Genomic DNA, 57,671 nt, shown 5'->3' on the forward strand with positions numbered 1-57,671 from the left:
CGTCTGAAGAGTCCCATTAAATTATTTTATTTTTTGCAAAACAAAAATAAGGGATTCTCAGGCACTTTTAATTTCTGACTTTCGGATAGCAGTGAAATTAAATGAGTGAACCCACGTACAATCAAAAAAATTATTCTAATTACGGTATTTTTACAAGAGGATATGCATTTAATTGTGTGTCTGTAAAACTCAAACAAAAAATCAAACTACACACTATAAATTAAATATTGACAGCCAATTAATTATAGATAATATTGCTCTGTGTTTTTTGGAGCAGAAGGCTATTTTTGCAGAACAATACCGCTCCTGCTATTCACTCTATCTTTATGTCCTTAAAGAAAGGACATAAAGGATGCCGTTACTATCAGGTCTATCAATACCACCAAATTTTCATTAGAACAATTACCCATCCTCCGACCTAGAGCATTCACATTCAATAAGGAACAATTGCATCCGTATTTTAAAACCAAACCAGATTAACGCTCTGTTGCCCATTTCAATTACGCCTTACATTTAAGTGAGAACGCTACCTCCTAGCTAAATAGAATATTAAAAAAATAATAGATTTAAAACAACAAATTCAAACTACAAAGTATACCAAAACTCTTCATTAAATTAAAATTCATTTAATGATTTGTAAAGAATTATTTATATATTCGTTAAAGAATTTAGTCTGAAATTAAGCCGACTTTTACAAACATAATAAGGCAGATAAGTCTGATACTTTAGAGCTGTAAATAAGTTGTCTGTTATCTAAGAATAACAGACAACCGAAGGGAAAATAAATTAAAATGAGAAAGCTATTCGTCCTTTTTAATCTAATATTATTTGTAAACTTTAATGGAAATTGCCAAACTAAAAATTTAAAACCAAAAGAAATCGTAAAGTCCGAATTTGGAAATATTTTAGATAGTTTAAAAGTAAAAGGTTCCATTTTAATTTATGATGTAAAAAATAAAACGTATTATTCTAACGACTTTGAATGGTCAAAAACAGGAGTAATTCCAGCATCAACGTTCAAAATTCCAAATTCAATTATTGCTTTAGAATCTGGAATAATTAAAAACGATTCTACAATTTTTAAATGGAACGGAGATAAGCGTAGATTTAAAAAATGGGAAGAAGATTTGACTTTCAAAAAAGCATTTCAAGTTTCTTGCGTTCCTTGTTATCAAGAAATCGCAAGAAAGATAGGTGTAAAAAGAATGAAATCGTACTTGAAAAAATTAAGTTATGATGGAATGATTTTCGATACTTTAACAATTGATAATTTTTGGCTAGAAGGAAAATCGATATTTTCTCAGATGCAACAAATTGACTTTTTAGAAAGATTATATTTCTCACAATTACCGATTTCAAAAAGAACCGAAAATATAATGAGAGACATAATGCAGCTTGAGAAAACGGAAAATTATATTTTAAGCGGAAAAACCGGCTGGGGAATGAGAAATGGAATGAATAATGGCTGGTTAGTTGGGTATTTAGAAACGAATAATTCTGTTTATTTTTTCGCAACAAATGTGGAAAAGCAAGAAACAAACATGGAAGAATTTCCAATTATTCGCTTAAATTCGACCAAAGAAGCATTAAAAAAATTAAAACTAATTAAATAGCAAAGATGAATGGGCAACCGTCGTTTTGGTTTAAGTTGTGTCTCAAAAACATTACCTTTCCGAATCGTATTTTTCGTTTAACTTAATCTAGCGATTACCTAGAATAGACCATCTCAAAATGATCGAATTCCAGTACTAATTTATCCTAATTTTGTACCCATTACAATAGTTTGAAGCCAACATAAAATTATAAATTAATTTTGAAACCGAATTAAACAAGCTGTATATAAGTGAAGACCAGAACTCACTATAAAATAACGGGGCAACACCTGAAAAGCCAAAAGAGTAAGAAAATTTAAAAAAAACTAAAATGATAAATTTATCCGTGATTGCACAACTCATTGTCGCTATTTCTGTTATTATTGTATGGGTATTCCGCTTTGATAATATTGTAAAAGAATTTAAGCAATATGGGCTGAGTGATTTGACACGAACCCTTGTTGGAGCAACGAAAATAGCATTGGCAACTTTGCTTATTACAGGTATCTGGTATCCTTCGCTCGTGTTAATTCCAGCACTTTTAATGGCTTTCTTGATGTTGAGCGCGCAATATTTTCACTTTAAAGTAAATAATCCTTGGCAAAAGCGCATACCATCTTTGTTTCTGATGCTACTAAGTCTGTGTATTGCTGCCGTAACCCTTAATTTAATTGCCTAATGCGTTTACTAGTAGTTTTAATTCTTTTTTCGAGTCTCTCTTTCTTAGTCTATGGAATCGCTTATTTTACAAACCCAAAAATGAAAAGTGAATTTGTCCGCTTTGGATTGAGTAAATTTGGAACGCTTACTGCAGTTTTAGAGATTGTGGGAGCTTTAGGTTTACTAATTGGCTTACTATACGACTCTATTTTACTGCTCTCCGCCGGAGGTTTAGCTTTATTGATGTTTTTGGGAGTAATTGTAAGACTAAAAATTAAAGACGGTTTGTGGGCGTCATCTCCTGCTTTATTTTATTTTGGGCTAAACTTATATATCTTTATTGAAACACTAAAAATATTCTAGAATTAAGGTACGTAGTAGTTGGATAGGAACAACAATAATCAATAATACAAAAAAACCAGCCTGATATAGAATGGTTTTTTTGTACTTGCAAAAATTAATTACAAAAGTTCTTTTTTATAGTTCCGTAAAAATAGAGGCATCAAAATTTGATTTAACAATCACATTTTTTGGTCCTACATCTTCATTAGGTCTGTCAAAAGACAGTAAAATAGTACCCGTTTTTTGATAATTATTCCAAGGTTTTAAGAACTTTGGCTCCGTATCATTAAAGTTTTTATAGTAGGCCCATTGCGTAATTAAATGCTCTTTTTTATCTACATACAACCAGTATTTATTTTCAGGGGTTACACCAACTGCATTAAAGGTAAGTTGCAAAATATCTACCGTTTTACCATCTGGTAATTGATCAGTTTTTATATATTTTAGTTGTACTCCTGGATCTTGTAATTTCCAAGGCATCACCAACCAATACGAATCATTGATCCACCAGTTTTTAGCTTTTACTAGTAGCTCTTGGGTCTTGGCATCATCATTCACAAGTACTCCATTCTCATAGGCCTTGCCTTTTAAAGTGTTTATGTTTACTAAAACCACTTGCTTTGCTGCTGGGTTCTCAATGCGAACATCTCCAGTCCATTTGTCCCAAAATATTTTTCTGTTCACAAAATCCCATTGAATGAAATGGGTCGCATTGTAGTTTTTGATACCGCCCATGGCCGTAAGCATTTCTTGCACAATTAAATTTGCCTTTTCATCCTTTGTCTGAGCAAATACGGCAGTACTGCTAAAAAGGACTGTAATAATAAGTACAGCTGCTTTATAAATAGTTTTCATAATCCTGTATTTAAATGATTCTAAGAAACAAAAATAGTCACTTTCATTCCTCTTTTGAATTGAATTCCCATTATTTAAACTTATCACTTCATTATATGTAGTTATTGCTGCTGCTTTTTTTGAAATATTCCCTAACTATTATTCTTATCTTAGCATGCAAACAAGACACAAGAAATAAATATATAATGCAAACAATACTAGGAGCAAACGGGATAATAGGAGAAGGATTGGCCCGTGAGCTGCGGAAAAATTATACGCCTCACATTAAACTAGTGGGCCGCAATCCCCAAAAAGTAGATCCAAATGATGAACTTTTTAGAGCAGACCTAATGGATTCAGAAAGTGTTGTAAAAGCGCTAGAAAATACTGATATAGCTTACCTAACCGTGGGGTTGCCGTACGATTCCCAAATTTGGCTTCGAGATTGGGTTATTGTAATGCAAAATGTAATCAACGCCTGTAGAAAGAATCATTGCAAACTTGTCTATTTTGACAACACCTATGCCTATCCGCAAGACAGCAAAATCCAAACGGAAAATACTCCTTTAACCTCAAATGGAGAAAAAGGAAAGGGAAAGAAACTAGCAGCTGAACTGCTTTTAAAAGCTATTGCAAACAAGGAAATTGAAGCCGTAATTTGTAGAGCTCCGGAGTTTTATGGTCCCGGTATAACCAAAGGACTGACCAACAGTTTAATTTTCGAAAATCTAAAAAAAGGCAAAGAGCCCAAAGTATTCTTAAAAGATAATGTCTTACGTACTCTTATCTTTACTCCAGATGCCAGTAAAGCCATGGCCCTAATTGGTAATACGGCTGCTGCTTTTGGGGAAACCTGGCACTTGCCCTGCGACGACAATAGGTTAACCTACAAGCAATTTATCGCCGAAATAGAACATCAATTAGGACGACAAGTAAAATACAAAGTGTTGCCTTGGCTCGTCTTAAAAATTGGTTCATTTTTTGACAAAAACCTTAAAGAAACACAGGAATTACTTCCTCGTTATGCGATTGATAACATCTTTGAGTCTTCAAAATTTAAAACTACATTTCCCGATTTTAAAGTAACCACTTACGCGGAAGGAATTAAAATAATCATCTACGACTATAAGATAAAGTAGCGCTTTTTCTGATTTGATTCCTTAAATTTAGTCTCCTTCTCTTTTAAATAAATTTGTCATAACCATTTGATACACTACTTATTCTTGATTCAGCATTTCTCTAAATCCAAGACTTCTACTAAAAAAGAAGAAAAAGCTAGGAATAAAAAATAAGCTGACAAAGCAACTGTTATACACTAAATACTTATCCTAATTGAATGACCACTTATAACTATAAAGGTATAAGTATTTAATCAAGACTCGATAATCTAACTCACTTTCTCAAGTGCTTTGCCTATCAAAGTTTCTCCTTTAATAATTTCAAAAGTAGCCTTACTAGCTATGGTATCATCTAATGTTTGTACCAAAGTTTGCGCCACATCTTCCCGACTAATTTCGCTATGTTTATTTAACTTTCCTTCCAGCTCAATGGTAGTTAAAGCAGCTTCATTAGTTAGAGAACCAGGTCTGACAATACTAAAATCTAAACCACTTGTTTTTAAATATTCATCGGCGTTGTGCTTTGCTTTTAAATATTCTTGCAATTGAGTCGCTTCCTCCGGTTTGTCAGCTCCCATCGAACTCAACATTACAAACTTCTTAATGTTTGCTTTTTTGGAGGCATCAATTAGTTTTTTTGCTCCTTCTTGATCTACTCCAAGAACATTTTTCCCGGCAGAGCCAGCAGCGAAAACTACTTTATCAATCGGTCGATTAAAAACAGAAGAAAGATCACCTTCTAAGTCACCCAAAACAGTTTCAATGTTTTGAGCTTTAAAATAAGCTTGTTGCTCTTCTTTTCTAACCATGGCTATGGGGTGAAAATTGTTGGATTCATTTAAAATAGCCACTATTTTTTTTCCTGTGGTGCCATTTGCACCTGCTACTAATATATTTTCCATACCTAAAAGTAAGCAAACCATGCAGTTTACCCAAACCTAATTTACTGTTTAACTTTAGATTAGTACTTATTAACATTCTTTTTAGAAAGGTAAAACTTGAAATTAGCATCGTAAAATAACAACTACCTATTTTTCAATTCATTTTCAATTTTACCATTTTCTACTCTTTATAAAATTCACTATTTTTGCAGTCTAAAAATTAAAGTATGCCAAACAAAAAATATAAGATTGCAGTTATTCAATTGAACCTTAACGATGTTGCCGAAAACAACTTAAAAAAGTGTATTAGTTGGGTTCGTGATGCTGCGAGTCAAGGTGCTGAAGTAATCTCTTTACCGGAATTGTACAGCAGTCATTATTTTTGTCAAAGTGAAGATGTAGATAATTTTGCTTTGGCAGAACCACTTTATAGTACTTCTTTTATTGCTTTTAGCGCTTTGGCAAAAGAATTAGGAGTTGTAATCATTGTTCCTTTCTTTGAAAAAAGAATGGCCGGAATCTACCATAACAGTGCTTACATCATCGATACAGACGGTTCAGAAGCAGGTTTGTATCGCAAAATGCACATTCCAGATGACCCTCACTTTTATGAAAAATTCTATTTCACGCCGGGTGATTTAGGGTTCAAAACAATTCCAACTAAAAAAGGAAAAGTAGGAACTTTAATTTGTTGGGATCAATGGTATCCGGAAGCCGCTCGTTTGACGGCTTTGCAAGGGGCTGAAGTGTTGTTTTACCCAACAGCAATTGGATGGCATCCACAAGAAAAAGAGCAATATGGTGAAAACCAACATGGCGCTTGGATGAGTGTTATGAAAGGTCACGCCGTTGCAAATGGTGTTTATGTTGCTGCAGCAAACAGAATTGGTTTAGAGCAATACTTGCCTGATACGGCGGGAATTCAGTTTTGGGGATCTTCGTTTATTGCGGGACCACAAGGCGAAATTTTGGCACAAGCCTCACACGATAAAGAAGAAATCCTAATTGCCGAAGTTGATTTAGACTTACAAGAAAATGTGCGTCAAAACTGGCCTTTCTTTAGAGATAGAAGAATAGACGCTTTTGGCGATATTACTAAAAGAGCGATTGACTGACGTACCTTTCGACAATAAAAAAATCCCTGCTTAGAAAAAATTCTTAGCAGGGATTTTTATTTAAAGTAAACTTCTAAATCTAATTCAAATCCGGTTGAAATATTTTAACGACACCATCGCCTTCACTACTTACCACCACTAAACTTCTTTTGGTTGGACTTTTTGAGGCTGGAATAAAAAGCAATCCTTCTGGAGCATCACCAGTTTTGAAAATTTGCAAAAATTTTGGAGCAGCGGGATTAGATACATCATACACTACAACAGCATCTACTCGTTCCAAACCTACAAAAAGAATGGTTTTATCACCCATTTTAGTCACCACAACGGATTCTGGCTCTACTGATTTATCATCACTTCGATTGTCATCATAAATACCTAATTCCTGTGCTTTTTTGTCTAATTCATTTTTACTATCGAATACTAATTCTCCGGTATTTCCATTCCAAATCGAGAAAGAACGGGCTCCAAAAGAAACTAATTCGTCAAAATCACCATCGCCGTCTGTATCACCCATTTTGGTATTGATATTCAACCTTCCCATACTTGCTTCCGCTTTTAAAGCCGCCGCATTAGGAAATGCAATTGGATCAAGAACAACTGACGAACTGCTGATTCTTTTTACATCTACAAAAGCTGAATATTCTCTGGCATCTCCTTCATTTGCAGTAACAAAATAAGGGGTTTTATTGACTTCAAAATTAGTTATAGCATCTGGTTGAAACATTCCTTTTGCTTTCCAATTATTAGCAAAAACGCCACCATCTTTATCGCTGATATCGATAGCATTCTCAGCAAGATTATAGTCTTTATAACCTAATGGAAAAATATTCGTGATCGTTTTGGTTGTCAAATCAATTTTAGCCACGCCGTTATTTTCCTGTAAAGTTACCCAAGCCGTTTTAGAATCAGCAGAAATCGTGATGTGTTCCGGTTCAATATCAGACGCAAAATTATTCGTTGGACTTGCAATTCTGAATCCTTTTGTTTTCAATGTACTCAATTGACTGCTTAAACTTGCGAAATTTAAAGTCGTCACCGCATAATTACTGTTCACTGCAATAATAGAAACAGAACCGTCCGGATCTATCGAATAGGTATCATTTGGTTCTCCTTCATTAGCAGTCATGATATAATTTCCGTCAGGAGAGAAAGTAATCATATCCGGTAAAGCACCAACCGTAATTTCTTTAATGACACTGTAATTAGCCGTATCAAAAACGACTACTTTTCCAGCATCTTGCTTATTTGGTTTTGCCTCTAAAGCTACTGCTAACTTTCCATTATACGTTGCCACGCTATTTGAAGCTCCATTAAATGGGGTTAAATCGATACTTGTTAGAAAAACCGGACTGGATGGATTCGATAAATCGATAACATCAATCCTATTTGTATTGCTATTGTTTACCGTAAATAATTTTTTAGAAACCTCGTCGTATGCGCTAATTTCAGCAGCTCCAGCGCCACCAATCGTTATGGAACCAATTTCTTTAAAAGTGGCAGCATTTTCATTAACAACCAACTCAGGAGATTCCTCTTTACTAGAGTCATTTTCGCAACTTGACAATACCAAAATTGCCGCTAATAGTGTAATACCGTATTTTTTCATAAGTATATTTTTAAATTTATTCAAAAATAACTAGCTGAAGCCCGACAAGAATTAACTAAATATTATATAATCATTACCAAAACTATTCTTATAAATTTATCAAATGTCTGAAATGAATGGTTGCGAACTATTTTAAAATCCTATTGAATGTTTATATTTGCAGTCTTTAAAATTAGATACGCTGTATGACGACAAATAACAGAAGATTCCCTGCAGAATGGGAAAAGCAACAAGGAATTTTACTTTGTTTCCCTCATAACGGAAAAGACTGGCCCGGAAAATACGAAGCTGTGCAGTGGGCTTTTGTGGAATTTATCAAAAAAGTGGCTACTTATGAAACCGTTTTCTTAGTAGTTGCCGATGAAATTCAAAAAGAAAAAGTCAATATCATGCTGGAAACGGCTCATGTTACGCTTCCAAATATTTCCTACATCATTCATAAAACCAATAGAAGTTGGATGCGTGATTCGGGTCCGATAATCGTTAAAAACGGAACCGAAAGAGAGGCACTAAACTTTAATTTTAATGGTTGGGCGAAATATAAAAACATTCAATTAGACAAATTCGTTCCTGCAAAAGTGGGCAAATTCTTGAATATTCCTGTGACTCAAGTCATGTACAAAGGAAAACCGGTAATTGTAGAAGGTGGTGCAATTGATACTAACGGAAGAGGTACTTTATTGACTTCAGAAGAATGTTTGATGCATCCTGATATTCAGGTTCGGAATCCAAATTTTAACAAGGCAGACTACGAAGCGGTTTTCAAGAAATACCTTGGAATTACCAATGTGATTTGGTTAGGCGACGGTATTGAAGGGGATGATACGCACGGTCACATTGATGATTTATGCCGCTTTGTAAATGACGATACAATTGTAACGATTGTCGAAATGGATCCAACGGATAGTAACTACAAACCGTTGCAAGACAATTTAAAACGCTTACAAAACGCCAAACTGGAAAATGGCAAATCGCCTATAATTGTAGCTTTACCAATGCCAAAACGTTTGGAATTTGATGGCTTACGATTGCCCGCTAGTTATGCTAATTTCTTAATTTTAAATCACTGTGTTTTGATTCCTACTTTTAACGACCGTAATGACAGAGTCGCTTTAAACATCCTTTCAGAATGTTTTCCGGATAGAGAAGTCATCGGCATTAGTGCTACGGATTTTATTTGGGGATTTGGAACATTACATTGTTTGAGTCAACAAATTCCAGCGTAATTTTAGACTACCAAATAGAATAAAAAAAAGACTTGAAGAACAATTACTTCAAGTCTTTTTTATTTCTATTAAATAAAAACACTATTTATCTTTAGTAAATGGTATTTTTTGTCCATCAGGGGTCAACATTTCAAATCCATTTAAGCTATCATTAAATTCAAATTTAAGTCCTGCCAATTTAGATTCAAAAGTATTTTTCCCAATGGGTTCGACTGAAAAGCTTGGATAATTAGTTATCAAAACATTTAGCACGCCATTTTTCTCTGAAAAAGTAATTTTCAAAGGAGCCATTTTAGTGGAGTAAACCCCTAAATAACCATCCAAAATTATGTCTTTTTCAATCAAACCTTTAACTGAAGTCCAAATGTTATTGGTTGTATTGCTGTCTGGTAAAACATGATCTGGATCTAGCGTAATACTTTCTATTTCTTCGGTCGAATTATGTTTAAAAGACCATGCCTTGTTTTTTTGCCAAACTTCAACTGGTAATGTAACACGAGTTAGTTTTCCGCTTTTTGTTTTTACGTCTAAACTTACTGGCATTGCCATTTTTTCGAAGTTTTCAATTGATATAACAACGCCTAATTTTGGATCATTTTTTACATATTTAATTGAATTTATTCCTTGATCTAATCGCCAGTTGTATTGGAACCAACCTCTCCAAAACCAACTCAAATCTTCGCCAGCTACATTTTCAATTGTTCTAAAGAAATCATCTGGTTGTGGGTGTTTGTAAGCCCAACGCTCAATATACGTTTTCAAAGCCAAGTCAAACCGCTCTTTACCAAGAACTTGCTCTCGTAAAATAACTAATCCGGAGCTAGGTTTAGAATAGGCCAAAAGACCAATATTAGCTTCTTTCATATTATCTGGAGAACTCATTATGGTCTCAAGATTAGGACTAGTGTACATTTCTGCTCTTTGATGCAAATCTGCCTTCGCTTCTTTGTATTCACCATTGTTAAAATCAGCTGAACTTAATGAATTAATAAAAGTATTAAAACCTTCGTCCATCCACGCAAACAATCTTTCATTGGAACCCACAATCATAGGAAACCAAATGTGTCCAAACTCATGATCTGTAACACCCCATAAATCAGCACCTTTAGACTCCCAACTGCAAAAAACAATACCTGGATATTCCATTCCACCTTCATTACCCGCAACATTTGTAGCTGCTGGATAGGGATATTCAAACCATCTTTTAGAATAGTTTTCAATCGATGCTTTTGTATATTCTGTGGAACGTCCCCACGCGTCATTTCCAGCACTTTCAACTGGATAAACGGAAATAGCTACTGATTTTTTTCCACTTGGTAAATTGATTTTTGCAGCATCTAAAATAAACGAGGCAGACGAAGACCAAGAAAAATCACGTGAATTTTTAATTTTATAATTCCAAGTTTTAGTAGTTTTAGCAGCAGTTTTAGATAAACTTGCCACTTCTTCAGCGGTACGAATAAAAACTGTTTTGTCACTTTGTTTGGCTTGAGCTAATCTACTTTGTTCCACCGTTGAATAAACAGCAGTAGGATTTAGTAATTCTCCAGAAGCAACCACAATATGATTAGAAGGCGCAGTAATGCTCACATCAAAATCACCGTATTCCAGGTAAAATTCAGCAGCTCCTAGATACGGATTTGTATTCCAACCTCTTACATCATCATAGACACACATGCGAGGATACCATTGTGCTATAGTAAATATTTTGCCGTTTTTAGTTTCTAAAACTCCCATTCGGTCAGAACCTTCAAAGGGCGCTATAAATGAAAAGTCGATTTTAATTTTTACGGAACCGCCTTTTGCATTTAATCCTTGTGGAAGAAAAACCTGCATTCTGGTATCAGTGATTACGTACTTTGATTCTGTTTCGGTTGCTTTTCCTTTCAAGGTAGTAATTACTTTTACCGATTTTATTTTATGCCCACCTTCAAAAATTTGGCCTTGAGCCCCATTTCTACTTCCAGTCATAGGAACTATAGCACTTCCGCGGGAATCTGCTTTGAATAAATTTTGGTCTAAGTTCATCCAAACAAAAGCCATTTTATCCGGACTGTTGTTCGTATAGGTAATGATTCCCGTTCCAGTAATCTCGTTGTTTTTTTCATCCAACTTAGCCGTTAATTTATAATCCGCACTATTTTGCCAATATTCAGCGCCTGGCTGACCACTTGCAGAACGCGTAGTTGTTCCATTTTTGGAGTAAAAAAACGGGGCAAAAGCATCATGATAATCGTACTTAGAATTGGCAGTACCAGATGCATTTCCAGGAGTTTGTTGTGCCGATAAAGAGCTAACTCCCAATAAGAATAAAGTTAAGTGGAGTACGACTCCGACGCGGATATTTTTCATTTTCTTGTAATTTATATCACAAATTAATGAAAAAAAAGAGAATTTTAAACTATTAAACCAAATTCATTCTGCTTTGAGACGTAAAATCATGGATTAAGCCAACAAGAATTAAAAATTATAAAATACATTTACACCAGAAACTTATTTTTAAATTAAACTGGAACAAAATTTTGACAACGACAATCCAAAACGCGACTCTTTCTGCTGAAATTAAACACTTTGGTGCTGAATTAATTTCGCTCAAAACGAATCAGAATAAAGAATATATTTGGGAAGGAAACCCTAAATTTTGGGGTAAGCATGCACCTATTTTATTTCCAATTGTAGGGACGTTAAAAAACAATTCTTTTCAATACGAAGGAACTGATTATTCCTTATCCAGACACGGATTCGCAAGAGATATGGCATTCGAATTAATCCATTCGACCGAGAACAGTGCTACTTTCACTCTACAATCTTCTGCTGACACCTTAAAAGTCTATCCTTTTGAATTTGAATTGCAAATTAGTTACACTTTAGAAGAAAACAACTTAACTATTGCATACCATGTGCGTAACAAGGGAAAATCTAAAATGCCATTTGCTATTGGAGCGCATCCCGCTTTTGCCTTACCAAATGAATTTGAAAATTATGCGATTGCTTTCGAAAAAGAAGAAGATTTGGAGTATTATATTTTAGAAAATGACTTGGTTTCAAATAAAACAGAAAGACTAAAAGTTGATGATAAAAAAATTCCACTAACTTATGATTTATTTAAAAATGATGCTTTGATTTTCAAAACACTAAATTCCAAATCATTGACTATTTCAGAAAATGAAAATCCGGTATTGAAAGTACATTTTGAAGGTTTCCCGAGTTTAGGAATTTGGACAAAGATGAATGCACCTTTCATTTGTATCGAACCCTGGTTTGGCTATTCTGACACTACCGAAAGTACCGGCGATTTGTTCGAAAAAGAATGCATTCAAATTTTAGAATCAAACGGCGAATTCCAATCAAAGTATAGCATTGAATTACTTTAATTAAAAAAATTAATATGTTAACAATCTCTTTCACCCCATTTCCAAATTTAGAAACCGAACGTTTGCTTTTAAGAAGAGTCGTTCCTACCGATGTAAAGGAAATTTTCGCATTGCGATCTAATCCGGAAACGATGAAATACATTCCAAGACCTTTATTAAAAACCGATGAAGATACCTTAGAACATGTTGCCATGATTGACAGTAAAATAGACACTAATGAGGGAATCAATTGGGCGATTGCATTGAAAGACAATCCAAAACTAATTGGAATAATTGGTCACTATAGAATAAAACCGGAGCATTTTCGCGCCGAAATTGGTTACATGCTACTTCCTGAATATCATGGAAAAGGAATCATTTCTGAAGCGGTAAAAGAAGCGATACGTTATGGTTTTCAAGTGATGAAATTGCATTCCATCGAAGCTGTTATTGATCCTGAAAATCAAGCTTCAGCAAAGGTTTTAGAGAAAAATGGGTTTGTTAAAGAAGCTCATTTTAAAGAAAATGAATATTATGATGGCCGTTTTTGGGATAGTGTAGTTTATTCTCTGGTAGATACGTAGCATTCGAATTAGTGAGTACTGGAAAAGATACCTATTAAATTAATTTCAACAAAAAATAAACTATACAATTAATATTTATCTTTGCTTCGCTTAGTCCCCTACGCAATTAGTTCCAATAGATATAAAATTCTCTTCATGAAAAAATTATTCGTAGCCTCTTTTCTATTTTTCTCCGTATTATCACAAAGCCAAACTTACGTAAAAGTTAATGCTGTTTCAACTTTATTGACGGTTCCAAATGTTGGTATTGAAACTAGTATTGGAAAAAAATCGACTTTTCAATTTGACATTACAGCCTCTTTTTGGAAATCAATAAATGGCAAGCCAGCACAATTTTATATTTTTATACCTGAATACCGCTACCATTTCAGAGAAAAATATAATGGTTTTTATGTTGGAGCACATGTTGGAGGCACCTTGTACAATTTTCAAAAATGGAATTATCTTAATACAGACAACTATGAAAAAGGAGTTGGATACATGGTTGGTGCTACTGTAGGATATCAAAAAAAGATTAAAGAACGCTTTCTACTTGATTTTTTTATCGGCGGTGGTAACCATCAAGGATTTTATAAAGGATACCTTATTTCCACGAACGAGCGTGTGGATAGTGCCAAAAAATACAATAAAAGTGGTGAATGGTTGCCTTACCGCGGTGGCGTTATGATTTCATATCAATTAGACTAGGCTTTATTTTCAAATTTAGGCAAGGATTGAACGTATAAGTCTTCCACTTGTTTTCTAGCCCAATCCGTTTTTCGTAGAAAATTCAAACTAGATTTGACACTTGAATTATCCGTAAAACACTTTACTTTTATGAGCTCTCCCAGCGTATCAAATCCATAGTGATCTACTAATTGTTCTACTATTTTTTGAAGTGTAATTCCGTGAAGCGGATCTTTTGATTTTAATTTTTCCATTTTGCAAATATATAAAAACAGCAATTACTAATTTTTTAAATTCATTCTAATGAAAAAATTTCTCTTACTTTTTACATTTTTATTTTTAAATATCAGTTTTGGACAAAAAATAACAACAACCTACTACTTTATACGCCATGCTGAAAAAGTAGATAGTTCTAAAAATCCAGATTTATCACCAAAAGGTATGGAAAGAGCCGAACATTGGAACAAAATATTCGCAGAAGTAGATTTTGATTTAGTATATACTACTGATTTTAAAAGAACGGTTCAAACGGCAAGTCCAACTGCTACAGCTAAAAAGAATACCGTCAAAATTTATGATCCTAAAAACATAGCAATTGAATCCTTCAAAAAGGAAACGTTAGGAAAAAAGGTTTTGATTGTTGGCCATAGTAATACCATACCAAATTTTGTAAATCAAATGATTAATCGAAAAACATACGAAGACATTGGCGATTCAACGTTTGGGAATCTTTATATTGTGACACTAATAGGAGATGATATAAGTCACCAATTATTGAAATTAGAATAAGCTGAGTCAAAGCATAAAATAAAACTATAAAAAAGTCACTATCAAATAATAGTGACTTTTTTTGCTTTAATAAAATTAGAAATAAAATCTTAGAACTTCATTCCAATACCCATTCCCATGATTAGTGGATTAATTGTTACAGCAGCAGGCATCGCTAGTCCAGTTGCTAGATTAGAAGCATCCACAGTAACATCTGTTTTTAAAAATAATTTTTTAACATCAGCATTAATAAAAAAGGTTTCATTTAGCATCAAATCAAAACCTACTTGGAAAGCATAGCCGAAATTATTTTCATAGCTTACTTTTTTAACTGTATTTCCATCTTCTACATTATAGAAAATAGTGTAATTGACCCCAGCTCCCACATAAGGTTTAAATACCTTTTCAGCCAAGGGATAAAAGTGATACTGCGCCGTTAAAGTTGGCGGCAATAACCAAACACTTCCTAAATCTATATTGGCATTATTGGGTCCACCAATGGCTGAAATATCAGAACCAACGGTATGAACCTCATGCTTAGTCGTTGCTAAAATTAACTCCGTTGCAAAATGTTTAGTAAAAAAATAAGTAAAGTCTAATTCTGGAACAAATGTATTTGAAATTGCAACATCACCTCCTATAACACCAATTTTGGCACTCTCGTAAGGGATCACAGCAATTCCTCTGATGCGAGCCTGCCACTTTTTGAAATCAGGAGTTTTGTTTTCTTCTTTTGTTTGTGCATTTAATGTCAAAAAGGACACTGCCATAAAGGCTAAGATAATTTTTTTCATTTTAACTTTGGTTTAAATTGTTGAACAAATGTATGCTGTAGAATTTCGTTTTTTACTGATATAAATCATAGTTTGAAGAATATTTATACTTATTTTACCAAGTAATACTGTATAAATTTTCAATTTTATTATACCTTTGTCTCCTATGCTAAAAACAATAAATATATTCAATAAAAGAGCGAAATTCGACTATGAAATAATCGAAACGTTTACTGCAGGAATCGTTTTGGCTGGCACCGAAATCAAATCCATTCGATTAGGTAAAGCGAACATCACCGAAAGTTTTTGCGAATTTAGCAATAACGAACTTTTTGCAATCAATACGTATATTGAAGAATATACCTTTGGGAATCAATTCAACCATAAAGCTAGAAGCGAGCGTAAATTACTTTTGAATAAGAAAGAATTAAAAGGTTTATTAAAGAGCGTGCAAGCCAAAGGATTAACAATAGTCCCTTTGAAATTGTTCACCAATGAAAAAGGAATGGCTAAACTACAAATTGGCCTATGCAAAGGAAAGAAAACCTATGACAAACGGGAATCTCTTAAAGAACAAGACACCAAACGCGACCTTGACAGAATAAAAAAATCGTTTTAAACTAAAATAAAATTGAAAAGAATATTTTTTAACTTTAAAAAATGACTAAATTTGTCAAGACAATTTAAAACATTTTTAAAATGAAAACACTACTCAAAAATGCAAGAGAACAAAAGGGACTCAAAACTAGAGAAGTGGCACAACTTTTAGGAATTGATCAAGCCTTAGTGAGTAAATTTGAAGGTGGTACTCGCAAACCCACCAGAGAGCAAGTTATAAAATTAGCGTCTTTACTAGAAATAGATTTAGAAACCATCATGGTCGCCTGGCTTAAAGAAAAAATTCTTTATGAAATTGGGCAGGATGAGTTTGCTTTAAAAGCATTATTGGTTGCGGAGCAAGAAATTAGAAATCAAAGTAAATCTTCAAAGAAAAAAATATCTAGTACACTTCAAAAAATTTTAGATGAAATAGACATTCTCAAGATTAAACTGGATGGGTTTCGTCAGTTTGATAGTTACCGCATTGCACAAGCTTTGGAGCTAGAATATACTTTTGAAAGTAACCGTATCGAAGGAAATACCATGACGTTGCGTGAAACTGATTTGGTTATCAATGAAGGTCTAACTATTTCCGGGAAAAGTATGCGGGAACATCTTGAAGTAATAAATCATCAAGAAGCAATTGCCTACATTAAAGATTTAATGCAAAGAAACAGTTCCATAAATGAACGAGAAGTATTGTCTATTCATAATCTTATTTTAAGAGGAATTCAACCTGAAGATGCGGGTCGTTATAGAAAAGTTCAAGTAATGATTCAAGGAAGCAGCCACATGCCTCCACAACCTTTTTTAGTCGCTAAGGAAATGGAAGATTTTTTTATTTGGTACGAAACCAATAAATCAAGTCTTCATCCAATTGTTTTGGCTGCTGAAATGCACGAACGCTTGGTTACTATTCATCCATTTATTGATGGAAACGGTAGAACTTCGCGCTTAGTTATGAACTTAATTTTATTACAAAATGGCTACATTATCGCTAATATAAAAGGGGATTATGAAAGTAGAATGAAATATTATCAAACACTTGAAACAGCCCAAACTAAAAACAACAAAGAGGATTTTTTGCTGTTCATTGCACAGATAGAAAAAGAAAGCCTAGAACGGTATCTGCTTATAATTGGTCAATAAAAATTCATCTTCAGCTCCTTTTTCCATGGAAAGGGTTGGGGATGATATTTTAGTTTTTATCTTCTAATAATGGGACAAATCGAAACTCCCCAAATTCATGTTTCTCAAATTGAGTTTCGTTTTTCCTGATTAACAAAGTCATAATTTGTACCTCTTCGCCTAGCGGAATAACAAGCCTACCTCCTATTTTTAATTGTGACATCAAGGGTTGAGGAATAAACGGAGCACCCGCTGTGACAATTATACTGTCAAAGGGCGCGTAGCTTGGTAATCCCTTGTAACCATCTCCAAAAGAGAGGTATTTGGGTCGGATGTTCAGTTTTGGAAATAATAAAGAGGTGGATTTAAACAATTCATTTTGTCGTTCTACACTAAATACTTTTGCTCCCATCATACAAAGTACCGCCGTTTGATAACCTGAACCCGTTCCTATTTCTAATATTTTATGTTCTTTTTTTACTTCTAATAATTGAGATTGAAAGGCAACAGTGTAAGGTTGCGAAATTGTTTGCCCAGCTCCAATAGGAAATGCTGTATCTTGATAGGCATAAGCGCCAAAACTAGAATCCAAAAATAAGTGCCTAGGCACTTTTTTTATCGCATCCAAAACACTTTTATCAGTAATTCCTTTTTGTTCTAAAACGCTTACTAATTGATTTCGAAGTCCTTGATGTTTGGCTGTATCTTTCAAAATTTGATATTTAATTTTGACAAAAATAGAGGGAAAAATGCCAAAAACCAAATCCCACATTTTAAATCGATTTATTATTTTTCTGACTGGAATTTGGGATTTTAAAAATTGAATTTTAACCATTTTATTGCTATTTTTGTATAAATTAAATCATTATGCTGAAAATTGGAGTATTAGGTGCTGGTCATCTAGGAAAAATACATTTGCGTTTATTACAACAATCTGAAAAGTATGAATTAGTTGGTTTTTACGATCCAAACCAAGAAAATGCTGAGAAGGTTTCTAAAGAATTTGGTTACAAACATTTTAGTACAATCGCTACGCTTATTCATGCTGTCGATGTAATTGATATCGTTACGCCTACCCTTTCCCATTATAAATGTGCCAAAGTTGCTATCAAATCTGGCAAACATGTTTTCATAGAAAAACCAATTTCAAATACCGTTGAAGAAGCCGAAGAAATTATAGCTCTGGCAAATGAATATAAGGTCAAAGGTCAGGTTGGTCATGTAGAACGTTTTAATCCTGCATTCATCGCGACCAAAAACATGATTGAAAACCCTATGTTTATAGAAGCCCATCGTCTTGCTGAATTCAATCCTCGTGGAACTGATGTTCCCGTAGTTTTGGATTTGATGATTCATGATATTGATGCAATTCTAAGTGTGGTCCAATCAAAAGTTAAAAATATTAGTGCAAGCGGTGTTTCTGTCATCAGTGACACTCCTGATATTGCTAATGCAAGAATAGAATTCGAAAATGGTTGTGTTGCTAATTTAACGGCAAGCCGAATTTCGATGAAAAACATGCGTAAATCTCGTTTTTTCCAAAAAGACGCGTATATCTCTGTTGATTTCTTAGAAAAGAAATGTGAAGTGGTCAAAATGAAAGATGCTCCGGAAGTTCCTGGTGATTTTGATATGATTTTACAAAACGCGGAAGGCGTAAAAAAACAAATCTATTTCTCCAATCCAGATGTAGAACAAAATAATGCGATTCTGGATGAACTGGAATCATTTGCGGATGCTATAAATACTAATTCAACTCCTACTGTGACATTAGAACAAGCTACTGAAGCGCTTCGTGTTGCTTATCACATTATTGATTGTTTTAAAAAGTAATTAATGGAAAACAAATTAGAAATTAAATATAGAAATCAAAAACAATCATTTGAGATTTTAGACGAAGAAATTAGAGTAGATTTAAATACTGCAAAACATAAATTAAAATACAATATTCCATTAGAAGATATAAAAAGCACTTATTTTACTTCAAAAACAAAACAAAACGGTTTTACTTTAATTGCTTATTTTTCAATAATTTTAAATTTTGTTTTTGCGATTTACATATCGTCTGAATTTTTAAAACTTACTCAAAATATACTTCTAAGTATTTTTTTTTCAACTTCATTTGCTGTTGTACTTGTATTAAAAACATTATTTGAAGATTACAATGAAAAGCATATTGATTCATCAAAACTTTTTTATTTTATTTACACTAAAAAAAATGCCTCACAAGTTGATGCTTTCATCGAATTAGTTTACCAAAAACAAATCAAATTTTTCAGAAAAAAATATTTTTTGATTGATCCTGTTCTACCTTATAATGTTCAATATGAGAGATATATTTGGCTTTACAGTAATAAATATATCAATGAAAATGAATACGAAGTAATAAAAGAAGATTTAGATAAATACTTCAATTTTAATCCAATACTATAATTATGAAAACAATAGCCGTAATCGGAGCAGGAACAATGGGTAATGGAATCGCCCATACATTTGCACAAGGTGGTTTCACCGTAAAATTAATCGATGTTTCAGAGAAATCTTTGGATAAAGGAATGGCAACTATCGCCGCTAATTTAGACCGAATGATTGCAAAAGGCAGCATCACCCAAGAAGACAAAGCTAAAACGATTACTAATATTATAACCTACACGGATATCAAAGATGGAGTTGTAGGTGTTGATTTAGTGATAGAAGCAGCTACTGAAAATGTGGACCTAAAACTAAATATTTTCAAGCAATTGAACGAAGCTTGTTCTCATAATACGATTTTAGCGACCAATACTTCTTCGATTTCAATTACGCAAATTGGAGCCGTTGTTTCGCATCCGGAACGCGTGATTGGTATGCATTTTATGAATCCGGTGCCTATTATGAAATTGGTGGAAATCATTCGTGGTTATAATACTTCTGACGAAGTGACGAAAATCATCATGGAACTTTCCGAGAAATTGGGAAAAACTCCTGTTGAAGTAAACGATTATCCTGGTTTTGTTGCCAATAGAATTTTGATGCCAATGATCAACGAAGCTATCGAAACTTTATACAACAAAGTGGCCGGCGTTTATGAAATTGATACGGTTATGAAACTTGGAATGGGACACCCAATGGGGCCTTTGCAATTGGCTGATTTTATTGGTCTAGATGTTTGTTTAGCCATTTTAAATGTAATGTACGACGGTTTCAAAAATCCAAAATATGCACCTTGTCCATTACTTGTAAATATGGTTCGAGCCGGAAAAATGGGTGTGAAATCTGGTGAAGGTTTCTACGATTATTCTGAAAGCAAAAAAGCAGAGAAAATTTCTAAACAATTTATATAAAAGTCACAGTTTTCGCTCGCAGTTTTCAGGTTTACGATCAGCTGAAAACTGCGACTGTGACTAAAAACTAAATCAGATGGCCAAAATAGTTCCTTTCAAAGCAGTTCGTCCCACTCGTGATAAAGTTTGCCTTGTTACCTGTCGCTCTTACGAAGAATATGTAAATGCTGAATTAGCGGCGCAATTGGACTTCAATCCATTGTCTTTTTTACATATTCTGAAACCCGCTTATACGAATCAGGAAACCGTTTCTTTTGAAAAACGATACCGTCAAGTTCATCAAAAATATGAGGATTTCAAAAATGAAATTATTTTAGTAAAAGACAAAAAGCCAGCTATATACATTCATAAAATTGTAACCAAGACGCAATCTTTTACCGGAATTATCGTTGGTACGAGTGTAGCTGACTACTGCAATAATATCATTAAAAAACATGAAGATATTATTGCATTTAGGGTCCGATTACTCAAAGATTACATGAAATATTCTGAGTTTAATACGGAACCGGTTTTGATGACTTATCCCGATAATAAAACCATAGAAAACTGGATATTTAACTGTATCCAAAAGTTAGCCGATTTTGAATTTTCGACTACAAAAAAAGAGATTCACTACCTGTGGAAAATTGAAGATGCCTTGGAAATAAATTGGCTTCAGAATATTTTCGAAAAAACGCAAAGCCTTTACATCGCTGACGGTCATCATCGAACTGAAGCGCTTAAATTATTATCCGAAGAAAATGATAATCCACAAAATACGGCTAAAAATCATATCCTTAGTTATTTAATTTCTGAAAACAACATTAAAATATACGAATTCAATCGTTTGGTAAAGGATTTGAACGGATTCACTAAAGAAGCCTTTTTACAAGAACTGCAAAAGGATTTTATTATAGAAAATAAATTCCAACAAGCATTTCAACCTTCCCGAAAACATGAATTCGGAATGTATTTAGACCATTCGTTTTATAGCTTAAATTTGCGAAATGAAAACGAAATTTTCAGCACTGCTTTGGATAGCTTAGACACACAAATTTTGTACAAAAAAGTGTTATTACCTATTTTAGCCATTGAAGATTTACGCAATGATGAACGAATAGAATACCTTTCAGGAAAACAATCCATACTAGAATTACAAAATAAAATTGATCAAGAGGAATTTGAAATTGGTTTTATTCTATTTCCATCAAATATTGAAGAAATAAAAGCGTTGGCTGACGCTGATCTCATCATGCCGCCTAAAAGTACGTATATTGAACCTAAATTCAGAAGCGGATTAGTTGTGTATGAACTTTAGGTCAAATTAAAAGTTTAAGAATCAAAAAAATTAAAAAATGTCAATAGCCCAAAATTTACTTTCTATACAATCCGCTTTACCAGCGCAAGTAACCTTAGTAGCCGTTTCTAAAACCAAACCCATTGCAGCTCTTATGGAAGCCTATGATGCAGGCCAACGTATTTTTGGAGAAAATAAAATTCAGGAAATGGCAGAAAAATGGGAAGCAATGCCCAAAGACATTCAATGGCACATGATTGGGCACGTACAAACCAATAAAGTCAAATTTATGGCGCCATTTGTGAGCTTGATTCATGGAGTAGATAGTTTAAAGTTAGTACAGGAAATCAATAAACAAGCCGTAAAAGCGAATAGAGTTATCGATTGCTTATTACAAATACACATTGCGGAAGAAGAAACTAAATTTGGTCTTGACGAGCAAGAACTTACTTCACTACTATCATCAAGTGCATTTCAAGAAATGAGGAACATACGTATTGTTGGTTTAATGGGAATGGCAACCTTTACTGACAATAAAGACCAAATAAAAAAAGAATTAACCCATTTGAAATCGATTTTTGATTCATTTGCAGCTCGCAATTCACAATTTACAATTCTTTCCATGGGAATGTCGGGAGATTACCAACTCGCAATCGAATGTGGAAGCACAATGGTTCGAATAGGAAGTAGTATCTTTGGAGAAAGAAATTGATTTTCAATTTTTGCTCAACGATTTTTGACCCGAGCGATAGCGAACTGGCGAAGCATTTCAGACACTTCATAATTTGTAAGATTAAACATTAAATAAAAAATTTGTACGCAATATTAGACATAGAAACTACCGGAGGACAATTCAATGAAGAAGGAATTACTGAAATCGCTATCTATAAATTTGATGGTCATGAGGTGGTCGATCAATTCATCAGTTTGGTAAATCCTGAAATCCCTATTCAACCGTTTGTTGTCAAACTTACTGGTATCAATAATGCCATGTTGCGCTCGGCTCCCAAGTTTTTTGAAGTCGCTAAACGCATTATCGAAATGACAGCTGATTGTGTTATCGTGGCTCATAATGCGTCCTTTGATTACAGAATCCTAAGAACTGAATTTCGCCGTTTAGGTTACGATTTTGAATCCCAAACACTTTGCACGGTCGAATTATCGAAAAAACTATTACCGGAGCAACCTTCCCACAGTCTAGGAAAACTTGTGCGTGCCCTTGGTATCCCAATGGCAGACCGTCACAGAGCCAGTGGTGATGCTTTAGCAACGGTTAAATTATTTAAAATTCTGCTAGAAAAAGATTTGGAAAAAGAAATCGTAAAAGATTTTATTAAACTGGAAATCCAAAAAGGTATTGCACCAAAATTATTAGATATTGTTTCTAAATTACCAGCTAAAACTGGAGTGTATTACATTCATAATGAAAAAGGAAATCTAATTTACATTGGCAAAAGCCGAAATATAAAAAAACGAATCAACCAGCATTTTACAGGAATAACTACTAAATGCAAAAAAATTCAAGCCGAAGTTTTCACCGTGACCTATGATGAAACTGGAAGTGAGCTTGTCGCTTTATTGAAAGAAAGCGAAGAAATAAAAATCAATAAACCCATATACAATAGAGCTCAACGAAAAAGTATTTTCCAGCTGGCTTTGTATGCTGAAAAAGATGAAAAAGGATACATCAACTTAAAACTACAAAAAGCTGACGGTCGTAAAAAAGAAATTACCTCTTTCACTTCCATTCAAGAAGGAAAAAATGCTTTGTTTAGAATCACCTCTCACTATAATTTATGCCAAAAATTAACAGGATTGTATAGCACTAAAACGAACTGTTTTCAATACAGCATAAAAGAATGTGACGGAGCATGCTTAGGCGCTATCTCTCCAAAAGAATACAATACAAGAGTTCAAGAATTTATCGAAAAAAATAGTTTCGAAAATCAAAATATGGTGTTGATTGATAAAGGAAGATCGATCAGCGAAAGATCAGCAGTATTGATAGAAAATGGCATATATAAAGGTTATGCTTTTTATGATTTGAACTACCAAATACACAATATTGAAATCTTGAGAAACATTATTATTCCAATGCAAAACAACCGTGATACCAAAAGCATTATTCAGGGGCATATTAGAAAAAATAAAACGTTAAAAACAATACGATTCTAAACGCATGTTAATCCCTATTTAAGTATGCAAAGAATAAAGTCAAAATTTGACACCTTCAGACAAAAAACAAATATTGTAATTTACGGGACAAATACTGCTTCAGGTCGTTTATTTGATCTGGTACTTTTAGGTGTGATACTAGTAAGTGTAGTAATTGTTATGCTCGAAACCGTAAAAGGTTTCGACACAAAATACCATCAAGAACTCCTTGTTTTAGAATGGATTATCACCATTTTCTTCACCCTGGAGTACCTTCTTCGCATTATTTCCATAAATAAACCGTTAAAATATATTTTTAGTTTTTATGGAGTTATTGATTTGATTGCAACTTTACCCATGTATTTATCGCTGTTTTTTGTAGGAACCAGTGTCTTAACTATATTTCGTGCTTTTAGACTTTTGCGGCTATTTAAGATCCTTAAACACCCTCAATTTTCTAGCCAATCCATTCATTTAAGGGAGGCTTTAAATGCTAGCAAAGGTAAAATTCTTATTTTCATCTACTTCATGCTAATTAGTAGCATCATAATAGGATCAATCATGTATGTAGTCGAAGGAAAAGAAGGTGGCTTCACTAGCATTCCTATCAGTATTTATTGGACTATAGTAACGCTAACAACGGTTGGCTATGGTGACATTTCACCCATTACACCGCTAGGACAAGCCATTGCCTCCCTAGTGATGATCATGGGATATGGCATAATCGCAGTTCCTACTGGCATCGTTTCTGCTGAATTTGCAAATACTAATCGTAAAAAAGCATTAGCCCAAAGGGTTAATCCCTGTTCAAGTTGTGGAACCGAAGGCCATGAATCTAATGCAAAATACTGTTTTCATTGTGGAACAGAACTATAATTTATTAATTTGAAGCCAATCCAACTGTACTCTGCAACTCCTCGTTATTCCAGTTGTTTTTCTATAGTTTAAAAGGAGCTTCTTCCAGTCGCTCTTTTACACCAAGAAAAACTAACTTCCATAACTGCGGGGTTTCCGTTTCCATCTGGGCTAAAAAAATATGAAATACCTAATCACCATTATTGGACCTACCGCTATAGGAAAAACCTCCTTAAGTATTGTATTGGCCAATTACTTCAAATGCGACATAATTTCCTGTGACAGCCGACAGTTTTTCAAGGAAATGACTATTGGAACTGCAGTTCCCAGCAAATTAGAATTGGCTGCAGCCAACCACCATTTTATCCAAAACAAATCTATTTTAGAAAATTATACCGTAGGAGATTTCGAGAAAGAAGCTATCATTAAACTAGATGAGCTTTTTTTAACTAACGATTACGCCATTTTAGTAGGTGGATCGGGGTTGTATGTTGACGCTATTCTAAAGGGTTTCGATGAATTTCCCGAAATTGATCCTGCGATTCGTTCAGATATAAATGCGAATTATGAAAAACTGGGAATCGGATATTTACAACAAAAACTCGAAGTTTTAGATCCTGATTATTATAAAATGCTATCCATCGAAAATCCACAAACCCTACAAAATCCGCAACGAATGATGCGTTTTGTAGAAGTTTGCATTGGTTCTGGAAAACCATATTCTTCTTTTTTAAACCAGAAAAAAAACAGTCGCAACTTCACTCCCATTTTAATAGGTTTGGAAGCCGATAGAAAAATCATTTATAACCGCATCAATCAACGTGTGGACATAATGATGAACGAAGGTCTTCTGGCTGAGGCCAAAGATTTGTTTGCTCACAAAGAGTTGAATGCATTGCAAACTGTGGGTTACAGAGAGTTATTCAGTTATTTTGATAGAGAAATTTCACTGGAATTTGCCATCGAAGAAATAAAGAAAAACACCAGACGCTTCTCCAAACGCCAACTCACTTGGTTTAAAAGAAATGAAATCACCAAATGGTTTGATTTTGAAACTCCCTATGAAAAAATAATTGAATACATAAATTCTAAGAAATAGTGCCCGTCAATTGCCGCACAAAATTCACATATAACAAGATTTAAATTAGCTATGTCTATATCTCCAAACTTTACCTCTGTTCTCAGCAAAGACTGGGAAATCAATTTTACGCAATGTGCTCCAAATGGCTTTTTAAAGTATACTGATTTATGCAATATTCTGCAACTAACCGCTGCAGCCCATTCTGAAGTTGGCGGAATAAGTTTTACGGACATGCAGGAGTTCGATCAAGCTTGGGTTTTAAGCAGGATGCGTGTTGAAATTTCTAAATTACCAAAATGGGGAGATACCGTTACGGTAAAAACATGGATTAATTCACTGGAAAACTCCCGTTCTGTACGGGCGTTAGAAATGCATGTTAACGGAGAAAAAATTGTAGGTTCTGAGACTTTTTGGGCTGTTTTCAATACTAAAAAGCGTCGTCCTGAAGGTTTAGCTTTACCGTTTAATCATTTTGAACTCTATCCTAATACCAAAGCTACAGTACATGGATTTTCAAAAATTAATTTGGATCATGACAAAGAAATAGTTTTTGAAAAAACAGTATTCTTATCCGATTTAGATATTGTAAATCATGTCAATAATGTCAAATATCTAGAGTGGTGCTTGGATTTAGCAAACGAAAACTTAATCCTTAACCAAAAAATTGAAAGTTTTGAGATGAATTTCTTAAAAGAATTATCTTTGAAGGATAAGGTTCAAATACACGAAACTAATTCCGAGAGTAAAACGGTGTTTAGCATTACCAAGGATGAAAAAACAAGTTTTGCTTTGCAACTGAATTGGAAATAACGCGTATTGAGTCTCATTTTTAGAAAAATTTTCCGATGTAAAACAAATACATCTATCATTCTAAACCCTAGCCCTGATAGCAATGAAAATCCTTTATTCTCGTTTCTTTAACGAGAATAAAGATTGTAATGGATAGCAGGAATTAGCTCCAAAAAAAAGGCTCCAATTTCTTGAAGCCTCTTTACTTTATTGTACTACTTTATTTTTGACAACTAATCTAAATCCTTCTCCGTGGATGTTTAAAATTTCAACATTTTCATCCAATTTCAGGTATTTTCTAAGTTTAGCGATGTACACATCCATACTTCTTGAAGTAAAATAGTTATCATCTCTCCAGATTTTTGTCAAGGCTAATTCTCTTGGCATTAAATCATTTTCATGAAGAATCAGCATTTTCAATAATTCATTCTCTTTTGGAGATAATTTTATTGGCTCTTCATTATTAAACGTTAGAAAACGAAGCTTAGAATTCAGATGAAATTTACCAATATTGAACTCAAACTGTATTTGTTCTGCTTTTGTATCCGAAGATTTTCTTTGTATTATCGCTTTGATTTTCATCAATAACACTTCAGAATCAAAAGGTTTATTCAAGTAATCATCAGCACCCGCTTTATATCCTTTGAGTACATCTTCTTTCATTGATTTGGCTGTCAAGAAAATAATAGGCACTTCGTTATTTTTTTCTCTGATTTCCTTAGCTAAAGTATAACCATCTTTATAAGGCATCATGACGTCTAGAATACATAAGTCGAAAGTATCTTTTTTGAATTTTTCAAATCCTTCCATTCCGTTCTTAGCTAGAGTTACGTCAAAATCATTTAACATTAAATAATCTTTTAAAACCGCTCCAAAATTAAGGTCATCTTCAACTAAAAGTATTTTTTTATTTACATTTTCCATATTCTAATTTATTAATGGTAATTTTATTATGAAGGTACTCCCTTTTCCCTTTTCACTTTCTACATAAACTTGACCGTTATGGTCGTCCACAATTCTCTTTACATACGCTAGACCTAATCCATGACCTTTTACGTTATGGATGTCACCTGTATGTTCTCTATAAAACTTCTCAAAAATTCTTTTTTGAGCAATTTTACTCATACCTAAACCTTTATCTTTTATTTTGATAATGATCATGTCCTTGATATTTTCTGTAAAAACCTCAATTTCTGGCACATTTGGAGAATATTTTATGGCGTTCTCTAAAATATTTACAATTACATTGGTAAAATGAACATCATTGATTAACACCGTAGTTCGTAGCGCATTAAAATGACTAACGATCGTCCCTTCCCTATCTTCTAATATTAAATTAACGTGTTCTATTGCGTCATTTATAATATCATGAATGTTATGTGATTCTTTGATAATATTTAATTCTTTCTTTTCTAATTTTGATATGCGCAATACATTTTCTACTTGCGCATGCATCCTTTTATTTTCGTCTTTTATCATTTGGAGGTACCGAAGAACCTTCTCTTTATCATCAATTATTTTTGGGTTCCTAATGGCATCCAACGCTAAATTAATTGTGGCAATTGGCGTTTTAAACTCATGCGTCATGTTATTGATAAAATCATTTTTAATTTCAGAGATCTGACGTTGGCGAATTAATTGATTCAAAGCGCTAGAGTATGCAATTAAAATAATAAGTGTAAAAATTATAGAAAGTACGGTAACACTAACCAATTCAGACAATAAAAATTTCTTTTTATGAGGAAAAGTAACCAGCAATTGGTATTTGCTATTGCCTTCGTTATCTGAAAATATAGGAATGGAATAGGTTGCCTCTTTATCGTATTTAAAATCAGTAGATTTTACTTTGGTAGCTAAATTATTGCTATATACACTAAATTCAAATTTAGTATTAACACCATATTCTTCTAATTCTTTTTTGATCAGTTTACTCAAGGTTTCTTTTGAAACTCTTTCCTGAATAGGCAATACCGCAGCAAAATCTTTATAATAAATCTCAAAAGAAGCATTGTCTAGAACATCTAAATTTCCTATTTTCTCAATTCTGATATCAGGTATTAAACTTTTGTTTACCGCTGATTTGTCAATAGAATTGTCGCTATAAACCTCTGTAACGCGTTTAGAACTAAAACTCTTAAACTTCTCGCTATCAAATTTTTTATCAAAGAACGTTGGTGATATGTTGTAATCTTCTGAAATTATACTATTGGAATATATAATTGTTTTATTTGTTCTTGGATTTTTTTGAACATAGTAAAACTCCAGTATATCGTCTTTCTTAGGCACTTTTCCAGTGCTGTCTTTATAATGATTTATTTTGTCATAAAAGTTATACGCTTCCTGTTTTTGAATTTTATCAGCCACATTACCAATAACTTGCTTAACATGGAATTTAAACTGCTCATCATTATTTTTAAAAGACGTATTGAACCAATACACCTGAACAAGAATAATCCCAATAAGGGATAAACTCATCAATAAAACAAGTAATCTAAAAAAAAGTTTGTTCATCGAAACAAATTTAGTATTTTAACAATATATTAAATAATAGATTAACCAAACATTAACACCTATGTATGTTTTTGTTTAATCTTTAAAATTTTAAGAATTTGATCCACTTCGCGTTTGGCGATTTCGATCGTACTATTTTCCACAACAAAATCACTTTTTGAAGTTCGTTTTTCATCTGTCCATTGCGCGCCCATTCTTTTTAAAATAGCTTCGCGAGTCGTTTTGTCTCGTTCCAGAACACGCTGAATCCTTGTTTCTACAGGAGCTGTGATGGTTATGATTAAATCGCAGTCTTTATAACTTCCACTTTCAAACAAGATGGCTGTTTCATAAATGATGTATGCAGCTGCTTTATTGTCCACTAGCCATTGTTTAAAATGTCTTTTCACTGCCGGATGAACAATCGCATTTAGTTGTGCTAATCTAGCAGGTTCATTAAACACAATTTTAGCCAGTTTTTCTCTATTTATATTGCCATTCTCAAAAACAATATCGCCAAATGTACTTTTAATAGCAACTACAATTTCTGATGATTGCATTAATTTTCTCGCCTCATCATCAGCAATATAGATTGGAATCCCGCACGAATGAAAATAATTAGCAATGGTCGTTTTTCCGCTTCCAATGCCACCCGTTAATCCAATAATTTTTGTCATATTATATTTTGAAAAATAATTCGGGAAAAGCTTCTTGGGGTTTTTGCTTTAAAATTATCACTTTAAAATAGGATTTTATAAAACCTAAACCATAACCATAAAATTGTTTCCAAACAGCTATTAAAGATAAATAACCAATTTTAATACTCTTATTCTGGTAAGAAGACACCAAAAACAGTACCAAAAAGTACACAAAATACAATTGAAGTAGAGAGTCAAAATTAAAAACTAACATCAATAAAAAGGAGATAAAAAATCCAATAATAAAAATGGAAGGAAAGAAAAAAGTCAATTTACTGTATTTTGGATACCAGCTATTTAAAATAGGTCTTGCTTTGCCAAATTTATTTACCTGAACGGAAAACTTATCCCAGTCTATTCTTCGTTTATGATAGACGTAAGCTTTTGGGAAAAGTTTAGTTTCAAATCCTAAATTCCACAAACGAATCGATAAATCCGGATCTTCACCAGGATGAATGTTTCCAAAACCTTTGGATGCTTCAAACCCTTTACGAGACAATCCCATATTAAAACTTCTAGGTTGAAACTTCCCTATTTTCTCCGAACCACCTCTTATCCCACCCGTTGTAAGAAAGGAAGTCATAGCAAAATTGATTGCTTTTTGTATGTCAGAGAAACTGTCTAAAGCTTGGTCTGGTCCACCAAAGCAATCTACATAGTCTTGCTTTAAAGCGGTGTCAACGACTGATAAATATTCTTTTGGAATAATACAATCCGAATCAAAAATGATAAAATAATCTCCTCTAGCCTTTTTCATACCGTAATTTCTAGAATCACCAGGACCAGAGTTGTCTTTATAATAATATGAAATATCAAGTCTATCACCATACTTTTGCGCCACTTCCTTACAAACTAAACTAGAACCATCTTCTACAAGTACAATTTCAAATATCTCTTTATAGGTGGAATGAGTTAAGCTTTCTAAGAGTTCGTCCACTTCATCTGGACGATTATAAACTGGAATTATTAAGGAAAATAGCATAAATTATAATGTCGTATTAGTATTGTATTTTGGAATTTGAAAATTTTAACAAATATAATCTTTCTCCATAAAAAAACCACCAACTTACAGTTGATGGTTTAAAAATAGTTTCTATTTTATTCCTCTATTTCCAGTTGTAGAGATGCTTCTAATTAAGCAATACTTTCGATATTTACTACTTCGTTTGTTTCCGCTTTATAATCTACACCTGCTACATCAAATCCAAATAAATTATAAAAATCTTTTCTGTATCCTTCTAAATCCCCTATTTCAGCTAAGTTTTCAGTTACGGCCTGAATCCACAATTTAGCTACTTTTTCCTGAACATCCGAACGCATTTCTAAGTCATCAATCCGAATTCTGCCGCTATCATCAACAGGAACTTCATTTCCTGTGTACAATCTCTCTTGATACAAACGTTGAATTTGTTCAATACATCCTTCATGAATTCCTTCTTCTTTCATTATTTTGTAAAGCAAGGAAATATACAATGGAATAACTGGAATTGCAGAACTAGCCTGCGTTACTAATGCTTTGTTAACAGATACATATGCTTTTCCATCTATACTAGCTAAACGATCAGTGATAGCAAAAGCCGTCGCTTCAAGATGGTCTTTAGCACGACCGATGGTCCCTTTTCTATAAACTGCTTCGGTCAATGAGGGACCAATATAAGAATACGCAACCGTTGTTGCTCCAGGAGCTAATAAATTTTCAGCTTTTAAAGCATCAATCCACATCGACCAATCCTCACCACCCATTACGGCAACTGTATTTTCAATATCGTCACCACTGCATGGTTCGATAGAAATCTCTGATACTTTTCCAGAGTGAAAATCAACGGTTTTATTTGTAAAGGTACTTCCTATAGGTTTCAAAACAGAACGGTGCAACACCCCTGTTGTAGGATGCATGCGAACTGGGGACGCTAAACTATAGATAATTAAATCTACCTGACCTAAATCCGCTTTAATAAGATCTATTGTTTCTTTTTTGATTTCATTAGAAAATGCATCTCCATTAATGCTTTTTGCATACAATCCAGCAGTATGTGCTTCGGTTTCGAAAGCGGCTGAATTATACCAACCAGGCGAAGCCGTTTTTCCTTCAGAAGGTGCTTTTTCAAAAAACACACCAATAGTTGCTGCGTCACATCCAAAAGCACTTGTAATTCTGGAAGCCAAACCAAAACCAGTAGAAGCACCAATCACTAAGACTTTTTTTGCTCCATTAACAGCTCCCTTAGATTTTATATATTCTATCTGATTTTTAACATTTTGTGCGCATCCTTCCGGGTGTGATGTCGTACAAATAAATCCTCTCATTCTTGGTTCAATAATCATAACTGTCTTTTATTTCCGTTTTATATTGTTCAGTTTGTTCCTCTTTTGATTTAAAAAACAAATTTCTTATTTAATAATTTTATTAATGTTTTCTCTTACCGTTACGATATCTATTTTTTTGTTTTTGCATTTTAGGTTTTCCGCTTGATAAATTGTTAAAAATTCATTGAAATCTTTACAATCTTTTAAAACATTAAACTCTTTTTTAACGACATCAAATACAATCCCCTTTAATCGATTCATGGAAGATCCTATTGCACCTCCAACAGCTCCACCGCTTCCATAAGCAAATCCCTTTGACCAGCTATTAGCAAGTTCCGCTTCTAAATAGAAAAACCTTCCCGCTTGCAACACTCTATGGTACGAGTTTGGGTTATTTCCTTCTTCATTTTTATCTCCTTTTACCGCATACTTACGGAAATTTTTTTGTTGTATGTAAAGATTTCCTTCTAGCGAAACAGCAAAAACTCCCGTCAGTTTCATTTGATCAGCTACCGTATAAAGAAACACATGATCTACAATAACGTCTTTAGGTATTACTTTTTTTTCAAATCCAACAATCGCTCTGCGTTCAACCGGATTACGTTTGGTCTTTTTTTTGTTTATAAAATCTTCTAAAGTAACATAAAATCCATCTGAATAATCACTAACAGCAAACATAGACGTATTGCTAGGGTCTAAACCTACAGCATTAGTTGTTGTCATAGTTTGCCCAAAAGAAGTATTAAAAAAAGAAATACAGATTACGCTAAATATTCCGATTGATTTATTCATAGTTCTATTTTACTTTATAATCACATTAGTAAATTAATTGAGTCCTTCTTTTTTTAGCGACAAATATAATTTAAAATATTAGTTCAACAAGGCTTTCGCGTGATTTAAGGCTGATTCAGAAACAATAGTTCCGGATAACATTTGCGCAATTTCCACCACTCTATCTTGGTCATTTAACAACTTTAGCTCCGATTGTGTATCGTCACCAACAGTCGATTTAAATACTTTAAAGTGTGCATTCCCTTTTGCGGCAATTTGAGGCAAATGCGTGATGGCAAAAACTTGCATCTTTTGACTCATCTCTTTCATAATTTCGCCCATTCTAATAGCAATTTCACCCGACACACCCGTGTCAATTTCATCAAAAATCAGTGTTGGTAGTTTTGAATATTGTGCCAAAATTGCTTTAACAGCCAACATAATTCTCGACATTTCACCGCCAGAAGCTACTTTTTTCAATAAACCAAAATCAGTTCCTTTGTTGGCCGAAAACAAAAACTGAAGGATATCTTTCCCATTTGGGAAATACGTTTCCACCGAATTAATTTCTATTTTGAAACGAACATTTGGCATTCCTAAAGTTTCTAAAATCACAATCAACTTTTGAGATAAAACCGGAATAGACTCTACTCTTTTATCATGAATGGCCGCAGACATCACATCTAAAGTTGCAGTCTTTTGCTCTATTGAATCCGTCAATACTGCAATTTCTTCTTCAATGTTCCCTAATTCTAAAACTAAATTTTCTAATTTACTTTGAATTTGCAATAGTTCTTCCACCGTACTAACCTGATGTTTCTTTTGCAAACTAAAAATAACTTGTAGCTTTTGACTAATTAAATCCAATTGCTCTGGATCATTTACCAATTTTTCTGAACTGCGACTAATCTCTTCTGAAATATCATCAAATTCTATCGTTACGCTTGCAATTCTGTCTAATAAAGATTGATAATCAGCTGAAAAAGGAGCAATTTTCTGTAAAGTCACTTTAATTTCTTTCAAATTATTCATCACACCTATTTGTTCGTCATTGGCAATAGCCAAAGCCTTATCAATAGATTCTTTTATAATTTCAACATTATTTAATTTCTCAAAATCAGCTTCTAGCGTTTCTTGTTCACCAGATTTTAGATGAGCTGCTACTAATTCATCTAACAAAAATGTATTGTATTCCTGCTCTTTTTTAGATTCAGTTTGTGTTTTTAACAGTGCGTTTAATTTAGATTTATCTGCTTTATAATTTTTTAAAAGTACTTGATATTCTAAAATAACTTCCTTAATACCAGCAATAGCGTCAATAATGTTAAACTGAACATTTTCTTCTGAAAGTTCTTGTGTTTGCTGTTGCGAATGAATATCTATCAAAAACAAACTCAATTCCTGAAGTTCCTGAAGATTCACAGGACTATCATTAATAAAAGCTCTAGATTTCCCTGATGGGAGAATCTCCCGTCTAATTATAGTTTCGTTTTCATAATCTAAATCATTAGCTTCAAAAAAAGGCAACAAATTATACTTTGAAATTTCAAAATGAGCTTCAATAATACACTTTTCTTCTTTATTTTTCAAGGAAGTTAAATCTGCTCTTTTTCCTAAAACAAGTCCTAAAGCACCTAAAATAATAGACTTACCAGCACCAGTTTCTCCAGTTATTGTTGAAAAACCCTTGGAAAAATCAATAGTCAATTTTTCTATTAAAGCATAGTTTTTTATCGAAAGTGACGTTATCATTTATATTTATTTTAGGAATGAGAGACTAGAATTAAACTAAAGAATGAAAAAAACTACTGTTTAATTGATATCCATTTACTCGAGTTCAAAGGGGAAATTTTATTAAGATTATCGACTAAGTCAGAAACAGTAATGCTTGGACCTCCTGAAAAAACAGAAACGATCTCATCTGATTTAGCATCAAAAAAGACACGCGTTAGAAAGGCGTTTGGTCTTGAAGCATTCAATTTTGATAAATTCATCACTGCTGCTTTAATTTTTTCTTTAGCAATCTTTACATCTTTAGTCATTAAATCTAAACCAGTGTGATAATCAAATAGCGTTTGTCTGATTTGTTTAAAAGTTGGTGATAGCATATCATTTATTAAAAAAAAACGCGTTTGGTTGCCATCCGCTTGACTCCAACCTTTTGAGCCTCCTTGTTGTGCCACATTTGAAATGTTTTGAGCAATTTCAAAATTAGGGTTACCAGATTCCAAAACAAAGGTATCTGCATCCATTGCTAAAATCATATAGCTGTAATAGGCAAGAACTGAAACTAAATTAGAATCAAATGTAGTTGGGCTAAATATAAGATTTTCAAACTCCGTGTACCTAAAATTAAAATCTTTATCATTATAATTGAATACTGGAGAAGAATAGGAGGAATTAAAAATAGGTCTTGATGACTGCACTTGAATGGTAGCTGTAAATTGATCCGAACTATTCGACGAAATCGTAAGGTACATCGAACAATTAATTTTTTCGTTCTGCTTCACCGCGACACCCGTCCAATCTGTTTTATTTACAAACTCAGTTATAGCAGTTTCTAAAGATTTAAAGACTTGTTGATTGGTCGCGCTCAATCTTTGTGAATCAACCGTAACGGTACAATTCAACTGTTGCGCTTGGGCAATTCCAAGAATAAAAAGCAGCAAAAAAGTAAATATTTTATTCATTTGTAGATTTCTATTTTAGGGATTTTGTCAAATTAACAACTTGTATTATGGTGTAATTTTGGCCTACTATTGTTGTATTCCAAAGTGCATTATTATTTTATTTAGGATATCCTCTGCTACTGCTTCTTTTGACTTTAATTCCATTGGTTCAATATGAAAAAATTTATCAATAAAAGTAACTTTATTGGTCGCCTTGCCGAAACCTGCACCTTCATCCTGAAGTGAATTCAAAACAATCAAATCTAAGTTTTTTTTCTGAATTTTTAACTTTGCATTTTCAATTTCATTTTCTGTTTCTAAAGCGAAACCAATCAAATATTGATTTTTCTTTAGCAAACCTAGTGAAGCTAATATATCTTTTGTTTTTTCGAGTTCGATTACAAAATTAGAAGCGGCTTTCTTAATTTTCTGTTGAGCAACATGCTTAGGCTTATAATCTGCCACTGCTGCTGCTGCCACAACTACATCTACATCTGGATAAAACTGATGACAAGCCAAATACATTTCTTCTGCACAAACAACTGGGATCACCTGTATGAATGGACTAGAAACAGTGCAATTTGTAGGTCCGGAGATTAAAATCACGGAAGCACCTAAATTTGCAGCACTACTTGCGATATCAAAACCCATTTTACCGGAAGAATGATTTCCTATAAAACGTACAGGATCTATTGCTTCGTAAGTTGGACCGGCAGTAATCAATATTTTTTTGCCCTTAAGTGGAAGTTTACTATTTAAATCATCTTTTATAAAAGCAACGATGTGTTCTGGTTCAGCCATTCTGCCTTCTCCAGATAACCCACTTGCCAATTCACCACTTTCGGCAGGAATTATTGTGTTTCCAAATTGTTTTAGAAAAGTAAAATTCGCTAAAGTAGAAGGATGTTTGTACATGTCTAAATCCATTGCAGGAGCAAAATATACAGGACATTTTGCTGATAAATACGCGGCAATCAAAAGATTATCACACGTTCCATTGGCCATTTTAGACACTGTATTAGCCGTCGCAGGAGCAATAATCATTAAATCAGCCCAAAGTGCCAATTCTACATGATTATTCCATTTTTCATTCTCATCATCTTGGTTGTAAAAACTAGAATATACAGGATTTTTAGATAACGTAGATAACGTCAGTGGAGTAATAAAATCCTTAGAAGCAGGTGTCATTATCACTTGGACATGTGCACCTGCTTTTATGAAAAGTCGTACTAAAGATGCTGTTTTATACGCTGCAATTCCACCAGAAATTCCTAGTAAAATTTTCTTCCCGTTTAAAACTGACATCGTACTATTATTTATTTGAATCTCTGTGGTAAATTTTACCATCTAACCATTCTTGAACTGCTAAAGCGTGTGGCTTTGGCAATTTTTCATAAAATTTTGAAACCTCGATTTGTTCTTTATTTTCAAAAACTTCTTCAAGACTATCATTATATGTCGCAAACTCTTCTAATTTCTCTGTCAACTCTTTTTTGATTTCAGAATTGATTTGGTTTGCTCTTTTAGCCATAATGGTTATTGCTTCATACACATTACCAGTAGGTTCTTCAATAACATTTTTGTTGTATGTTATTGTATTTACTGGAGCATTCGTCTTTTTTAAATCCATGACTTTATTTATTTAGTAAATTTTTGTAAATCTTTCTCTATTCGTGCTAACATTTCGGTAGCTACTTTTTTATACTTTGTTTCGGCGTTAAATTTCATCAAATTTAATTGGGCAGTTTTAGCCACAATTAAACGATCTTGCATTTTTGCAGGAACGCTATTAATAGCCAATTGATAAGCTGAATCAAACTTGTAATACAAAGCATCTTCTTTAAATGGTGTTCCAGGATAATCTGCAACAAAATTATCTAAAGCAACAATTGCCGATTTAAAATCTGAAATTGTATTGTATCCCTTCGCATTTTCATATACTTTTTTCTCGATTTTTTCACTCAGTACTTTTACAGCACTGTTAGCCTCTGCTGCATAGTCAGAGTTTGGATACGTATCAATAAAGGATTGCAATTTGTCTAATGCTTTGTTCGTATCTGTTTGATCTAAACTGAATACTGGAGACAACATGGAATAACTTTTGGCTCCCAAATATGCTGCTTCTTGCAATTTTTCACTTTTAGGATAACTTGAAACAAAACTTTCAAATTGATAGCCTGATAATGTATATTGTTTTGTTTTGTAGTAGGATTGTGAAAACATATAAAACAATTTTTCTGCTTGAGGTTTTCCTCTATAAGCAGGAGCAATTTGTTCAAAAACACGGATTGCTTTAGAGTATTTTCCAGCCTCATATAATTTAGTAGCCATATCAAATTTAACAGCAACATCTTCGGATTTTAATGCTTTTTGGTATTCGTTACAAGAACTAAATACAGCGACAAGAAGCAGTAGAGATAGTAGTTTTTTCATTTTTTTACTTTTTTTATGATTTCTTGGTTAAAACAGCCTACAAAATCATACCGAAGTTTCGGTGGCAAATTTAGTTATTAATTTAGCGACTTCAAAATATATTTTTTGTTTAAAATAAAACTCCTTTTTTAGGCTTGTTTGTTGATTTTTTTTACAAATTGATCAATTCTGCTGGCCAATTCATCATCTACTTTTACTAATGGCAAACGAACGGTGTTTTCTGATATTCCCTGTGATAGAAACACTTGCTTGATTCCAGCTGGATTTCCTTGCTCAAAAATCATATCAATACAATCCGATAATAGGTACTGACATTTAAAGGCTTCATCCACTTTTCTATTCAGACCTAAACGAATCATCTCAGAAAATTCCTTAGGAAAGCCTTGACCAATAACTGAAATCACGCCAGCTCCACCCGCCAAAACTATTGGTAAAGCAATCATATCATCACCTGAAATTACCAAAAAATCTTTTGGTTTGTCTTTTAAAAGTTGCATTGCTTGAACAAGATCACCTGCTGCTTCCTTTATAGCAACAACATTTTTGAATTCATTAGCCAAACGCACAACAGTTGAAGGCAACATATTACTCGCTGTCCTTCCTGGAACATTATATAAAATGATAGGAATTGGAGCCGCTTCCGCAACCGCTTTAAAATGTTGGTAAATCCCTTCCTGTGTCGGTTTATTATAGTATGGAGAAACAGAAAGTATCGCCGCAAACGCTGATAAATCTCTTGTTTTCAACTCTTCGACAACTTTCGCAGTATTGTTACCTCCTACTCCCAACACTAAAGGCAGCACTCCATTATTGGCTTCGATTACAGTTTGAATAACTATTTCTTTTTCCTCTGATGATAAAGTAGCATTTTCGGCTGTTGTTCCCAATACTACCAGATACTCAATTCCTCCGTCTATAGAAAAATTAACAATTCTTTTTAATGCTTCAGTATCAATTGAAAAATCTTGTTTAAATGGAGTTACAAGAGCAACACCTGTTCCTATTAATGATTGCATAACTTATATTATATTTTGTTTAATAATTTTAAATATTTAAATAATTCACTTACAAAAACAGTGTAAGCAGTTATTGTCGTTTTAATCATAAAATGATTTAATCTTTTATCTATTGACGAGAATCCCACTTTAAATTGGGCTTTTGAATGGTGCGTAATTTGCATTAAAATAGCGTTCTCTTTTTCATAATAACTAATTAAAAGATCAAACTTTTCAGCACAGAACGCAACAACATCGTCATTTGAAATTTGGCCGTTCCATTTAAGATCCCCAGCATCAAATGTAGTATAAAGGTTCTTTTGGTTATTGCTAAATTTATTGTAAAATGCCAACACTTTCAAATTATCCGCTGCTATTCCGTTAGCCGTTAAAGCTTCAATTAACAGATCCGTTTGTTCAAAATCAGTTGCATCAATCAATAAACCAACGCTTTGTATTGTACCAACAGCATTTATGTTTTTCAAATTTTTCAAGGTATTTTTAAGTGATTTTTTTACAAAAAAATCCTTTATATAATTTAAAAACATATTACTTTTACTTAGTTACAAAATTAATTAATTAAGTCGCATTTAAAATGGTAAATCTAAAAAAGTATAATGACGTTTCTAAACTTTTTGTTATATTCTTAACATTTTTTTTAGTTGTCTCTTGCAGCAAACAAAATTATTATGTTACTAAAATCGAAGGAAAACGAATTCCTATTACAGAAAAAGAAAACCAAGTTCCAGCAATTGAAAATTTCATAAGACCGTATCGGGAACACATCAACAAAGATTTAGATAGTGTATTAGCGTATTGTCCGGAAACATTGGATAAAAGCACGGGTAAATGGCAAACTACAATTGGTAATTTGATGGCTGATGTTACTTTAATGAGAGGCAACCTTGTATTTCAAGCTAGAGAAAAAAAGAATATTGATATTTGTTTACTCAACAGCGGTGGAATCCGTTCTATACTTCCAAAAGGAAATGTAACTGCCAGAACGGCTTTTGAAATCATGCCTTTTGAAAATAGTTTAGTTGTTATTGCATTAAAAGGTGAGCAAATTCTTGAAATGGTCGACTTTTTTATTGCTGAAAAGAAACCACATCCATTAGCTGGAGTAACATTTACAATTGATAAAAATAATGTTGCGAAAAATATTTTAGTTCAAGGGAAACCTGTTCAAAAAGAGACCATTTATTATGTAGGAACCAATGATTATTTATCTAATGGTGGAGATAATATGAATTTCTTCAAAAAAGGAGTTAATAAATTTGATTTAGAATACAAACTTCGAAATATCCTTATTGATTATTTTAAAGAAGTGGATACTATTCCTGTAATAAAGGATGTTAGAATTACGGTTGAATAAGTAATTCGAATTTAAAGAACAAATAGTTTTAGAAAACAGAAAGCCCTAGCCCCGATTAAAGCGGCATCCCACGCTTTTTTTTGCGTGGATATAGCGTAAAGCGGGAAATAGCTTCAAAAAAATATAAAATGAAAAGAAGAGAATTTATAGAGAAAACAGCTGCTAGTTCAGCTTTATTGAGTTTAGGTGTGTCTTTAAGCAGTTTTGAGACCTCAAAAACCAGACAATTGACAGTTTTACACACGAATGATGTTCACAGTTATATTGATCCATTTCCAGCAGATCATCCCAGAAATGCAAATATGGGTGGCGTGGCGCGAAGAGCTGCATTGATTGAAACAATACGAAAAGAAAATCCAAACGTTTTACTATTAGATGCAGGCGATATTTTCCAAGGAACGCCTTATTTTAATTATTACGGGGGAGAATTAGAGTTCAAATTGATGAGTATGATGCAGTATGATGCATCTACAATAGGAAATCACGATTTTGATAACGGTGTGGAAGGTTTGCACGCGCAAATGCCACACGCTAAATTTGAGTTCATTTCTGCCAATTACGATTTTAAAAACACCGTGATGGATGGTTTTGTAAAGCCGTATAAAATATTCAACAAAAACGGAATTAAAGTGGGAGTTTTTGGACTTGGAATTGAACTTGCGGGACTTGTGGACAAAGGAATGTATAAGGAAACAGTTTATAATGATCCTCTTGAAACGGCACAAGATATGGTTCGGATTTTAAAGAAAGAACAGCAATGCGATATTGTAATTTGTTTATCACATTTAGGATACAAATACAGAGACGAGCCTACTAAAATTTGTGATTTAAAATTAGCCGAACTAACTCAGGATATTGACTTAATTATTGGTGGTCACACTCATACTTTTCTAGATAAACCCACGGTAGTAAAAAACGTTGCAGGAAAAGACGTTTTAGTAAATCAGGTGGGTTGCTACGGCATTAATTTAGGAAGAATAGACTTTTATTTAGACAACAATAAAGCCAAAGCTTTTGAAGGAAAATCGATTATAGTTTAACTGTAATCGATTTTTTTATCGGTACGTTAAAAAAAAATAAGATACGTTACGCGGTACTTTCAAGTAAGTCGGCATTTAAACGTTCGGTATTAATCACAAATTTATAAAGAGCATAATAACTAGTAGCAAACAAAATCATTCCTAATGGTCTAAAATAAGTTGGAGGCAAATTAGATAAAAAACATTTTTCAATAAAAACAATAAAATAAAGTCCTGTCGATAAAAGTCCAAAAATAGACAACCAAGGCTTATTGTTATTTTCATTCATAAAATAATTAGACAAGATCACCCCTGCAAGAATTGATACTAAAATGTTTTGTACTACTAAAGGATAATAACTGATTTCCGGAATTTCATCTGAAATAGAGAGTAAATAAGAAAAAACAAAAATAAAAGGAATAACTGCAATCAATATGGGCACAAAATCCTTGATATTATTCAACTTTATGCTGTATAATATTAATAGTAATCTGTGAATAGCAATACCCGCTAATCCTAACATCAAAAAAACCAAGGATTCCGAAAGTATAAAAATGCTGGTAAGTAGCAAAAAAAACAATGTTGTAAAAAAAAGTAAACTTCTCTCTATGGAAGTGATCCAATAGAGATACATGATCAAAATTATAACAAAAGGTCTGAAAGCAAACAAGATTACTCTAAATGAAAATAACTCAGCACTAACCTCCAGGAAAACGAAAGAAAACAACAACAGGCTGATTCCGCTTTCCTTTAAAGAACCAAAATTACTAGTCTTTACCTGCATCTATGTTACTGATTAAGTTGATAAAATCATCTTCGGAAATTATTGAAATCTTAAGTTTATTCGCTTTATCTAATTTTGCAGGTCCCATATTATCCCCTGCGACAACGTAATCAGTTTTGGCAGAAATAGAACTCCCTACTTTTCCGCCATTATCTTCGATTGCTTTTTTCAAGTCATCTCTAGAGAATTTAGCAAAAACACCTGAAACTATAAATGTTTTACCAGCAAGTTTATTAGTTGCATTGAGATTAATTTTTTCGGTAATTTCAAACTGTATCCCGTACTCTTTTAATCTGTCAATTATAATTGTATTTTCCTGATTTTGAAAAAAATCAATAACACTTTGCGCAATTCGGTCTCCAATTTCATCTACTAAAACCAAATCTATTAAAGTTGCATTTCGTAATGCATCGATATTTTTATAATGCTTGGCTAATTTTTTAGCGACCGTTTCCCCCACAAAGCGGATTCCGAGTGCAAATAAAACACTTTCGAAAGGAATACTTTTAGAATTCGCAACCCCTTTTACCAAATTTTCAGCCGATTTTTGAGCCATCCTTTCCAAAGGAAGAATCTGTTCCACCGTTAATTCATACAAATCGGCATAATTATGAACCAATCCATTATTAAAAAGTAAGGTGACTGTTTCACCTCCCAAACCTTCAATATCCATTGCCTTCCTTGAAATATAATGCTGAATTCTACCGATAATCTGTGGTGGACATCCGTAAAAATTAGGGCAATAGTGGTTTGCTTCTCCTTCACCACGAACTAATTCTGTTTGACATTCTGGGCAATTTGTAATGTACTTTGTAGGCTCTGAATTTACGGGACGTTTACTCCAATCAACAGCAATGATTTTTGGAATAATCTCTCCGCCTTTTTCTACAAAAACAGTATCTCCAATACGAATATCAAGTTTCTCAATTTGATCCGCATTATGCAGCGATGCCCTTTTGACAATGGTTCCCGCTAATTGCACAGGCTCTAAATTAGCCACCGGCGTAATTGCTCCAGTTCGCCCCACTTGGTAGGAAATAGAATTTAATTTAGTTGCAACTTGTTCGGATTTGAATTTATAGGCGATTGCCCATCGAGGTGATTTTGCAGTAAACCCTAATTCATCCTGATAATGAAACGAATTTACTTTTACAACCACGCCATCCGTTTCATAAGGAAGGTTGTGTCTATGAATGTCCCAATAATCAATAAATTCAAAAACCTCTTCTAAACTGCGCGCTAATTTGGCTTCCTTAGGTGCTTTAAATCCCCAATTTCTGGCCGTTTCTAATCCTTCGAATTGAGACTGGAATGGAAGATTGTTTCCTATTAAAAAATACAGTAAACAATCTAGCGGACGCTTTGCTACTTCGGCACTATCCTGTAATTTCAAACTACCCGATGCAGTATTTCTAGGATTTGAATAGGGTAATTCTCCAATTTCTATTAAATCCTGATTCATTTTTTCGAAACCAGCAAAAGGTAAAATAATCTCACCACGCACATCAAACGTTACAGGGAAATTCCCTTTTAATTGTAATGGAATGGATTTTATCGTTTTAATATTGTTAGTCACATCGTCACCCTGAAAACCATCGCCACGAGTGACGGCACGTTTTAATTTTCCGTTTTTATACGTAATGCTAATGGATGCCCCATCATATTTTAACTCGCAAGTATACGCTAAGGGAACCTCGCCTAACACTTTTTGAACTCGTTTTTCCCACTCTTTCAATTCTTCTTTAGAATAGGAATTATCAAGAGAATACATTCGGTGTTGATGGGCTACGGTTTGGAAGTTTTTTGTAATGGTACCGCCTACTCGCTGGGTAGGAGAATTTTCATCAAAAAATTCCAGATGCTCATTTTCAAGCTTTTGAAGCTGTTTTAATTTCGAATCAAATTCGTAGTCGGAAATTATTGGCTTATCCAACACATAATAATTATAATTGTGCTGATCTAATTCGGCTCTCAAAGTTTGAATCGTATTTTGAATATCCATATAAAATAAAATTGGCTATTTTAGTTTTTGTAAAAGCGTACTAAAATAACCAAATTAAAAGAAAAAACAACAAAATTAAGACTCAATAATCGAATTAATTTGCTTGTATAAGAGACCATCGCTCAAAAAAGCACCTTGCTGTATTAGGGCAAAAATAGAAGCATTGCGGTCTTCTGTGAATTCTTTTTTACCAATTTTCATTTCTATAGTATCGGTAAACATATTATCACTAAGCCATTGCAAACCTTCTCGTGTCAAAAAATCAGTTTCTGGAACTACTGATTTTAAAACAATAGAATGAACATAGGTATCAAAGCACTGAAAAAGGAAAATATGATTTTTAGAAAAATGTTCTAAAAAAACTGCCTTTGTAAGAACCCCTTCCCAAACCAAATCAGAGAAAACATCTAATTCTTGTTCAGCAACTTCTGGTCTTTCTGCTTTAATTTTATCCCACTCTGCTTTGTCAATAGTTTGAGTTGCTAAAAAAGTACTGAATTCCTGGTTCAATTCCTCAAATTGTTCTTTTGTTAATCTCGAATATTTCATTTATACTGAATTTATTTAAGCACCTTTTCTAAAAAAGGCACCTAACAGGTTATAATTTAGAGTAGCGAATCTGAAACGAGTTCAGATTAAACAAAAAAAATCCCGACTTCCATCGGGATTTAAATATATAAATTTAAAAAATTTATGCTTTTTCAGCAACAATTTCATAATCCAATTCAACGATAACATCTCTGTGTAAACGAACACTAGCAGTATACTTACCAGTACGTTTAACAATTCCGCTTGTGATGAATTTTCTTTCGATTTGTTGACCACCTTTAGCTAAAGATTCAGCGATATCAATATTCGTGATTGAACCGAATAATTTTTCACCACCTGCTTTTGCAAAGATTTTAATTTCAATAGCTTTCAAAGCTTCTGCTAATGCTTTAGCATCTGCTACTACTTTAGCTTCTTTATGCGCTCTTTGTTTTAGGTTTTCAGCTAGTACTTTCTTTGCAGAAGAAGTAGCTAAGTGCGCTTGACCTGTTGGGATCAAAAAGTTACGACCAAAACCGTTTTTTACGGTAACGATATCGTCTTTAAATCCTAAATTTTGAACGTCTTGTCTTAAAATAAGTTCCATGTTGTTGTCCTTTGTTATAGAAGTTAGGTTTCTTGTTTCAGAAAACCAACAACTGAGTTAAATTATTATTTTAGTAAATCCGCTACATAAGGCATTAAAGCTAAGTGACGTGCTCTTTTCACAGCAACTGACACTTTTCTTTGGTACTTTAACGAAGTTCCTGTTAAACGACGAGGAAGAATTTTCCCTTGTTCGTTTACGAATTTTAATAAGAAATCAGCATCTTTATAATCAATATATTTGATACCTGATTTTTTGAAACGACAATACTTTTTTTGTTTGTTTGTTTCTATATTCAAAGGCGTTAGATATCTGATATCTCCGTCTTTTTTTCCTGAAGCCGATTGTTGTAGTGTAGCCATGATTACGCTTTTGTTGCTTTTAATTTAGTTCTTCTTCTTTCAGCCCAAGAAATAGCGTGTTTGTCAAGACTTACAGTCAAGAAACGCATTACTCTTTCGTCACGTCTAAATTCAGTCTCAAAGGCAATAAGAACTTCTCCAGCTACTTTGAATTCGAATAAATGGTAAAAACCAGATTTTTTGTTTTGAATTTCGTAAGCCATTTTTTTAAGGCCCCAGTCTTCTTTCGACACCATTTCTGCTCCTCTACTAGTAAGAAAATCTTCAAATTTGCTTACTGTTTCCTTTACCTGAACTTCAGATAAAACGGGATTTAAAATGAAAACAGTTTCATAATGATTCATAAATATATATTTATTTGTTATTTTGGGTGCAAAAGTAAGCAATAATTCTTAGCAAACAAGTGTTATTCCGTTTTATTCGACGTATGACAAAAAAAAACCGTTCAATTATTTTTTTTTAATAAAAAAGTAGTATGTTTACGTAGCCAAATCTTTAAATACATTATTATGAAACTAAACTGTGTCGTGGTGGATGATAGCTCTATCCAGAGAATGATTATCGCTAAATTAGTTAATAATCATCAAAATTTACACCTAATAGGCGATTTTTCTAATGCAATCGAAGCAAAAAGTTGCATGTCCATTCACAACGTGGACCTTATTTTCCTTGATATCGAGATGCCAGTAATTAGTGGTTTTGATTTTCTTGATGGCTTAAAAATTAAACCCCAAATTATTTTCATCACTTCCAAGGCTGAATATGCCATGAAAGCTTTTGATTACGATGCAACGGATTATCTTCAAAAACCAATCGCAATTGATCGATTTAATGCTTCGGTAAAAAGAGCTATTGATTTCCATTTACTAAAAAAAGACAATAAAGAAGAAGAAGGCGAGCATATTTTCATTAAAAGCAATTTAAAAAAACTCAAAATTTTCACTTCGAAAATAAAATGGATTGAAGCATTTGGCGATTATGTAAGAGTGGTTACTGAGGAAGATAGTAACTTAGTACTTTCTACAATGAAATCTTTTGAGAATGATTTATCTAAAGAAAAATTTGTCAGAGTACACAAATCGTATATCATCAACATTGATAAAGTGGAAAGATTCAATAGCAAATATGCTGAAATTGGAATGACAAAAATTCCGTTGAGCCGTCACAAAAAAGAAGATTTAGTGCGAGCACTTTCCTTCTCTTAAGCTCTTACATTAATAAAAATCTACATTTAACGAAACTTTTACAGCTCTAAACTGAGCAACAGCTTCAAAACTATTCAGCATTTTCTGGATGGTTTTTTTTGTGTTTCCAATAGACACATTTTGCGGTATTTTTATTATTATTGTACGAATGTACTCATTTCTAATTCTACTGATAGCGGGTTCTTCAGGACCTAAAACCGGCATACTCAGGTTTTGACTCATCACTTGGTACAACCACATCGATCCTTCTTTTAATTTATCAAAATCACGCTGCTTCAGAGTAAGTTTTATAATTCTGAAGTAAGGAGGGTATTTGTAAATTTGTCGGTCATACAATTGTTCATAATACATTCCAAGGTAATTAGTAGTCGTAACTTGTTGTATCGTATTGTGATTGGGATTATAAGTTTGTATAATAACTTTTCCTTGCTTTTCAGCACGTCCAGCCCTTCCTGCAACCTGAGTCATCATTTGAAAACTTCGTTCGAAAGCCCTAAAATCAGGATGATATAACATATTATCAGCATTCATAATCCCTACTAAACTTACATTATCAAAATCCAAGCCTTTGGCAAGCATTTGAGTCCCAACCAAAATATCCATTTCTCGGTTCTTAAAACCATCAATAATTTTTTCGAAACCAAATTTTCCTCGGGTTGTATCCTGATCCATTCGCCCTATTTTTGAATTTGGAAAAATAGATAATAATTCTTGTTCAATTTGTTCGGTTCCAAAACCTTTAGTGGTCAAATCAATGCTAGAGCAGGCATGACAATGTGTTGGTTTAGCCATACTGTAACCACAATAATGACATCGCAACTGATTTTTATGTTTGTGATAAGTCAGGCTCACATCACATTGCTGGCATTGAGGTACGTGACCACAAGTAATGCATTCTACTACGGGAGAATATCCTCGTCTGTTTTGAAATAAAATTACTTGCTCTCCCAGAGACAAAGCATTTGTTATTTCTGCAATTAAAACATCGCTGAAATGTCCTGTCATTTTTTTACGAAAGTATTTGTCTTTCAAATCAACCAATTCGATATTTGGCATCATTACGTTTCCGTATCGCTTTGAGATCTCGACTAAACCAAATTTTTCTGATTTAGCATTATAGTATGTCTCAATACTAGGTGTTGCAGACCCTAAGAGAACTTTGGCCTTATGGGAATGCGCTAAAACAATGGCTGCATCTCGCGCATGATAACGTGGAGCGGGATCAACTTGCTTAAACGTTTGTTCGTGTTCCTCGTCAACAATTATAAATCCTAAGTTGCCAAATGGTAAAAACAAAGCAGACCTCGCTCCTATTATCACTTGTGCTTTTTGGGAGTTTTGAAGCACTTGATTCCAAACTTCGATGCGCTCATTATTGTTGTATTTCGAATGAAAGACAGCCACTTGGTTGCCAAAATAAGTTCTTAACCGACCTACTAATTGTGTCGTCAAAGCGATTTCTGGAAGTAAATACAAAATTTGCTTCCCAGCTTCCAGATATTCTTCAATCAGTTTTATATAAATTTCTGTTTTTCCGCTGGAAGTAACTCCATGAAGCAAGCAAACCTCTTTTTGAATAAAACTAGCTTTAATTGCGACAAAAGCTTCGTGTTGATCTGCACTCAATTGTAATTCTTGTTCTTTTATTTTTCCGTTGAATATCACCCTGTCTTGCTGCAAAAAATAATCTTCTAAAATTTCTTTTTCGATTAAGGCTTTTACAATCGCCGACGAAGCATTAGCCTCTTCAACGAGTTTTTTTACAGTAATTGGTTTCTTTTCCATAGCGCTCAGCTGGAAATAGCGCATAACAATTTCTTTTTGTTTGTGGGCACTTTTTAAGATTTCCAATAATTCGCTTAAGCCTTGATTGCTCTCGTATTTAGGATGCAAGCGTACATAGCGCACTAACTTCGGTTTATAACTTTCCTGCATTTCCTCCTGAAGTACTAAGATATTTTTATCAATTAACTTTTGGATAACAGGAAAAATGTTTTTCTTGTTTAAGATTGCAATAATATCTTGAACTTTTAGAGAATTTTGTTGTTGTAAAGCCTCATAAACCAGAAACTCATCATCAGTAAGCAGTCTGGTATCCACAATCACATTTGTTTTTTGAGAAATCAGGGTTTCGCTTTCCAGCAAAAGTGCACTGGGCATGGCACCGCGATACACATCCCCGATAGCACACATGTAATAAGAGGCAATCCATTGCCAATGCGCAATTTGGATTTGGGTGACTCTTGGATTTTCATCCAGAATTTGATGAATTTCCTTGGCTTCATATAGAGCAGGTTTGTTTTGATGAATTTCAATAACTAAAGCCGTATAAATTTTACTTTTACCAAAAGCAACTGCTACTCTCATCCCTATTTGAATGTAATGAAACTCTGCCTCAGAAATACTGTAGGTAAATGTTTTAGCAAGGGAAAGTGGTAAAATTACTTCTACGAAATGCATGGATTTTTGGTTATCGGTTGTCGGTTATCGGTTATCTGTTATCGGTTGTCCGTTTTCCGTTATCGGTTGTCGGTTATCGGTTGTCGGTTATCGGTTATTGGTTGTCCGTTATCGGTTATCGGTTATTGGTTGTCTGTTATCGGTTATCCGTTATCCGTTATCGTTATCAAGTTTGAACAGCGGACAAAGAAATAAGGATTTTAAACAAAAAAATAAATTTACTTTACTTTGTTCCAAGTTTGTGTTCTTCCAAATAAAGCAACGCCAATGTACCCGCGTACTTTCAATTTGTCATTTCCGTCCAAAGCCAAAAAGCATTTGTATTGTTTCCCTGTAGTTGGATCAAGAATTTTGCCTGAATTGTATTCTTTACCATCTTTTTTGAGACCTTTAATAATAACAAGTCCCATCACTGGTTTATTTTTTTCTTCGCCTGAACATTCGGTACACACGCTTTTTTTCTTATCCACATCGATGATGTCAATTATTTTTCCGTAGATTTTTCCAGAACGCTCGTAGATTTCGACTATAGATTTAGCTTTACCCGTTTCGTCATCAATAGTTTTCCATTTTCCGAGGACGCTGTGACTTTGACCATAAAAAGCCATTGAAATAAATAAGGCAAGCATTGTAATAGTGTTTTTCATTTTATTATTTTTTAGCCCTGATAGCAGTGAAAATCCTTTTTTCTCGTTTCTTTAACGAGAAAAAAGATTGTAACGAATAGCAGGAAATAGCTCCTAAAAGTAAAACTATTTTGATTTAATTAATTATTCATTTTTTGCTTTTAACTTGTTTACTGAGGCATTCAGTTCAAAACCCAACAGTAATATCATGCAGTTGATCCAAATATAAAACATCAAGACCAATAATGTCCCTATTGAACCATATAATTCATTGTATTGTGAAAACTTTGTGACCCAAATCCCAAAAAAATACGAATCCAAAACAATCAAAATGGTTGTAAATACGGACCCTATGGAAATGAAAGCTCTATTTTTGTCGTGTTTGGTACCAAATTTAAAAAGTATAGAGGTTGTGATTAAAATCATCGCAATAACGAATGCATACCGCCCTAGAACGACCAGTTGAACTTGGTCACTAAATACTGTTTTTTGTATAATCACCTCAAAAACAACGATGATCGATACGGTTACGATTAGCAAAAGCGACAATAATAAGGACATGCCTAATGCTACTACATACTGGCGTATAAAACCCCTTTTGATTAGGACATGTCTAGAGGTTTCAAATCCCCCTAAGATTCCATTCAATCCATTGGCCATCAAAAATATGGACAATATAAATCCAGAAGACAATAAACCTGAATCACTATTATTAAGAATATCGGTAATGATTTTATAAATGGCATCATAAGTGTTAGGAGGCACTCCATCCTTGACAAACATCAAAAAATCTTCCTGAAAACCCACAATAGGTATAAACGGGATTAGATTTAAGATAAAAAGAGCAAAGGGAAACAACGCCATAAAGAAACTAAATGCAATGGCGCTCGCATGATAGGTCAAAGCGCTTTCTACGATTCCTAGACCATACAATTCCAACAAATCATATAGAGATAGCCCTTTTAGCCACGGAAGCTCTATCTTTTTTAAACCATAGACGAGATTCCGTACGACTGGGATTCTTTTCAGTTTTGCTTCAATTTCTTTACTCATATTGCTTTTAAGCTCAAATCCATGTTATAAACAGAATGTGTTAAGGCACCAGAGGAAATAAAATCTACTCCGCAATCCGCATAGCTGCGAATGGTATTTTCGTTGATATTTCCAGAAGATTCCGTTAAGCATTTTCCACCAATCAAAGTTACTGCTTTTTTAGTATCATCAAAATTGAAATTGTCTATCAAAATTCTGTAAATACCTTCGCTTTTCAAAATCTCATTGATTTCGTCTAAATTTCTGGCTTCAACAATGATTTTAAGATCCAGATTTTTTTCCTTGAGATAGGCTTTTGTTTTGGTTATGGCCAATGTTATTCCGCCAGCGAAATCATTGTGATTGTCCTTTAGCATTACCATATCATACAAGGCAAAACGGTGGTTTTCGCCTCCGCCAATTTTAACTGCCCATTTCTCGCAGGCTCGGAAACCTGGAGTAGTTTTACGAGTATCTAGAATTTTAGTTTTGGTTCCTTTCAATAAACGAACATATTCTTTAGTTTTAGTCGCAATAGCCGACATTCTTTGCATTGAATTCAAAACAACTCGTTCTGATTTTAGAATAGATTGTGAACTTCCTGAAACATGAAAAACGATATCGCCTTTTTGTACCGGAGTTCCGTCCTGAATAAAAGTTTCAATTTGCAAATTAGGATCAACAAATTCAAAAATCATTTTGGCGAAAGCTACGCCGGCAATAATACCGTCTTCCTTCACCAATAACTTTGCTTTTCCAGTTGCAGAAGCCGGAATACAAGCCAATGAACTGTAATCGCCAGGACCAACATCTTCTCGAATGGCGTTTTGTATGAGTATGTCTAACTCGTTTTTAAACTGTATGTCGCTAATCATTTTATAGGAAATTTATCGAATGCTAAAGTAAGATATATTTTGTGGATTTGAAAATTTGAAGGTCGCGTTCTTTGGAAAAAAGATAAAAATGAATGTACTTTATTTAGAGATAACTCCTCAATTAGCAGAAAATTAAATAAAATTACAGAGTTGAATCTTATAATAATCCTATTAAATAACTGACTACAATTGATGTATAAAATTCAACATTTAGAATCCTACTATTTTATGTAGTGCAATCCTATTTAAAATCTTATATTTGAATTTAGTAATTAAAAACACTGTGTATGAAATCTTTTTTAAGCTTACTTTTTGCAGCCTCTTTAGTTTTTACTTCTTGTAAAAAGGAGGCAGAAACCCAAAATACCACTCCAACAAACGTTGTTCCGTTTACGGAAGTTGGCAGACAAATGAAAACTGAAACTGCTACAGCAAGCCAACAACAAAATACAACTGCGCAACCAACAACCGCCGCCGCTGGTGCAAATCCGGCGCATGGTCAGCCAGGTCACCGCTGTGATATTGCAGTGGGAGCTCCATTAAATACTCCAGTTGCAACAGCAACACAAACAACACCGCAACAAACTGCAACCGCTCCTGCCCCAACAGTAACTACCACTGCAGTTCCAGTAGAAACAACTCCAACACCAGAAGGAATGAATCCGCCACACGGGCAAACCAACCATCGATGTGACATAGCTGTAGGCGCACCATTACCAAAATAAGACTGTAAAAATTTATTTTTAAACTAAGAAAAATGAATCGAAAACTAATTTTTGAATTTAATGCCGACAGTGATTTAAGTCATTGGAAAGTAGTCAATGATGCAGTGATGGGCGGAAAATCAAAAAGTCAATTCCACCTTAATACTGAAGGAAATGGCACATTTGAAGGTGCTGTTTCTTTAGAAAATAATGGGGGATTTTGTTCCGTTAAATATGTCTTTGAACCCATTACTTTAGAAAAAAGCACGTTCATTTCCATCCGTTTAAAAGGAGATGGCAAAAAATATCAATTTAGAGTAAAATCCAACACCAGTGATTCCCATTCTTATGTTTATCACTTTCAAACTAACACTGACTGGCAAACAATAGAAATTCCTATCATCGAATTGTATCCTGCTTTTAGAGGACAAAAATTAAATATCCCCAATTACAATGGTTCTAATTTAGAAGAAATAGCTTTCTTGATTGGGAATAAAAAAGAGGAACAATTTCAATTGGTTTTGGATCGAATTGAGGCCAAGTAGCTACTTTTTGACAGATTCAAACCATAATAATTGATACAAAAGTTTCAATTTCTCTATCTTTGCAGTCCCGAAACGTAATAAAAATGAACATCAAACTGATTGCTATTGGTAAAACCGATAATAAGGCACTACAAACTTTAATAGACGATTATACAAAGCGTTTGTCTTTTTATATCAAATTTGATTTGGATATTATCCCTGATATCAAGAACGTAAAAAACTTATCGGAAAGTCAACAAAAAGAGAAAGAAGGCGAATTGATTTTATCGAAAATTACGCCTACCGATCAATTGATTTTATTAGATGAAAACGGTAAAAATTTTTCCAGCGTAGGTTTTTCAGAGGAATTACAAAAGAAAATGAACTCCGGAATAAAAACTTTGGTATTTGTAATTGGCGGCCCTTATGGTTTTTCGGATACGGTTTATGCCAAAGCACAAGGCAAAATTTCACTATCGTTAATGACATTTTCGCATCAAATGGTCCGCTTATTTTTTATCGAACAAGTGTATCGTGGCTTCACGATTTTAAAAAACGAACCGTATCATCATCAATAAAGACTGTTCCATATTCAGTCGCAGTTTTCAGTTGATTTGATTAATGAACATATTCCTCCTTGCTTTTTAAATCTAAATTTAAGCTTTCTATAAAAATTTTATTTTGTAAATAACTTCCAAAACTAAGATCTTTATTAAAGCTCAAAGTAAAATTATTGGATTGTTCTTTTGATAAAATTTGGATCAATACTTCTTTGACTTTTTCTTTTTTAACAATTGTATTTTCAATTAAAATCTCATTATTCTTATTGAAAAATAGGATGGTTCCAGTAGGTTTCTCCATTTTGTAATACACATTTGTAAAAGGGATAAAAGCTAAATTTTTTCCAATCGTATCTGCGTAAGAATAATAATTTTCGGCCTTTTCATTCTTGTGTGCTTTTTCTTCACGCTTCTTTTGTTGCAACTTAATCACTTCCGGAATAACTAGTCGCAGTGGCAATCGTTTGTCAATATTTAAAATCCAATTAGTAGAAATAATGCTGTTTTTTCGGTTTACCTCTGCCATTGTATCTTTATCTTTTGTTCTGAAAAAAATATAAATAGGCGAATGATCTTGTACATCAGAGACAACCGTAACAGCTGATTTTGGCAACAAGATATCTTCTTTGTTTCCACAAGAAAAAAGTACAAAAAGAACAATTAGTGTAAAATATTTCATCTTTATAAATTAATTTTATTAAACAAGGTAACACATTCCATAGCTTCTTTGACATCATGCACCCGAAGAATTTTAGCCCCTTTGGTCAATGCCAAAGTATTTAAAATAGATGTTCCGTTTAAAGCCTTTTCTATTGTGGTGTCTAGTGTTTTATAGATCATCGATTTTCTGGAAACTCCAATAAGTACTGGTAATTCTAGCATTTTAAACAATTCCATTTTTTGAAAAACTTCAAAATTTTGGTCGGTCGTTTTAGCAAAGCCAAAGCCTGGATCTAAGATTAAGTCATTTATTCCAAAACGTCTCGCTTCTGCTACTCGTTCTGAAAAATAAAACAGCATTTCTTTAACAATATCATCGTAATTTGTAAGGCTTTGCATGGTTTGCGGATTGCCTCGCAGGTGCATCATAATATAAGGAACGTTGTATTTTCCTATTACTTCAAACATTTTATCATCTAGTTTTCCTGCAGAAATATCATTTATGATTGCGGCACCAATGTCAATAGTCGCTTTAGCAACTTCACTTCTAAAGGTATCAATGGACAGCAGTGTTTCTGGAAATTGTTTTAGAATTAAATCGACTACTGGAACAATTCTTGAAATTTCTTCTTTTTCAGACACAAATTCTGCATTGGGTTTACTTGAATAAGCACCAATATCTATAAAAGCAGCGCCATCAAGTAGCATTTTCTCGACTTGGGATAGGATTTCAGTTTCATTTTTATACTTTCCTCCATCAAAAAAGGAGTTTGGCGTCACATTCAAAATTCCCATTACTTTGGGCGTTGCTAAGTCAATGAGTATTCCTTTACAGTTAATGGTCATGCGTTTATGGTTTTAAAGACTTCAAAATTCTGCATTCAAAAAAAATATCTTATTTTTGAAAAAATTTGAATACAAATATACACCAATAATGAAGAATACTTCAAAGGAATATGACACCGTTATTGCAACATGTCGCGCGCTGTTTGTCAACAAAATGAAAGATTACGGCTGTGCTTGGCGCATTTTAAGATTGCCCTCGCTTACCGACCAAATCTACATTAAAGCCCAAAGAATTAGGAGCTTACAAGAAAACGAAGTTCGTAAAATTGAAGAAGATGAAACAGGCGAATTTATAGGAATCATCAATTATTCCATTATGGCGTTGATTCAACTGGAATTAGGCGTTGCTGACCAACCTGAATTAAGTGTTGGAAAGGCGACTGAATTATACGATTCCAAGGTAAAACTGACCAAAGATTTAATGGAAAATAAAAATCATGATTATGGCGAAGCTTGGCGCGAAATGCGTGTGAGCTCGCTAACCGATTTGATTTTACAAAAATTACTTCGCGTCAAACAAATTGAAGACAATAAAGGAAAAACTATAGTTTCTGAAGGAATCGATGCTAATTATCAGGATATGATTAATTATTCGGTTTTCGCGTTGATTTTAATGGGTTTTGGAAATAAATAATATAAGCAATCAAAAAAAAAATGAAAAATATAATTACTCAATTTTCTAGAATTTTCGTTGGAATACTGTTCATAATTTCGGGATTAATTAAATTAAATGACCCTATTGGTTTCTCCTATAAACTGGCAGAATATTTCAGTGAACCTGTTTTCAATATGCCTTTTTTCATACCGTTTGCATTAGCAATCGCGTTGTTTTTAGTAATTTTAGAAGTAGTTTTAGGAATTATGCTACTTATTGGATATAAAACTAAATTTACTGTTTGGAGTTTATTACTCTTAATCGTGATGTTCACTTTCCTAACTTTTTATTCTGCTTATTTTAATGTGGTGAAAGATTGTGGTTGTTTTGGCGATGCTTTGAAACTGACGCCTTGGCAATCCTTCACAAAGGATATTGTCCTGTTATTTTTTATCATTATATTGTATTTTAATAGAAAATTGATCCAGCCATTGTTTAACAATAACGTTCAAAATATTGTTATTTATGCCAGTATCGTTTTATCTTCCTTACTGGGAGTATTGGTTTTGAATCACCTACCACTAATCGATTTTAGACCTTTCAAAGTGGGAAATAATATCCAAAAAGGCATGCGTATTCCTGACGGTGCGGAAAAATCAGTGGTTGAAATGGTTTTTATTTACAAAGTGGGTGGTGTTGATAAAGAATTCACTGAAAAAGACTTAATGAATATTCCAGAAGGAGCCGTATTTGTAGACCGAAAAGACAAAGTTATTACGGAAGGTTATGTACCGCCTATTCATGATTTTACTATGGAAAAAGAGGGTTCAGACTATAAAGAAGAATTTTTAGAATCACCAAAAGTGATGCTAATTGTGGCCTACGATTTGGTACATGCTGATGAAGATGGCTTAGCCAAAATGGAAAAGCTACATATAGATGCTAAAGCAAAAGGATACCAAGTAATTGGGATGACCGCTTCCTCACCAGAAGAAATAGCGACAGCAAAAAAGCAATTCGGAATGACCTTTGATTTCTATTTCTGTGATGCGATCACCTTGAAAACCATTGAAAGAGCTAATCCTAGTATCGTCATTCTAGATAAAGGAACAATACTGCAAAAAGTGCATCACAATGATCTCGCAGATTTGAAATTTTAGACGAAATTTCAGTTAGTATTCAAGTAAGAGAAACTAAGAATACTTTTATGTTACTATTATTTTTTATAAAATTAGGATGGGAATTGCAAGCACTTTTTAGGAGTCTGGCAGGTTCCCATCCTTTTTATTTAGGACCTATTAGTGAACTGTAAGACAAGAAATAGTAGGATAAAAAGCATTATTTTTTAGTCTAAAAAACAAAAGGCAGGCTACTGATTTGAAATTTTTTATTTGTGCTAATTATTTATCAACTACAACGATGTCATTACGTATTATTAAAGTTCCACTTCCAAAAAAGAGCATTCTATGGGAATGGTTCAAATTGTTTTATTAACTTTGTTACAAAACAATTTCATAATGAAAAAAATAATACTACTACTAATTACATCTGTAACATTTTCGTGTTCTAAACCTCAAAAAACAGAATTCTCCAAAGCTGCTTTATCAGAAACCCTTTTAGCCACGGATGGAAGTCAAGTCGCTTTTAAAGATATCTTGGAAAAATACAAAGGAAAAACTGTAGTCATTGAAGTCTGGGCCTCTTGGTGCGGTGATTGCGTAAAAGCAATGCCAAAATTAAAAGAACTACAAGCTAAAAATCCTGATGTTTCGTACCTGTTTATTTCAATGGACAAAACCGCTGATAAATGGAAAATTGGA

The 57,671-nt window shown here is 33.5% G+C and carries 62 protein-coding genes (1 of these 62 running past the window's edge); 30 read left to right on the forward strand and 32 right to left on the reverse strand.

Annotated features, from left to right (window positions below; translation table 11 throughout):
* The first annotated feature begins 791 nt into the window (after positions 1-791).
* From blaOXA to IWX83_RS09035, 3 genes are all read left to right on the forward strand, one after another.
* Positions 792-1,613 carry a class D beta-lactamase gene (blaOXA, locus tag IWX83_RS09025; protein ID WP_196829155.1) on the forward strand — a complete coding sequence of 274 codons (822 nt, stop codon included), beginning with the start codon at positions 792-794 and terminating at the stop codon, positions 1,611-1,613.
* 310 nt (positions 1,614-1,923) lie between these two features.
* Positions 1,924-2,271 (forward strand): DoxX family protein, encoded by a 348-nt coding sequence (locus IWX83_RS09030; protein ID WP_196829157.1) that lies wholly within the window; start codon positions 1,924-1,926, stop codon positions 2,269-2,271.
* Entirely contained in the window at positions 2,271-2,615 is a 345-nt protein-coding gene (locus IWX83_RS09035; protein WP_073355382.1) for a DoxX family protein, read from the forward strand. The genes IWX83_RS09030 and IWX83_RS09035 overlap by 1 nt, the downstream gene beginning before the upstream one ends.
* 114 nt (positions 2,616-2,729) lie before the next feature.
* Here IWX83_RS09035 and IWX83_RS09040 read toward each other — a convergent pair whose 3' ends face one another.
* On the reverse strand, positions 2,730-3,449 hold the full coding sequence (locus IWX83_RS09040; protein WP_073355384.1) for a hypothetical protein: 720 nt from the start codon (positions 3,447-3,449) through the stop codon (positions 2,730-2,732).
* A gap of 185 nt (positions 3,450-3,634) precedes the next feature.
* Here IWX83_RS09040 and IWX83_RS09045 point away from each other — a divergent pair, with 185 nt between their 5' ends.
* On the forward strand, positions 3,635-4,567 hold the full coding sequence (locus IWX83_RS09045; RefSeq protein WP_196829159.1) for an NAD-dependent epimerase/dehydratase family protein: 933 nt from the start codon (positions 3,635-3,637) through the stop codon (positions 4,565-4,567).
* Positions 4,568-4,815: 248 nt separating this feature from the next.
* Here IWX83_RS09045 and IWX83_RS09050 read toward each other — a convergent pair whose 3' ends face one another.
* On the reverse strand, positions 4,816-5,448 hold the full coding sequence (locus tag IWX83_RS09050; RefSeq protein ID WP_196829161.1) for an SDR family oxidoreductase: 633 nt from the start codon (positions 5,446-5,448) through the stop codon (positions 4,816-4,818).
* A gap of 206 nt (positions 5,449-5,654) precedes the next feature.
* Here IWX83_RS09050 and IWX83_RS09055 point away from each other — a divergent pair, with 206 nt between their 5' ends.
* Positions 5,655-6,542 carry a carbon-nitrogen hydrolase gene (locus IWX83_RS09055; protein WP_073352980.1) on the forward strand — a complete coding sequence of 296 codons (888 nt, stop codon included), beginning with the start codon at positions 5,655-5,657 and terminating at the stop codon, positions 6,540-6,542.
* Between the two features lie 79 nt (positions 6,543-6,621).
* On the opposite strand, the gene IWX83_RS09060 is transcribed toward IWX83_RS09055, so the two are convergent.
* Entirely contained in the window at positions 6,622-8,148 is a 1,527-nt protein-coding gene (locus tag IWX83_RS09060) for a choice-of-anchor I family protein (RefSeq protein ID WP_196829163.1), read from the reverse strand.
* A gap of 185 nt (positions 8,149-8,333) precedes the next feature.
* On the opposite strand from IWX83_RS09060, the gene IWX83_RS09065 reads away from it, so the two are divergent.
* Positions 8,334-9,374, forward strand: a complete 1,041-nt coding sequence (locus tag IWX83_RS09065; protein ID WP_196829165.1) for an agmatine/peptidylarginine deiminase — start codon at positions 8,334-8,336, stop codon at positions 9,372-9,374.
* Between the two features lie 81 nt (positions 9,375-9,455).
* Here the strand turns inward: IWX83_RS09065 and IWX83_RS09070 are convergent, their stop codons facing one another.
* A complete protein-coding gene (locus IWX83_RS09070; RefSeq protein ID WP_196829167.1) occupies positions 9,456-11,726 on the reverse strand; it encodes a M1 family metallopeptidase in 2,271 nt (756 codons plus the stop codon).
* 170 nt (positions 11,727-11,896) lie between these two features.
* On the opposite strand from IWX83_RS09070, the gene IWX83_RS09075 reads away from it, so the two are divergent.
* From IWX83_RS09075 to IWX83_RS09085, 3 genes are all read left to right on the forward strand, one after another.
* Positions 11,897-12,748, forward strand: coding sequence for an aldose 1-epimerase family protein (locus IWX83_RS09075; RefSeq protein WP_196829169.1), 852 nt, complete (start codon positions 11,897-11,899; stop codon positions 12,746-12,748).
* A 14-nt stretch (positions 12,749-12,762) separates the two neighbouring features.
* Positions 12,763-13,311, forward strand: a complete 549-nt coding sequence (locus IWX83_RS09080) for a GNAT family N-acetyltransferase (RefSeq protein WP_196829171.1) — start codon at positions 12,763-12,765, stop codon at positions 13,309-13,311.
* Positions 13,312-13,446: 135 nt separating this feature from the next.
* Entirely contained in the window at positions 13,447-13,998 is a 552-nt protein-coding gene (locus IWX83_RS09085) for a DUF3575 domain-containing protein (RefSeq protein WP_196829173.1), read from the forward strand.
* Here the strand turns inward: IWX83_RS09085 and IWX83_RS09090 are convergent.
* Entirely contained in the window at positions 13,995-14,231 is a 237-nt protein-coding gene (locus IWX83_RS09090; protein ID WP_196829174.1) for a VF530 family DNA-binding protein, read from the reverse strand. The genes IWX83_RS09085 and IWX83_RS09090 overlap by 4 nt on opposite strands.
* Before the next feature lie 49 nt (positions 14,232-14,280).
* Between IWX83_RS09090 and IWX83_RS09095 the strand changes: the two genes are divergently transcribed.
* Complete coding sequence (locus tag IWX83_RS09095) at positions 14,281-14,766, forward strand: phosphoglycerate mutase family protein (protein WP_196829176.1); 486 nt, start codon at positions 14,281-14,283, stop codon at positions 14,764-14,766.
* An 89-nt stretch (positions 14,767-14,855) separates the two neighbouring features.
* On the opposite strand, the gene IWX83_RS09100 is transcribed toward IWX83_RS09095, so the two are convergent.
* Positions 14,856-15,539 (reverse strand): OmpW family protein, encoded by a 684-nt coding sequence (locus IWX83_RS09100; protein WP_073352988.1) that lies wholly within the window; start codon positions 15,537-15,539, stop codon positions 14,856-14,858.
* Positions 15,540-15,684: 145 nt separating this feature from the next.
* Here IWX83_RS09100 and smpB point away from each other — a divergent pair, with 145 nt between their 5' ends.
* Both smpB and IWX83_RS09110 read left to right on the forward strand, forming a co-directional pair.
* Positions 15,685-16,137, forward strand: a complete 453-nt coding sequence (gene smpB, locus IWX83_RS09105) for an SsrA-binding protein SmpB (RefSeq protein WP_066076948.1) — start codon at positions 15,685-15,687, stop codon at positions 16,135-16,137.
* A gap of 80 nt (positions 16,138-16,217) precedes the next feature.
* The gene (locus IWX83_RS09110; protein ID WP_196829178.1) at positions 16,218-17,267 is read left to right on the forward strand and encodes a Fic family protein; all 1,050 of its coding nucleotides are present in this window, start codon (positions 16,218-16,220) and stop codon (positions 17,265-17,267) included.
* A gap of 49 nt (positions 17,268-17,316) precedes the next feature.
* On the opposite strand, the gene IWX83_RS09115 is transcribed toward IWX83_RS09110, so the two are convergent.
* Positions 17,317-17,958, reverse strand: a complete 642-nt coding sequence (locus tag IWX83_RS09115) for a protein-L-isoaspartate(D-aspartate) O-methyltransferase (protein ID WP_073353052.1) — start codon at positions 17,956-17,958, stop codon at positions 17,317-17,319.
* 155 nt (positions 17,959-18,113) lie between these two features.
* Between IWX83_RS09115 and IWX83_RS09120 the strand changes: the two genes are divergently transcribed.
* The 9 genes from IWX83_RS09120 (at position 18,114) to IWX83_RS09160 (ending at position 26,745) form a co-directional block, all read left to right on the forward strand.
* Positions 18,114-19,079, forward strand: a complete 966-nt coding sequence (locus tag IWX83_RS09120) for a Gfo/Idh/MocA family protein (protein WP_196829180.1) — start codon at positions 18,114-18,116, stop codon at positions 19,077-19,079.
* A 3-nt stretch (positions 19,080-19,082) separates the two neighbouring features.
* Positions 19,083-19,679, forward strand: coding sequence for a hypothetical protein (locus IWX83_RS09125; RefSeq protein WP_196829182.1), 597 nt, complete (start codon positions 19,083-19,085; stop codon positions 19,677-19,679).
* A gap of 2 nt (positions 19,680-19,681) precedes the next feature.
* A complete protein-coding gene (locus IWX83_RS09130; protein WP_196829184.1) occupies positions 19,682-20,569 on the forward strand; it encodes a 3-hydroxyacyl-CoA dehydrogenase family protein in 888 nt (295 codons plus the stop codon).
* Between the two features lie 76 nt (positions 20,570-20,645).
* Entirely contained in the window at positions 20,646-21,866 is a 1,221-nt protein-coding gene (locus IWX83_RS09135; RefSeq protein WP_196829186.1) for a DUF1015 domain-containing protein, read from the forward strand.
* 37 nt (positions 21,867-21,903) lie between these two features.
* Positions 21,904-22,557 (forward strand): YggS family pyridoxal phosphate-dependent enzyme, encoded by a 654-nt coding sequence (locus tag IWX83_RS09140; protein WP_196829188.1) that lies wholly within the window; start codon positions 21,904-21,906, stop codon positions 22,555-22,557.
* A 101-nt stretch (positions 22,558-22,658) separates the two neighbouring features.
* Positions 22,659-24,020 (forward strand): exonuclease domain-containing protein, encoded by a 1,362-nt coding sequence (locus tag IWX83_RS09145; RefSeq protein WP_196829190.1) that lies wholly within the window; start codon positions 22,659-22,661, stop codon positions 24,018-24,020.
* A 24-nt stretch (positions 24,021-24,044) separates the two neighbouring features.
* Entirely contained in the window at positions 24,045-24,875 is an 831-nt protein-coding gene (locus IWX83_RS09150; RefSeq protein ID WP_091258230.1) for an ion transporter, read from the forward strand.
* Positions 24,876-25,035: 160 nt separating this feature from the next.
* Positions 25,036-25,953 carry a tRNA (adenosine(37)-N6)-dimethylallyltransferase MiaA gene (gene miaA / locus IWX83_RS09155; protein ID WP_196829192.1) on the forward strand — a complete coding sequence of 306 codons (918 nt, stop codon included), beginning with the start codon at positions 25,036-25,038 and terminating at the stop codon, positions 25,951-25,953.
* Between the two features lie 51 nt (positions 25,954-26,004).
* Entirely contained in the window at positions 26,005-26,745 is a 741-nt protein-coding gene (locus IWX83_RS09160; RefSeq protein WP_196829194.1) for an acyl-[acyl-carrier-protein] thioesterase, read from the forward strand.
* A gap of 186 nt (positions 26,746-26,931) precedes the next feature.
* On the opposite strand, the gene IWX83_RS09165 is transcribed toward IWX83_RS09160, so the two are convergent.
* The 13 genes from IWX83_RS09165 to IWX83_RS09225 all read right to left on the reverse strand — a co-directional run bounded on the left by IWX83_RS09165 (position 26,932) and on the right by IWX83_RS09225 (position 39,572).
* On the reverse strand, positions 26,932-27,648 hold the full coding sequence (locus IWX83_RS09165; protein ID WP_066076978.1) for a response regulator transcription factor: 717 nt from the start codon (positions 27,646-27,648) through the stop codon (positions 26,932-26,934).
* Positions 27,649-27,651: 3 nt separating this feature from the next.
* Positions 27,652-29,235, reverse strand: a complete 1,584-nt coding sequence (locus IWX83_RS09170; protein ID WP_066076981.1) for a sensor histidine kinase KdpD — start codon at positions 29,233-29,235, stop codon at positions 27,652-27,654.
* Between the two features lie 59 nt (positions 29,236-29,294).
* On the reverse strand, positions 29,295-29,891 hold the full coding sequence (gene coaE, locus IWX83_RS09175) for a dephospho-CoA kinase (RefSeq protein WP_196829196.1): 597 nt from the start codon (positions 29,889-29,891) through the stop codon (positions 29,295-29,297).
* 1 nt (position 29,892) lies between these two features.
* Positions 29,893-30,894, reverse strand: a complete 1,002-nt coding sequence (locus IWX83_RS09180; protein WP_196829198.1) for a glycosyltransferase family 2 protein — start codon at positions 30,892-30,894, stop codon at positions 29,893-29,895.
* A gap of 152 nt (positions 30,895-31,046) precedes the next feature.
* A complete protein-coding gene (gene fabV, locus IWX83_RS09185) occupies positions 31,047-32,237 on the reverse strand; it encodes an enoyl-ACP reductase FabV (protein WP_196829200.1) in 1,191 nt (396 codons plus the stop codon).
* A gap of 66 nt (positions 32,238-32,303) precedes the next feature.
* Positions 32,304-33,011, reverse strand: coding sequence for a hypothetical protein (locus IWX83_RS09190; RefSeq protein WP_073353003.1), 708 nt, complete (start codon positions 33,009-33,011; stop codon positions 32,304-32,306).
* A 78-nt stretch (positions 33,012-33,089) separates the two neighbouring features.
* Entirely contained in the window at positions 33,090-34,742 is a 1,653-nt protein-coding gene (gene recN, locus IWX83_RS09195; protein WP_196829202.1) for a DNA repair protein RecN, read from the reverse strand.
* Positions 34,743-34,795: 53 nt separating this feature from the next.
* The gene (locus IWX83_RS09200; RefSeq protein ID WP_196829204.1) at positions 34,796-35,680 is read right to left on the reverse strand and encodes a DUF4835 family protein; all 885 of its coding nucleotides are present in this window, start codon (positions 35,678-35,680) and stop codon (positions 34,796-34,798) included.
* 66 nt (positions 35,681-35,746) lie between these two features.
* Positions 35,747-36,964 carry a bifunctional phosphopantothenoylcysteine decarboxylase/phosphopantothenate--cysteine ligase CoaBC gene (coaBC, locus tag IWX83_RS09205; RefSeq protein WP_196829267.1) on the reverse strand — a complete coding sequence of 406 codons (1,218 nt, stop codon included), beginning with the start codon at positions 36,962-36,964 and terminating at the stop codon, positions 35,747-35,749.
* Between the two features lie 7 nt (positions 36,965-36,971).
* Positions 36,972-37,289, reverse strand: coding sequence for a DNA-directed RNA polymerase subunit omega (locus IWX83_RS09210; RefSeq protein WP_035671643.1), 318 nt, complete (start codon positions 37,287-37,289; stop codon positions 36,972-36,974).
* A gap of 8 nt (positions 37,290-37,297) precedes the next feature.
* Positions 37,298-38,092: an outer membrane protein assembly factor BamD gene (locus IWX83_RS09215; RefSeq protein WP_196829206.1), complete on the reverse strand. Its 795-nt coding sequence runs from the start codon at positions 38,090-38,092 to the stop codon at positions 37,298-37,300.
* A 128-nt stretch (positions 38,093-38,220) separates the two neighbouring features.
* Positions 38,221-39,108, reverse strand: a complete 888-nt coding sequence (dapA, locus tag IWX83_RS09220; RefSeq protein WP_196829208.1) for a 4-hydroxy-tetrahydrodipicolinate synthase — start codon at positions 39,106-39,108, stop codon at positions 38,221-38,223.
* An 8-nt stretch (positions 39,109-39,116) separates the two neighbouring features.
* Complete coding sequence (locus IWX83_RS09225; protein ID WP_231379913.1) at positions 39,117-39,572, reverse strand: hypothetical protein; 456 nt, start codon at positions 39,570-39,572, stop codon at positions 39,117-39,119.
* A gap of 110 nt (positions 39,573-39,682) precedes the next feature.
* Between IWX83_RS09225 and IWX83_RS09230 the strand changes: the two genes are divergently transcribed.
* Together IWX83_RS09230 and IWX83_RS09235 are read left to right on the forward strand one after the other, a co-directional pair.
* Positions 39,683-40,462 (forward strand): 5'-nucleotidase C-terminal domain-containing protein, encoded by a 780-nt coding sequence (locus IWX83_RS09230; protein ID WP_196829212.1) that lies wholly within the window; start codon positions 39,683-39,685, stop codon positions 40,460-40,462.
* Positions 40,463-40,590: 128 nt separating this feature from the next.
* Positions 40,591-41,502 (forward strand): bifunctional UDP-sugar hydrolase/5'-nucleotidase, encoded by a 912-nt coding sequence (locus tag IWX83_RS09235; protein WP_073353054.1) that lies wholly within the window; start codon positions 40,591-40,593, stop codon positions 41,500-41,502.
* Between the two features lie 46 nt (positions 41,503-41,548).
* On the opposite strand, the gene IWX83_RS09240 is transcribed toward IWX83_RS09235, so the two are convergent.
* The 6 genes from IWX83_RS09240 to rpsF all read right to left on the reverse strand — a co-directional run bounded on the left by IWX83_RS09240 (position 41,549) and on the right by rpsF (position 46,108).
* Complete coding sequence (locus IWX83_RS09240; protein ID WP_196829214.1) at positions 41,549-42,265, reverse strand: hypothetical protein; 717 nt, start codon at positions 42,263-42,265, stop codon at positions 41,549-41,551.
* Complete coding sequence (ligA, locus tag IWX83_RS09245) at positions 42,249-44,267, reverse strand: NAD-dependent DNA ligase LigA (protein ID WP_196829216.1); 2,019 nt, start codon at positions 44,265-44,267, stop codon at positions 42,249-42,251. Before ligA ends, IWX83_RS09240 begins: the two co-directional genes overlap by 17 nt.
* Positions 44,268-44,342: 75 nt before the next feature.
* Positions 44,343-44,816, reverse strand: a complete 474-nt coding sequence (locus tag IWX83_RS09250) for a DUF6495 family protein (protein ID WP_066077023.1) — start codon at positions 44,814-44,816, stop codon at positions 44,343-44,345.
* Between the two features lie 142 nt (positions 44,817-44,958).
* A complete protein-coding gene (rplI, locus tag IWX83_RS09255; protein ID WP_066077027.1) occupies positions 44,959-45,402 on the reverse strand; it encodes a 50S ribosomal protein L9 in 444 nt (147 codons plus the stop codon).
* 65 nt (positions 45,403-45,467) lie between these two features.
* Positions 45,468-45,764 carry a 30S ribosomal protein S18 gene (gene rpsR / locus IWX83_RS09260; RefSeq protein WP_066077030.1) on the reverse strand — a complete coding sequence of 99 codons (297 nt, stop codon included), beginning with the start codon at positions 45,762-45,764 and terminating at the stop codon, positions 45,468-45,470.
* Between the two features lie 2 nt (positions 45,765-45,766).
* Complete coding sequence (rpsF, locus tag IWX83_RS09265) at positions 45,767-46,108, reverse strand: 30S ribosomal protein S6 (protein WP_066077033.1); 342 nt, start codon at positions 46,106-46,108, stop codon at positions 45,767-45,769.
* A 165-nt stretch (positions 46,109-46,273) separates the two neighbouring features.
* On the opposite strand from rpsF, the gene IWX83_RS09270 reads away from it, so the two are divergent.
* Positions 46,274-46,969, forward strand: a complete 696-nt coding sequence (locus tag IWX83_RS09270) for a LytTR family DNA-binding domain-containing protein (protein ID WP_066077037.1) — start codon at positions 46,274-46,276, stop codon at positions 46,967-46,969.
* A gap of 9 nt (positions 46,970-46,978) precedes the next feature.
* Here the strand turns inward: IWX83_RS09270 and priA are convergent, their stop codons facing one another.
* The 4 genes from priA to nadC form a co-directional block, all read right to left on the reverse strand.
* Positions 46,979-49,429: a primosomal protein N' gene (gene priA / locus IWX83_RS09275; protein WP_196829218.1), complete on the reverse strand. Its 2,451-nt coding sequence runs from the start codon at positions 49,427-49,429 to the stop codon at positions 46,979-46,981.
* A 218-nt stretch (positions 49,430-49,647) separates the two neighbouring features.
* On the reverse strand, positions 49,648-50,076 hold the full coding sequence (locus IWX83_RS09280; protein ID WP_196829220.1) for a DUF2147 domain-containing protein: 429 nt from the start codon (positions 50,074-50,076) through the stop codon (positions 49,648-49,650).
* A 123-nt stretch (positions 50,077-50,199) separates the two neighbouring features.
* The gene (locus IWX83_RS09285) at positions 50,200-51,108 is read right to left on the reverse strand and encodes a YihY/virulence factor BrkB family protein (RefSeq protein ID WP_196829222.1); all 909 of its coding nucleotides are present in this window, start codon (positions 51,106-51,108) and stop codon (positions 50,200-50,202) included.
* Positions 51,105-51,962 (reverse strand): carboxylating nicotinate-nucleotide diphosphorylase, encoded by an 858-nt coding sequence (nadC, locus tag IWX83_RS09290; RefSeq protein ID WP_196829224.1) that lies wholly within the window; start codon positions 51,960-51,962, stop codon positions 51,105-51,107. The genes IWX83_RS09285 and nadC overlap by 4 nt, the downstream gene beginning before the upstream one ends.
* Positions 51,963-52,249: 287 nt before the next feature.
* On the opposite strand from nadC, the gene IWX83_RS09295 reads away from it, so the two are divergent.
* The 3 genes from IWX83_RS09295 to rlmH all read left to right on the forward strand — a co-directional run bounded on the left by IWX83_RS09295 (position 52,250) and on the right by rlmH (position 53,768).
* Positions 52,250-52,687, forward strand: a complete 438-nt coding sequence (locus IWX83_RS09295) for a hypothetical protein (protein ID WP_196829226.1) — start codon at positions 52,250-52,252, stop codon at positions 52,685-52,687.
* A gap of 32 nt (positions 52,688-52,719) precedes the next feature.
* Complete coding sequence (locus IWX83_RS09300; protein WP_073353019.1) at positions 52,720-53,211, forward strand: CIA30 family protein; 492 nt, start codon at positions 52,720-52,722, stop codon at positions 53,209-53,211.
* A gap of 83 nt (positions 53,212-53,294) precedes the next feature.
* Positions 53,295-53,768, forward strand: coding sequence for a 23S rRNA (pseudouridine(1915)-N(3))-methyltransferase RlmH (gene rlmH, locus IWX83_RS09305; protein ID WP_073353020.1), 474 nt, complete (start codon positions 53,295-53,297; stop codon positions 53,766-53,768).
* 40 nt (positions 53,769-53,808) lie between these two features.
* Here the strand turns inward: rlmH and IWX83_RS09310 are convergent, their stop codons facing one another.
* Together IWX83_RS09310 and folP are read right to left on the reverse strand one after the other, a co-directional pair.
* Entirely contained in the window at positions 53,809-54,429 is a 621-nt protein-coding gene (locus tag IWX83_RS09310; RefSeq protein WP_196829228.1) for a hypothetical protein, read from the reverse strand.
* A gap of 2 nt (positions 54,430-54,431) precedes the next feature.
* Positions 54,432-55,256, reverse strand: coding sequence for a dihydropteroate synthase (folP, locus tag IWX83_RS09315; RefSeq protein ID WP_196829230.1), 825 nt, complete (start codon positions 55,254-55,256; stop codon positions 54,432-54,434).
* A gap of 88 nt (positions 55,257-55,344) precedes the next feature.
* Between folP and IWX83_RS09320 the strand changes: the two genes are divergently transcribed.
* From IWX83_RS09320 to IWX83_RS09330, 3 genes are all read left to right on the forward strand, one after another.
* Positions 55,345-55,890, forward strand: a complete 546-nt coding sequence (locus IWX83_RS09320) for a DUF1599 domain-containing protein (RefSeq protein WP_073353023.1) — start codon at positions 55,345-55,347, stop codon at positions 55,888-55,890.
* Positions 55,891-55,910: 20 nt separating this feature from the next.
* A complete protein-coding gene (locus tag IWX83_RS09325; protein ID WP_196829232.1) occupies positions 55,911-57,011 on the forward strand; it encodes a BT_3928 family protein in 1,101 nt (366 codons plus the stop codon).
* Positions 57,012-57,368: 357 nt separating this feature from the next.
* Positions 57,369-57,671: the 5' portion of a TlpA disulfide reductase family protein gene (locus IWX83_RS09330; protein ID WP_196829234.1), read on the forward strand. Its footprint extends 192 nt past the window's final position; the window shows 303 of its 495 coding nt (coding positions 1-303); the start codon lies at positions 57,369-57,371; its stop codon lies off the right edge, out of view.

This window comes from Flavobacterium sp. CG_9.1 (assembly GCF_015751645.1).
GTDB classification, from domain to species: Bacteria; Bacteroidota; Bacteroidia; order Flavobacteriales; family Flavobacteriaceae; genus Flavobacterium; species Flavobacterium xanthum.

Coding starts and splice junctions, on each gene's coding strand:
- blaOXA (WP_196829155.1), top strand. CDS start 792: ATGAGAAAGCTATTCGTCCTTTTTAATCTAATATTATTTGTAAACTTT.
- IWX83_RS09030 (WP_196829157.1), top strand. CDS start 1,924: ATGATAAATTTATCCGTGATTGCACAACTCATTGTCGCTATTTCTGTT.
- IWX83_RS09035 (WP_073355382.1), top strand. CDS start 2,271: ATGCGTTTACTAGTAGTTTTAATTCTTTTTTCGAGTCTCTCTTTCTTA.
- IWX83_RS09040 (WP_073355384.1), bottom strand. CDS start 3,449: ATGAAAACTATTTATAAAGCAGCTGTACTTATTATTACAGTCCTTTTT.
- IWX83_RS09045 (WP_196829159.1), top strand. CDS start 3,635: ATGCAAACAATACTAGGAGCAAACGGGATAATAGGAGAAGGATTGGCC.
- IWX83_RS09050 (WP_196829161.1), bottom strand. CDS start 5,448: ATGGAAAATATATTAGTAGCAGGTGCAAATGGCACCACAGGAAAAAAA.
- IWX83_RS09055 (WP_073352980.1), top strand. CDS start 5,655: ATGCCAAACAAAAAATATAAGATTGCAGTTATTCAATTGAACCTTAAC.
- IWX83_RS09060 (WP_196829163.1), bottom strand. CDS start 8,148: ATGAAAAAATACGGTATTACACTATTAGCGGCAATTTTGGTATTGTCA.
- IWX83_RS09065 (WP_196829165.1), top strand. CDS start 8,334: ATGACGACAAATAACAGAAGATTCCCTGCAGAATGGGAAAAGCAACAA.
- IWX83_RS09070 (WP_196829167.1), bottom strand. CDS start 11,726: ATGAAAAATATCCGCGTCGGAGTCGTACTCCACTTAACTTTATTCTTA.
- IWX83_RS09080 (WP_196829171.1), top strand. CDS start 12,763: ATGTTAACAATCTCTTTCACCCCATTTCCAAATTTAGAAACCGAACGT.
- IWX83_RS09085 (WP_196829173.1), top strand. CDS start 13,447: ATGAAAAAATTATTCGTAGCCTCTTTTCTATTTTTCTCCGTATTATCA.
- IWX83_RS09090 (WP_196829174.1), bottom strand. CDS start 14,231: ATGGAAAAATTAAAATCAAAAGATCCGCTTCACGGAATTACACTTCAA.
- IWX83_RS09095 (WP_196829176.1), top strand. CDS start 14,281: ATGAAAAAATTTCTCTTACTTTTTACATTTTTATTTTTAAATATCAGT.
- IWX83_RS09100 (WP_073352988.1), bottom strand. CDS start 15,539: ATGAAAAAAATTATCTTAGCCTTTATGGCAGTGTCCTTTTTGACATTA.
- smpB (WP_066076948.1), top strand. CDS start 15,685: ATGCTAAAAACAATAAATATATTCAATAAAAGAGCGAAATTCGACTAT.
- IWX83_RS09110 (WP_196829178.1), top strand. CDS start 16,218: ATGAAAACACTACTCAAAAATGCAAGAGAACAAAAGGGACTCAAAACT.
- IWX83_RS09120 (WP_196829180.1), top strand. CDS start 18,114: ATGCTGAAAATTGGAGTATTAGGTGCTGGTCATCTAGGAAAAATACAT.
- IWX83_RS09125 (WP_196829182.1), top strand. CDS start 19,083: ATGGAAAACAAATTAGAAATTAAATATAGAAATCAAAAACAATCATTT.
- IWX83_RS09130 (WP_196829184.1), top strand. CDS start 19,682: ATGAAAACAATAGCCGTAATCGGAGCAGGAACAATGGGTAATGGAATC.
- IWX83_RS09135 (WP_196829186.1), top strand. CDS start 20,646: ATGGCCAAAATAGTTCCTTTCAAAGCAGTTCGTCCCACTCGTGATAAA.
- IWX83_RS09140 (WP_196829188.1), top strand. CDS start 21,904: ATGTCAATAGCCCAAAATTTACTTTCTATACAATCCGCTTTACCAGCG.
- IWX83_RS09150 (WP_091258230.1), top strand. CDS start 24,045: ATGCAAAGAATAAAGTCAAAATTTGACACCTTCAGACAAAAAACAAAT.
- miaA (WP_196829192.1), top strand. CDS start 25,036: ATGAAATACCTAATCACCATTATTGGACCTACCGCTATAGGAAAAACC.
- IWX83_RS09160 (WP_196829194.1), top strand. CDS start 26,005: ATGTCTATATCTCCAAACTTTACCTCTGTTCTCAGCAAAGACTGGGAA.
- IWX83_RS09165 (WP_066076978.1), bottom strand. CDS start 27,648: ATGGAAAATGTAAATAAAAAAATACTTTTAGTTGAAGATGACCTTAAT.
- IWX83_RS09170 (WP_066076981.1), bottom strand. CDS start 29,235: ATGAACAAACTTTTTTTTAGATTACTTGTTTTATTGATGAGTTTATCC.
- coaE (WP_196829196.1), bottom strand. CDS start 29,891: ATGACAAAAATTATTGGATTAACGGGTGGCATTGGAAGCGGAAAAACG.
- IWX83_RS09180 (WP_196829198.1), bottom strand. CDS start 30,894: ATGCTATTTTCCTTAATAATTCCAGTTTATAATCGTCCAGATGAAGTG.
- fabV (WP_196829200.1), bottom strand. CDS start 32,237: ATGATTATTGAACCAAGAATGAGAGGATTTATTTGTACGACATCACAC.
- IWX83_RS09190 (WP_073353003.1), bottom strand. CDS start 33,011: ATGAATAAATCAATCGGAATATTTAGCGTAATCTGTATTTCTTTTTTT.
- recN (WP_196829202.1), bottom strand. CDS start 34,742: ATGATAACGTCACTTTCGATAAAAAACTATGCTTTAATAGAAAAATTG.
- IWX83_RS09200 (WP_196829204.1), bottom strand. CDS start 35,680: ATGAATAAAATATTTACTTTTTTGCTGCTTTTTATTCTTGGAATTGCC.
- coaBC (WP_196829267.1), bottom strand. CDS start 36,964: ATGTCAGTTTTAAACGGGAAGAAAATTTTACTAGGAATTTCTGGTGGA.
- IWX83_RS09210 (WP_035671643.1), bottom strand. CDS start 37,289: ATGGATTTAAAAAAGACGAATGCTCCAGTAAATACAATAACATACAAC.
- IWX83_RS09215 (WP_196829206.1), bottom strand. CDS start 38,092: ATGAAAAAACTACTATCTCTACTGCTTCTTGTCGCTGTATTTAGTTCT.
- dapA (WP_196829208.1), bottom strand. CDS start 39,108: ATGCAATCATTAATAGGAACAGGTGTTGCTCTTGTAACTCCATTTAAA.
- IWX83_RS09230 (WP_196829212.1), top strand. CDS start 39,683: ATGGTAAATCTAAAAAAGTATAATGACGTTTCTAAACTTTTTGTTATA.
- IWX83_RS09235 (WP_073353054.1), top strand. CDS start 40,591: ATGAAAAGAAGAGAATTTATAGAGAAAACAGCTGCTAGTTCAGCTTTA.
- IWX83_RS09240 (WP_196829214.1), bottom strand. CDS start 42,265: ATGCAGGTAAAGACTAGTAATTTTGGTTCTTTAAAGGAAAGCGGAATC.
- ligA (WP_196829216.1), bottom strand. CDS start 44,267: ATGGATATTCAAAATACGATTCAAACTTTGAGAGCCGAATTAGATCAG.
- IWX83_RS09250 (WP_066077023.1), bottom strand. CDS start 44,816: ATGAAATATTCGAGATTAACAAAAGAACAATTTGAGGAATTGAACCAG.
- rplI (WP_066077027.1), bottom strand. CDS start 45,402: ATGGAACTTATTTTAAGACAAGACGTTCAAAATTTAGGATTTAAAGAC.
- rpsR (WP_066077030.1), bottom strand. CDS start 45,764: ATGGCTACACTACAACAATCGGCTTCAGGAAAAAAAGACGGAGATATC.
- rpsF (WP_066077033.1), bottom strand. CDS start 46,108: ATGAATCATTATGAAACTGTTTTCATTTTAAATCCCGTTTTATCTGAA.
- IWX83_RS09270 (WP_066077037.1), top strand. CDS start 46,274: ATGAAACTAAACTGTGTCGTGGTGGATGATAGCTCTATCCAGAGAATG.
- priA (WP_196829218.1), bottom strand. CDS start 49,429: ATGCATTTCGTAGAAGTAATTTTACCACTTTCCCTTGCTAAAACATTT.
- IWX83_RS09280 (WP_196829220.1), bottom strand. CDS start 50,076: ATGAAAAACACTATTACAATGCTTGCCTTATTTATTTCAATGGCTTTT.
- IWX83_RS09285 (WP_196829222.1), bottom strand. CDS start 51,108: ATGAGTAAAGAAATTGAAGCAAAACTGAAAAGAATCCCAGTCGTACGG.
- nadC (WP_196829224.1), bottom strand. CDS start 51,962: ATGATTAGCGACATACAGTTTAAAAACGAGTTAGACATACTCATACAA.
- IWX83_RS09295 (WP_196829226.1), top strand. CDS start 52,250: ATGAAATCTTTTTTAAGCTTACTTTTTGCAGCCTCTTTAGTTTTTACT.
- IWX83_RS09300 (WP_073353019.1), top strand. CDS start 52,720: ATGAATCGAAAACTAATTTTTGAATTTAATGCCGACAGTGATTTAAGT.
- rlmH (WP_073353020.1), top strand. CDS start 53,295: ATGAACATCAAACTGATTGCTATTGGTAAAACCGATAATAAGGCACTA.
- IWX83_RS09310 (WP_196829228.1), bottom strand. CDS start 54,429: ATGAAATATTTTACACTAATTGTTCTTTTTGTACTTTTTTCTTGTGGA.
- folP (WP_196829230.1), bottom strand. CDS start 55,256: ATGACCATTAACTGTAAAGGAATACTCATTGACTTAGCAACGCCCAAA.
- IWX83_RS09320 (WP_073353023.1), top strand. CDS start 55,345: ATGAAGAATACTTCAAAGGAATATGACACCGTTATTGCAACATGTCGC.
- IWX83_RS09325 (WP_196829232.1), top strand. CDS start 55,911: ATGAAAAATATAATTACTCAATTTTCTAGAATTTTCGTTGGAATACTG.